This window comes from Actinomycetota bacterium (genome assembly GCA_030019255.1).
GTDB lineage: Bacteria > Actinomycetota > Geothermincolia > Geothermincolales > RBG-13-55-18 > Solincola_A.
Window position 1 is genome coordinate 1 of sequence record JASEFK010000010.1, and the last position, 57,671, is coordinate 57,671.

The window sequence follows — 57,671 nt, forward strand, 5'->3', positions numbered from 1 at the left end:
TAAGGAATCCGTTACTTGATCCCTTATCTTGGAGAGCGGTGGCCTTCTTTGTCCAAGAACTATTGCCTAGAAGTTTTTACATAAGTTTATGGGCACAACCTCTGATGGGTGAGAAACATATATTCTTGGTCAAAGTGCCGTCCGGGTTGACAAGGGTTTCGGTAAAGGGGTCCTGCGGGCGGGTTAGCTCCTCGACGTCGGCCTCTTTTACTTCCGGAAACATATCCTCTGCTATGGTTCGGGAATCTATGGGTTCACCCTGAGGAGAAGAGTTCTCGCCATTCGCGGGTTGGGAACCGGCTTGCTCCTCACCCCATTCGAGAGAGAGAAGTACATAAGAACATCAGGATGAGGAACAATGAAATCGAAAGCCTGCAAGCCCTTTTCGTCATGCCCATCGCACACCCCCCGAAACGAAACAAGGCCCTTAATCCGTCTCGTTCTTGCAGCCCCTTTTTGTCTCTCCAACGCCCCTATACCCGCAGGCTTTTAACCGCGGTAAATTGTGTTTTAGGCAGCACAAGCTAGGCAAAGATGTCAAGGGTTATCTTGGTTCGCTACTTAGTTAATGCGTTAACCTCTTCAAGGGTTGCCTCCATCCAAGCGTTCATGGACTCCACGGAAAGAGCCCTTCGCGTTGCGGAGTAAACTTGAGTGTTTCGTACCTCCATCCGCAAAGTGGCCGTCAACCTTACCTCCATATTCCGCCAGCGAAACCCCCGGGAAGCAAACTAGGGCCGGCGGCATGTTGTTCACTCTCTCCCGGGAAGGATAAACTCTTCGTTGTGGATGGGAGGTTGGTGGAGGTGGGATATGGACAGGTCTCGAAGCGCGACCGAAAAAGGGAATTATTCCTTCGGAGATCTGGCGGGAAAGGTGACTGAGGCCGTTCGACAGCTGCTGAACTCGCTGAGCCGGGAGGGGGAACCGGAAGGGCTCCTCGGCGATGTGAGGGCCCTCTTCAGCGAGGGGGGGACGTTGCAGGGAGCCGCCGACTTGCGGCAGGCCCTACGGGTCCTCCTGGTAAAACCCGGGGTACAGGCCCTGCTCTTCTATAGGTTCTACCGCTGGCTGTATCTGCACGGCCTGAGACTTATACCGGAAATACTGGCCCGCATCAACTATCTTCTAACCGGAGCGGAGATCGACCCGGGGGCGGAAATCGGTCCCGGGTGCCGTATCTGGCACACGGCAGGAGTGACCATCGGCCGGGGGGTGAAGATAGGCCGGGACGTGTGGATACTGCACAACGTGACCCTGGGAGGCCGGGGAGCCTCCCCCTTCGACCCGGGAGAGGAGGGTTACCCCCGCATCGGTGACGGGGCCATCCTCTACACCGGGGTGACGGTGCTGGGGAACGTGGAGATCGGGCCGGGCGCGGTCATCGGGGCCCATTCCCTGGTACTGGACGACGTGCCCGCCGGGTCCCTGGCCTACGGCATCCCGGCCCGGGTGGTGAAGCGCCCTGGCAGGCATTGATACCTATACTTTTCTCCGCCCGCCCTTGCCCGTCGTTTCAACTCCGCGGTCACCTGGTGAGCCCGGCGCTGCGGTTCCGGCAGCCTGGTGCCCCGCAGGCAGGAGAGGACCATAGCGATCGCGCTGGAAAGATCTACCAGATGGCCCACCGAGACGTACAGGGGCTTCACCCCGGCCCGCGTGCGCAGGACCGCTCCCACCGTCCTCCCCCCGTGGACCAGGGGGGTCCAGTCGCCGACCTCGTTCCCGGGCTCCCTGGCATCCCCTAGGAGCCTGGACTTGGCACAGCCTATGGTGGGAAGCCCGGTGATCACTCCCAGGTGGGAGGCCAGCCCGCATCCCCTGGGGTGAGCTATACCCTGGCCGTCGACGAAGACCAGGTCCGGTCGAGATCCAAGTTTTTCCAGGGCCGGAAGGAGGGCGGGCAGCTCGCGGAAGGAGAGCAATCCGGGCACGTAGGGAAAATCCACCTCCACGCAGGAGGTCCCCACCTCCAGGAGCTCCAGGTCCGGGTAGGTCATGAGCACCGCCGCCCCCAGGGCCAGCCTCTTCTCGCGCAGGTAGGAGATGTCCGTCCCGGCGACCAGGCGTACCTTCCCAGGGTCCAGGTGAACGTCGCAGCGAACTTCCCCCCGCAACCGTTCCTGCCACTCGCGGGCTTCCGCAACGCTTACCCTCAGGGGATGGCGCGGAGGAACGGACCCTGGCTTTTTATCCATCGAAGCTATCACCCGGCCTTTCCGGCGATCGTGGGACGGGGGTGGATATCCTTTCGGCGTTAACCGTAACTTAACTCGAACCTCGAGGGGGTTTCCCGCGGGTTCCCTCCATTCCGGCATTTCATGCCCGCAGCCACCCGTGAACCGGACATTCTCCTATCCTCCAGGGTGTACCAACGCCCTTCCGGAAAAGGACCACCGGCCACGCCCTGGCTGGCCTCAACCCTCCCCGTGGCGGGGGTTTTTCCGGACCACCTTCATGGCGTTGGTTACCGCCACGGTCACGTCCGCCTTGAATTGGCTCTCCAGCTCGTTGACCTTGGTGTAGACGTAACCCCTGTCGGTGACCACGTACTTGGCCGGAAGGTGGTTGAGGGCCAGCGCCTTGATGTCCATCCGGCAGCGCTCGCACTTGCAGACGTCGTCGCGGTGGGCGAGTATCTCCTCCAGGGTGGAATCCACGACCTCTTCCATGTAGTTCTTGAAAAGCACCTCCGCACCTCCTCCACGGAATCGCCTTCTTTGGATAGTATAACGTCTTACCGGGCTGAACCTCGAGCTTTCCTGGACGTTGGCGGGCAGGCATTCATGCCGACCTACAGATGGGAGGCCGACGGGCAGAACCTCGAGCCCTCTCCACCGTTTACGGGGCTGGGAGACGAACCCATTCCCGAGGCCATTCCCCGTAGGAAGCGGGGGAGATATGCGAGCCGCGTGGCGGTAAAAGATATCCGGTTCCTACTCCCTTCAACTCCCCAAAACCGAGGATGTCGCCCGGAGTTATCCGTTCAACTCCGGGGCGCCCACCTCTCCCCGTTCTTGAGCCATGTCCGAGGCGGTGGAAAAGACGCCCGCAAGGAGGGCGGTCGCCGACCGCCTGGCGCGAGTCCCACCGGTATCAACCCGGACGGCCGGGTTTGAGCGCCTCGACATCCAGGCGGTAACTGGGGACGTACACCAGACCCTCCGCATCCGGAGGGCATTCCTCGAGATAGCGGTCCACCATCTGGTAGATGAACTCCTCCCTCTCCTCCTCCGGGATGCGGAGGGTGAAGGGGAGCCATGTAGTGCGTATATGCCCGGCCAGTCCTTCCCGGCCACGGAAGGCGACGGACCTCTTCACCACCTCCACCCGCAGGGGCCGCAGGCCGGCTTCCTGGAGCCACACCCGGTATTCCCCGGGGTCATGGAAACCGAACCCTCCCGACCAGCGGGAGTAATAACCCCGCCATTTTTCGCTCACGATAAGCTCCATGAGGATCATTTCCAGCCGTCCCAGCTCCCCCTTTCCTCTCATCCTGAGGTAGACCCTTCCGCCCGGCCGCAGGCTGCGCTGGATGCCGGATAGAACCGGCCGGTGGTCGGCTATCCAGTGCAGGCAGGCGTTGGAAAACACGAGGTCGAATTCCTCATGGTAGGGAAGCCGGGAGGCGTCCACCACCTCCCAGGATAGGTTGGGATACCTCTCCCTCGGGTACCTGCGGCGCGCGAAATCTATCATCTCCTCGGAGGCATCGATCCCCAGGACCCTCCCCTCTGGGAGCAGGGAAGAGATAAGGACGGTGATCTTCCCATCCCCACACCCTATATCCAGAAGATGTTCGTCTCCCCTTATCTCCATGCGTTCGATGAGCTCCAGCGCGCTCCTCAACTGGGGAAGGGAATGGCGACGATAGTCCTCGGGGTCCCACTTCAACCCGGAGGGCGCCTTCTCCGCCTGGGACACGCAACCACCGTTTCTCGAACCCTGCACTTCCATCCTCCGTTCATCCCATCGCCTTCATGCGAGAAAGGCTGTCCTCCATCAATTCCCAAATTTTTTACACTAATGACACGGGCGACCGGACATGTCAACCATCCCCATAGGATGGTCTCCCAGCCTTTTCCACCCTGAAAGCGTTTACTGAAACCACGGCATCCCTCCCCGGGGCTCTCCGGTCGTCGATTTCCATGGTCCGGGCAAGGCCGGCTCGAAATCCTGGATGTTCACGGCATCCGCTTACTTCATTAACCCCCCGGTCCCCGGGAAACATCCCCAGCCTCGTCCTCGGGCCGCGGCACTGCCCCACCGAATGCGCAAGTACCCGCCTAATGCGCAAGTGTTTTTCATGAGCACCTTTCCCTTTCCGCGTTTACGGGATTTTGCCCCCGTTTATCATCCCGGGCTTTGCCCCCCCTTATCCCCGGGGCCTTGCCTCTCCCCGTCACCGGGCTTTGCTTTCACCGGCACCATTCCTGAGTGCAAGGACCCGTGATCGCGGCAACCGCGGACCCAGGTGGTAACCGGGCGGAAACACACCTGTATTGTCGCCATGGGGAATGCTATAATACATCCTTGCGCGCGACAGCCGTTCCTGCTCCCGGAGGGACCGGGAGCCGCTTAGACCGGAGGAGGTGATCATGCGCGAGTACGAACTCATGTACATTGGCCGCCCCAACCTGGAAACCACCCAGTACGAGGCTCTCCAGGAACGGGTAACAGGCCTCATCGCCCAGGACGGGGGGGAGCTGTCCGGACTCGAGGTCTGGGGCAAGAGGAAGCTGGCCTACCCCATCAAGCACGAGACGGACGGCTTCTACGTCGTCCTCACCTTCAAGGGTGGGGAGGCACTGGTGCAGGAGCTGAACCGGGTCCTGTACATCACCGACGAGATCCTCAGGCACAAGATCTTCCGCCTGGACTCGCGCAAGTGAGTCCCCGGCGCGAACTTGTCACTGCCTCGTCCTACAATCACCTTGTCCGTCGGGAAAGTACGGCAAGGAGGAGATCATGGCCGGACTGAACAGCGTGGTGTTGATAGGGAACCTGACCCGCGACCCCGAACTGAGGTACACCCCCAGCGGGATCCCGGTGTGCACCCTGCGCCTGGCCGTGAGCCGCAACTTCCCCAACCAGCAGGGCGAGGTGGAGGCCGACTTCTTCAACGTCATCGTCTGGCGCAACCAGGCGGAGAAGTGCGCCGAGTACCTCACCAAGGGGCGCCAGGTGGCGGTCACCGGCAGGCTGCAGAGCCGCAGCTGGGAAGGCGCGGACGGCCAGAAGAGGTCGACCATCGAGATTGTGGCCGACCGGGTGGTCTTCCTGGGGCGCAGGGACCGCACCGAGGACGTGGTCGACGACCTCACCGAGGTGAGTCTCTCCGACGACAGCGACCTGGACGCCGACCTGGAGCCCAGGGTGGAGGACGAGGTGGTCTTCTGATCTGGCGAGGATCTCCCGTGGCGCTGAAAACACGTAGCAGATGGAGTAGAATTACACAGATAAACTTACACCGGGAGGAGTGGAATGAGTTCCAACCAGAGCAAGAAATCGTCCTCCAAGGACAAGAAGGCCAAAGAAGGGTACGGTCGAAAGCAGCGTAAGAAGGTCTGCTACTTTTGCTCGGAGAAGATGGATTACATCGATTACAAGGACGTGAGTCTCCTCAAGAAGTTCCTCTCCGAGAAAGGCAAGATACGCCCCCGGCGGGTGACGGGCAATTGCGCCCAGCATCAGAAACGCCTGGCCCTGGCCATCAAGAACGCCAGGGAAATGGCCCTCATACCCTACACTTCCCGCCAGGGGGAGATAAAATAGTAGCCGCTGAAGGGTGGCGGGGACCTGCCGCCCCTCGAGGGGTACGGTCGCAGGGACCGCCGGGAACGGAGGCCGTGAAGCAGAGGAAGTCGAGGGGTTGCCTTGAAAGTCATACTTATCGCCGACGTCGAAGGTCTGGGTAGCCGTGGCCAGACCGTGGAGGTCAAGGACGGCTACGCCAACAACTACCTCATTCCCAAGGGCCTCGCCGTCCGCCGCACCAAGGGCAGGGCCAAGGAGGCCGAGCAGCTGGCCAGGGAGAAGATGGCCAAGGCCGACCGGGAGCTGCGCCGGGCGGAGGAGGCCGCCCAGCTGATCTCGGGGCGGACCTTCGAGGTCACGGCCAAGGCCGGGGAGGAGGGGAAGCTTTTCGGGACCATCACCCCCAAGGACATCGCGGAGCTCATCAAGAAGGAGCTCGACCTGGAGATCGACCGCAAGAAGATTCACCTGGACGAACATATAAAGAGCCTGGGTTTCCACGAAGCCCGCGTCAAGCTTCATCCCCAGGTGGAAGCCATAATACACCTCAAGGTCGTGCCGGAGTGAACCGCTTTCCGGACCTCCCTCCGGGAGGTAGCCACTGGGGAGAGGGGTTGTTATGAGCACGGTTGTGCAGGCCTTCGACCGACACGATCACCTTCCCCCGCACAGCCTGGAGGCCGAGCAATCGGTGCTCGGGTCCATGCTCCTTTCGGCGGACGCCGTCATGGAGGTCTCCGAGATACTGGACCCGGAGGACTTCTACAAGGAAGCCCACGCCATCATCTATCGCGCCGCGCTCCAGCTCTTCGCCTCCGGGGAACCGGTGGACCCCGTTACCCTCTCCGAGGCCCTGCGCGCTCAGGGGAACCTGGAGCGGGTGGGCGACCGGCCCTACATCATGAACCTCATGTCCACCGTGCCCACCCCGGCCAACGCCAGGTACTACGCGGAGGTGGTCTCCAAGCTGGCCGTCTACCGTCGCCTCATCGAGGCGGCGGGCAGGGTCGCCGCCGTGGGATACCGCGCCCCTGAAGACTTGGTGGAGGCCCTGGACGAAGCCGAGGATATCATCTTCAACGTGGCCCAGCGCCGCCGGCGGGAGAACATCAAGCCCATGAAGGAGCTCATGGAAGCCACCTTCGAGGACCTGGAGCAGATCGCCGAAGGCCGCAAGCAGACCGGTATCCCCACAGGCTTCACCGACCTGGATGAGCTCACCCAGGGACTGCAGCCCTCCGACCTTATCGTCATTGCCGCCCGCCCTTCCATGGGCAAGACCTCCCTGGCCCTGAACATCGCCGACCACGTGGCGGTGGAGGAGGGTATCCCGGTGGCCATCTTCAGCCTGGAGATGAGTGCCCAGGAGGTGGCCAGGCGCATGCTCTGCTCCCGCGCCCGCGTCAACAGCCAGAAGCTGAAGTCCAGCTTCCAGGATGACGAGATCTGGGAGCGCCTCTCGGAGGCCGCCGGGGACCTGGCCTCAGCCTCCATCTTCATAGACGACAGCGCGGACATCGGAATCATGGAGCTGCGCTCCAAGCTGCGCCGCTTGAAGGCCCAGCACGACATCGGCCTGGTGATCATCGACTACATCCAGCTCATGAGCTCGGACCGCCGGCTGGAGAACCGGGTGCAGGAGATCGCCGCCATATCCAGGGGCCTGAAGGTCATCGGAAGGGACTTCAACATCCCGGTCATCGCCGTCTCGCAGCTCTCCCGCGAACCCGAGAAGCATAACCGGGAGCCCATCCTCTCCGACCTGCGGGAATCGGGGGCCATCGAGCAGGACGCCGACCTGATCATCTTCATCCACCGCAAGGAGGTCTACGACCCGGACAACGACGAGTACAAGGGGAGGGCGGACGTGAAGGTGGCCAAGCACCGCAACGGCCCCATCGGGCCGGTCAGGCTTACCTTCCAGGCCCAGTACGCGCGCTTCCTCAATTACAGCCCCCGTCGTGGGGAGTGAGCTCCCCTTCCCGCAAGGTCCGTACGGATTCTGCCGCGAGCCCTTGTCACTTTCCCCCCAGCATCTGCTGAGCGAGGTCGATGTCCAGGGGAAGGAGACCGCCCTCCTCGAGGTATAGGGATAGGGCTCCCTCCGGGCAGTTCTCCACGCAAAGTTCGCAACCGTAGCAGCTCTCCGCGTGATAGACGCGCTCCCCCTCCCGGAACTCCACCGCGCCGAAGTTGCAGACCTCCGCGCACTTGCCGCAAAGACGGCACCTTTCGGCCTCGTGCCTCACCTTGTATCCGGAGGGGGCGTACTGGGAGATGTCCTCCGCTCCCTTTATCCTCCGGGTAAGCGCCGTGGCCCGCATGCTCACGCAGCAGCGCGGGCAGCAGTTGCAGATGACACCGATGCTCCCGCCGGTGGCCACCTTGAAGAAGGCCTGGTTGATATGCCCCTTGCGGCGGTGCTCATCGATGATGGCCAGGGCTTCCTCCCGGGTTATGCGGCGGACGTGATACTTTGAGCAGTGCTCCAACCAGAAATCCACCAGGGGGCGGCCCACGGCGATGCAGGAGGCCACCGGTTGGCAGGGGTCATCCAGCTCCAGCTTGCAGGGGCAATCCATCACCGCCAGGTGGGTGGGCTCCCGCAGGATTATCTTGTTGGCGTACTTGAAGGGGATGATGCGCTTGGTGGTGTCCGAGCCCAGCATCACCGTCTCCTCCAGGTTGAGTATCTTGTTCAGGTCTCCCCGGGAGAGCACCTTGGCGTGATAGCGGTCGAATATGAACCTGGGTATATACTTGGTGGCCTCCAAGCGGGAGAAAAGGGCCACCACCGCCTTGGTGAGGTAGAGCGCCCCCTTCACGTAGAGGTCATAGAAGACGAAGTAGAGGTAGTTGTGTATGGCGCGGTCCACCCGCCACCCGTGCAACCGGAATATCTTCCTGGTCGATTCCTTCATTATCCTCCCTCCCCTCTTCCTTTACGGCGGTTTAAAATAGCTCCTTATTCCCCGCAGGGCCGCGGGGGAACGCACAGTCTCATGAATGGCTCCGGAACCGACTTTCCGGTCACGCCGACTTGCCGTCCATGTCGCGAATTATAACCCCCATGTTCACAAGAGTTAATATACAATGTTGGGGTCAGGCGGGATATGGATGAATTTTCCTTCAGACGGGAAGGTTTATGGCGGAAACATCCAGGAGGGAATCCAAGAAGCTGAAGCACCGCCAGGCCATCCTGAGGGCGGCGGAGGAACTATTCTCCAGCAAGGGCTACCGGGAAACCACCGTGCAGGAGATCGCCGAGAGGGCGGGCCTTGCCAAAGGGACCCTTTATCTCTACTTCCGCAGCAAGGAAGAGCTTTACCTCACGGTGTGCGTGCAAGGTGTCTCCGGTTTCGGAGAAAACCTGGAAAAGGTCCGCGCAGCGGCCCGGGGGGTGGAGGAGAAGATCAGGGCCGTGTACCTGGCCTATATAAGGCACTCCCTGGAGCAGCCGGCAGTGTTCCGGGTGCTGCGGGACACCTTCCTGGAGCAGGTACGTCGGAACCTATCCCCCGCCACGGTACAGCAGGTGTCCAACATCATCAGGGACTGGCTCCGGAACGAGAGCGAGCTGGTCCGCGAGGGCATAGAGGAGGGGATCTTCCGCCCCGACCTCGATCCCTACCGCTTCAGCGTCCTGGCCTGGAGGGCGGCCACCGGCCTGGTGGAGCTGGCCCTCCTGCAGGAACCCCTGGTCATCGAGAAGTCGGAACTGGAGGACCTCTTCCGAGAATCCATAGACCTCCTCCTGCGGGGGGCGAGGCGGCAATAGGGAGCCTTCCCGTCAAGCGGCGATGGAAATCCACCTCCATGCGCGGTCCACGGGGAGCGCAGTCGCATCTCAAGGACTTTCATGTGCTCTGGCGGTTTAGACTCAGGGGCGGTGGATAAATAAATATACGTCGTACACGTCGGTCGCCGGGTGTCTTTCACCCGGATATTGACAAAAAATGACCGCGGTCATAATATACAAACACCAGGAAAAAGTCCGGCTGCATTCATGGGGAGGGGGATAATACAAATACCTCAAACGACCGCCATGGAGAAAATCCTTTCCCGGACGGGTTCCCTTTGGGCGGGTGGGCGGAAGGAAACCATTTCCATGCATTAGGTGCGGCAAGATCCGGACAGGCGGGAAGCTATGCATCGGGGGTTGGCAAGATACGTGCACCGGGGATACGGATACGTGCCTCGGGGACACGGCATGATCCATGCATCCGGGGTGCGGCAGACGAGGGTGAAGGCAGGGCGATCGGAAGGCAGGGTTGAAGCACAAGGGCCGCCGGGCGGCTCTTTCAAGGCAAGGGAGGGAACAGAAGGAGGCATGGATGAGGACCATCGACGATTTCACGCGGCCGCTGGAATACGTATCCCCCATGGATGGACTCCTGGGCTCCATCTTCCGCGACTGGGTGGAACGAGAGGTGATGCCCTACCGGAGGCAGTTCGACGAGGACTACCGCGACCATCGGCTCATCCACCCGCCCTTCAAGAAACTGCTTGGTGAGTATGGCCTGCAGCGCATGATCTTCCCCGAGGACCTGGGGGGCTGGGGCATGGGACGCTCCAATTACATGTGCACGGCCGCCTTTCGCATGTTCGAGGAGATCGCCCGCGCCGACACGGGGATGGCCCTGGCTTTCGGGGCCCTCTTCTGGCCCTTCCTGTTCATCGCCCTGGAACCCCACGAGAACCGGCGCCTCCTCGAGGAGTTCGCCCCCATGTTCTGTGAGACCACCGAGCCGGTCTTCGCCGCCTTGTGCATGACCGAGCCCCAGGGAGGGTCGGACATCGAGAACATCGAGATCGTTCGGGGAAGCACCATCCGCACCACTGCCGTGCTGGACGGCGACGAGTGGGTTATCAACGGGCACAAGCTGTGGCCCTCCAACACGGGAGGCCTGGCCAGGCTCATGGCCGTGGTGTGCACCACCAACCCGGGATCCGACGACCCCCGGGACATCGCCGTCATCTACGTCACCTCGGACACGCCGGGAGTGACCCAGGGACCGCCCTACGAGAAGGCGGGGATGGCCGCGGACATGAACTCCGACGTGTGGTTCGAGAACGTCCGCGTCCCTTCCTGGTACCGGGCCTGCGGCCCCGGGGACGACGCCAAGTACTTCGGGGAAATCATGTCCACGGGGAACATGGGCATCATCGCCTGGATATCCGGGGCCATGATGAACATCTACGAGCGGCTGGTGGAGTTCGTCAACCGCAAGAGGTACCGCGGCCTCCCCCTCAAGGAGAACGACGCCGTGGCCGGCATCCTGGCCGACTTCGCCGCAAACATCGAGGCCATCCGCATCGTGGGTTACCAGTGCGCGCGCATGTGCGACCGCCACGACCTCTATGGTCCCCTGTGGGACCCCGGCCTGGTGGCCAAAATGCGCGCCCAGCGTTACCTGGCCATGGACCGCTTCATCGAGGTCACCGGCCGGGTGATGAACCTCATGGAGTGTTTCGGGACCGACCGGGACTGGGACGTGGAGAAGCACTGGCGGGACCTCAAGATCCTCCAGCTGGTGGAGGGCTCCAAGCAGCTCTGCCAGATAGAGACGGCCCGCTGGTTCTACGAATGCCAGACGCTTTAGGTGCGCCGGGAGAGCGGTGGGAATGGGATGCGGGGGAAATTGTGCATATGTTGATTTATTCCCATAGAGCACGCGTCGCCATGAATTTCATTTTCACTTCGAGGCAGCTCACCGAAGAACCCTGTCCAGGATGATCAAGGAGGTGCCCATGAACGACCTGGAATTATTTCCCTATCCGAAGAACCGCCTGCAGAAGGCTGACCTGGACCTGGCCGCCAGCCTGCAGGACCTGGTGCAGAGGGAGATCGTGGACAAGCGCCTGGAGCTCAAGGAGGACTACGCCTCACTCCTTCAGCCCAACCTGGAAAGGCTCCTGGTGGAGGTGGGACTTCAGCGCATGTTCTGGCCGGAGAAGCTGGGCGGCGAGGAGCACAACGGTCCCGAGGCCGCCTACACCGTGGTGGCTGCCCTGGAGCAGGTGGGCCGGGCGGACACCGGGCTGGCCTACCTGGCGGCGCACAACCTGGCCCTGCAGGCGGCGCTGGCCATGCGGGAGAACCTCCAGGAGGGTGCCTGTGCCCGCTTCGCTCCCCTCTTCTGCGACGGCCGGGGACCGGTCATCGTCTCTTTCATTCTACCCGTCTTCGGGGAGGAGGAGGGGGCTCCCACCTGGCGGGGCAAGAGCTTTCAGGTAAAGGCTAGGGCCGCCTCCGGCTCGTGGATACTGGAGGGGAAGGGGGTGCGCCCCACCTGCTCCGGCGCCGACGCCGACCTCTTCGGGGCCTGGTGCGCCGTGGAGGGCGAGGAGCAACCAGCCTTCATCCTGGTCCCCGGGGACGCGCCCGGCCTCTCCCGCGGAACGGAGTTCAAGAAGACGGGGCTGGCGGCCAGCCGCAACGCCGACCTGGACCTCTCCGGGGTGAAGGTCCCGGCGGAGAACTGCCTCTTCCGCAGCGAGCTGGAGTACCGGCGCCTGCTCTCCTGGTTCTACCTGGGAGTGTCGGCCGGCGCCGTGGGTGGGCTCCTGGCCGCCTACCAGATCCTCAAGGAATGGGGGGATAACCGGGTCATCAAGGGGACCGGCAACGTATTCAAGGAAAATCCCCTTACCGGCGCTCTCATGGGGGAGATCGCCCAGGACATCTCCATGTCCCGCCTCCTGGCCTACGAACTGGCCGGGTTGCTGGCCGACCCCGCCTCCTTCGGGGACGCCGGCTCGGAGGGGGTGTACACCGCCGCCCTGATGATCGTGCACCAGGTGTTGGCCACCGCGGAGCGCGCCCTGCACCGCACCATGGAGCTCATGGCCTCCGCGGGATATGCCAAGGAATGGCAGCTGGAGCGCTACTGGCGGGACCTCAAGACCGTGCAATGCTACGTGGGCTCCCACGAGCTGGCCAAGCACGACTTCGCCCGCTGGTTCTACGGCGCCCGCACCCTGTGAGGAGGTGACGGCCTTGCGCTCGATTTCACGGAATCCTGCGGGGAGGTGATCTCCATGCGGAGCATCGACGTCTTCAGCCGCCCCCTGGAGTACCTCACCCCCCTGGGGGAGCAGGTGGGGGAGATCATCCGGGAATGGGTGGAGAAGGAGGTCATGCCCTACCGGAGGCAGTTCGACGAGGACTACCTGGAACACCGCCTCATCCACCCGCCCTTCAAGAAGCTCCTGGGAGAATATGGCATCCAGCGCATCCTCTTCCCAGAGGACCTAGGGGGCTGGGGCCTGGGGCACTCCGAGTACCTCTGCGTAGCCGCCTTCCGCATGTTCGAGGAGATAGCCCGTGCCGACTCGGGGATGGCCGTGGCCTTCGGGGTGGTCTTCTGGCCCCTGGTGCTCATCTGCTGCGAGCCCCACGTCAACCGGCGCCTGTGCGAGGAGTTCGCCCCCATGTTCACCGGGACCAAGGAGCCCGTCTTCTCCTGCCTGGCCATGACCGAGCCCCAGGGAGGCTCGGACATCGAGAACGTGGAGGTCCTCAAGGGAAGCACCATCCGCACCACCGCGGTACGCGACGGGGACGAGTGGGTGATCAATGGCCACAAGCTCTGGCCCACCAACACCGGCGGGGTGGCCGACCTCATGGCCGTGGTATGCACAACCAACCCGGGGTCCCGCAACCCCGACGACATCGCCATCATCTTCGTGCCCACCGATCGCCCCGGTGTGACCCAGGGGCCGCCCTACGAGAAGGCGGGGATGGCCGCGGACAAGAACGGGGATATCTGGTTCGAGAACGTCCGCGTTCCCCTGTGGTACCGCGCCTGCGGGCCGGGGGACGACGCCAGGTACTACGGGGAGGTGGTCTCCCTGGGCAACATGGGGAGCATCGCCTTCGCCGTGGGGGTGATGCTCAACATCTACGAGAAGCTGCAGGAGTACGTGAACCGCAAGACCTACCGCGGCCTCCCCCTCAAGGAAAACGACGCCGTGGCCGGGGTGCTGGCCGACTTCGCCGCCACCATCGAGGCGGTGCGCATCATCGGCTACCAGTGCGCCCGCATGTGCGACCGCCAGGACCTCTACGGGCCGCGCTGGAGCCCGGAGATCGTGGCCCGGGCGCGCGCCCACCGCTACTTCGCCGCCGACCGCGCCCTGGAGGCCATCGGCAGGGTGATGAACCTCATGGAATGCTTCGGCCCGGACCGGGACTGGGACGTGGAGAAGCACTGGCGGGACATCAAGATGGTCCAGCTGTGGCTGGGCGGGAAACAGCTCAGCCAGATGGAGGTGGCCCGCTGGTTCTTCGAGTGCGAGACGCTTTGAGGTGATGAAAATGGCCGTGGAGACGGGAACCCCGACGGAAGTGGAGACGCGGGGGCTGGTGGACGCCCTGGATCGCATCCTGCGCCAGCTCATCAGCACCCCCAAGTTCAAGGAGACGGTGATCACCCTGCTCAACGCGATGGACCCCCCGGCGGCCCGCCGCCTGGTCCGCACCATATTCTGGCAGGATCCCGGCCTGCTCATGTCCGTGCTGGGAACTCTGCCCGCCTTCCTGAACACCGCCTTCCAGGCCCTGGCCGAGGTGGCCGCCCAGATGAACTCCATGCCCTCTCCCCTCCTCCAGGACCTTCTGCATCGCATCGTGGAGGACCTGGACGGAGCGGCGCTGGGGGAGGCGATGGGAGGGCTGGTGAAGATGGGGCTTTCCCTGGGGCTCTCCGAGGAGGAGAGCGGCCTGCGCCGCAGCCTCTCCTCCTTGCGCGGGGATTTTTCGGCCTCTTTCGCCACCGCCCTGGGGGAGGTCTCCCTGGAGGATAGGGTGAGTGCCTGGATGGCCAAGGCGGCGGAGAGGGCCCGGGACAAGGACTCCGCCACACACGCCTTCATTCAGGCTTTCAGGGGGGCCCTCAAGGAGAACCCGGACTTCGTGAAGCACGTTATAAAGCCGCTTTTGGAAATGCCTGCCAAACCGGCGGCGAAGAAGGCGGCTTCCAAGTCCGGGGGGACGAAGAGTGCCGCAAAAAAGACCGACACCGGGACCAAGACCGCCGGCGGGAAGACCGGCGGCGCCCGGGAATCCTAGGGGGTGGGAGCATGGAACGTTCTCCACTTTCTGCCCTGCCGGCACGTGAACCCAAGGTAATATCCGGAGAAGCAAGAAAGGAAGACGGCCTGGAAAGCATCTCCCTTCCCGTTCGCCGGAGCACCGTATTCCCGGGTAAGAACCGGGCAAGGAACAGGGGGTGAAGGCATGGAACGCCAGGAAGCAAACGCCGGACTGGGGGAGAGGATCCTCAAGGAGATCATCGCCACCCCCGCCCTCAAGGAGGTCTTCCTCCTGCAGATAAAGGACATCCGGCCGGAGAGCGCATCCGGCCTGGTCAAGACCCTCCTCTGGGGGGACCCCGGCATCTCCATGAGTCTCTTCGGGGCCCTGCCTGACGCCGCCAACTGGCTCCTGGAGTTCCTGCTCGAGCTGGGACGCCAGCTCAATGGCCTCCCCGAGCCCCTGCTCCGGGACATCCTGGGACGCATCGGCTCCGGAATCGACCGGGAGCGCCTGGGAGAACTTCCCCAGGTGTACGGGAAGCTCATCCGCCGGCTGGTGGTAGGGGAGGGGAGGCCGCCCGAGGAGGTGCGCGACGCGGTAGTCTCCGCCCTCAACCGGGTTCTCCAGGCGCTGGACCGCAACACCGCCCGTCTGGAGGCCAACCGGGAGGAGATAGCCCGCACCCTGCGCCGGGCCTGGAAGGAAATGGATACCACATCCCTGGTCCGCACAGCGCGCCGCCTGGTCTCCCTGCTTGCCGCCGCGGCCCGTCCGGAAAGGGGAAAGGAAGCGGAAGAAGGCACCGGAAAGGCCTTGAAACTGGCTTGCGGGGCGCTAGCCGTGCTGTTCGCCCTGCGCTTCCTTAAAAGGGGCCTGAAGAGGATGAGGAAGAAATGAATGGAGTTCTGGTCGGCGCGTCGCGCCGTGTATTGATCGGACCTCGAGGGAGGGATGAACGGTGTCGGTGGAGAGCGGCTCCAGAGAAAGGTTAAAGAGGTGGCGCAGGTTCATGTACGCCTACAACACGGCAATGTGCTTCAGCCTGGGTCCTCCCATGGTCGTCTACCAGAGACTGCCCCGGGCCATCCTCAAGTGGCCCTACGAGGACCCGGTGATGATGGGCATCTACGGGACCATCGTCACCTCGGTGGGAGCCTGCTCCGCAGCCGCCCTGCGCAGCGAGGAGGCGCAGGAGAGGTTCCTGCCCCTCTTCCTGGTCCAGATCCTCTACAAGACCATGACCTGCGTCCTGCTGGCCAAGGAGATAAGAAAGAAGGAGGTGAACACCTGGGGCCTGCACCTCATCCTCTGGTTCTTCGTGGCCTACGTGGCCATGCTCTGCGGGGCCCAGCCCTGGAAGAAGGGAGGCGAGTGAGAATTCAGCCACGGCGGAGCGTCCATGGCCAAGGCGCGCCCGGAAACTGAAGGGGGGCCCGCGGAGCACGCAAAGGAGGCGCGAATTCCCGCCGGAAAGAGGCAGGAAACCGTAACTTCCGCGTCGGCGCAAGACCTCGCGGCACACCCGCACCATAAGCAAGACCTCGCGGCACACCCGCACCATGAAAGACTCAATGAATCGCAGTCCCCGCCCCTTCGCCCCTCCTCGAGTGGGGTCACCCTGCCGGCCCGGGCGGGGGCGCGCAGCGTTCCGGGGGACATGGGACCGGGCGGTCCATGGGTTCCCAGGCCCGCAGGGAAGGACGGGGCGCCACGTGGCCGGCGGGAAACGGAAGACCCCAGCGGAGGGAAACGATGAGGGCATCCGGGTCGATGCCGGGGAGACTTCGAGCGGCGAGGTGGTTTACATGAGTGACGTCAACGGGGGACGGAAGGTGAAGGTGGAGGACCTGCGGGAGGTTCTCGCGGGCATCCTGGAAACTATTGGCAGTAAGGACCCGCGGGAACTGAGTCGCGAACTCCTGGACGGGGAAGGCCGCCTTTCCGAGACCCTCCTGGAGTCCCTGCCCTTGCTGACCCAGACCTTCCTGGAGGCGGCCAGGATAGTGCTGGAGAGGATGGAGAGCCTCCCTCCCGAGAAGACGGCGCGCATCCTGGCCCGGGCCTTCCCGGGGGCGGAGGGCGACCTGGCGGGCGAGCTCCTGAATTCGCTTTCCCGCCTCCTCATCCGCCTCCACGAGGAGCGACCCGAGCTTTTGGTGGAGGAGCAGGTGGACTTCTTCTCCCGGACCACGCGGGCGGTGGACTTCGGGAAGCTGCGCAAGGCCCTCGCCTACCGGGCATCGGACCGCCTGGAGGGGCTGCGGCGGGAGATCGAGGTCCTGGGGGACAACCCGGTAGCCCTGGTCAACCTCTTCAGCGTGGTGGCCCCGGCCGCCAACCAGGCCCTGCAGGTGCTCAAGACCCTCTTCCGTGTGCTGGACCTTCCCGCGGAGGCCATGAGCTACGCCCTCTTCAACATCCTGGAGGACGTGGACTGGAGGGAGGCCGCCGAGGTGATAAACGGCGGCGCCGCCTTCGTGGTCAACCTGCACCGCGGCAGCTACATCCTGGGGGACGGGAGCCTCTACTCCACGGCCCCCTTCTCCCGTATCGCCTCCGACCTTGCCTCGGGGATAGACAAGCCCCTCCTGGCCGAGGCCCTGGCCGCCCTGGGTGAGGAGGGGGAGGCCCTGGTATCCTCCCTGGCCGAGCGGGCGCTGGGAGACGTCGAGCTGGCCTCCTCCCTGCTGGAGGCCGCCGCCTCCCTAGCCAATTCCTTCCTCCGCGTCCTCTCCAACCTCCTGGAAAACATCGCCTCCTTGCCGCCGGAGTCGCGTTCCCGGCTGCGGGAGGCCCTGGTGAGCAACCTGGACGCGGAGGAGCTCACCCGCCTCTCCCGTGCCCTAGCCGAACTCCTGCGCGGACCGCTCCTCTCGGAAAGGGCGGGGCGGACCGCGTCCGAGGGGGCACCCTCTCTCCCCTGGAAGGAGATCTCCGGGCCCCTGCGCGCTGGGCTGCGGGAGAGGTTGGAGGCGCAGGTCCTGGCCCGGAGGCTCAACGAGGCCCTGCGCGCCCTCAACCGCCGCCTCCGGGAACAACCCACCGCCGGCGAGGGGTACGCGGGAGTCGTCCTGGATGCGCTCGACCGCTCCGAGCTGGAGGAGCTCCTGCGGACGGCGGGCTCGCGCCTGCGCAAGACCCTGGCCGCCAGGCCGGAGCTGGCGCGCACCCTAGTCCGGGGAATAACCACCATAATCTACCAGGGTTTCCGGGGCTACCTGTCCGGCCTGCGCCCGGCGCGTAAGTCCCGCAGGAGGTGGGCGGAATGAGATCATATTTCATCTTTCCAGTGCGACATATCAGGCGCGACCGGCACCCAAGGGAGGCACAACGACTCCAACTTCGTCACCCGGTGAAGGGTGGCCGGCGAAACGCGCAGGCAAAACCCTTCGTACCGGTGGTAAGCTCTCACGGGGCACTCTTCGCCGTAGACCTCGCATCGAGGCCCGCATGGATGCACTCCGGTCATCCGACCGATACGGGTGAACCGAACAGCCTTAAGGGGAGGTGATAAGGATGGCCGTTTCCGGAACCGCCCTGGAGACGAGGGAGATCTACGACCCCTACGTCCGGGAGTGGAAGGAGAGAGGTGGCCGGGTAGTGGGCTACTCCTGCCTAGCTACCCCGGTTGAGCTCATCGAAGCCGCCGGGCTGTTGCCCTTTCGCATCAAGGCCCTGGGCAACCCCCGGACCGACCTGGCCGACGGGGAGATGTCCCTCTTCAACTGCTCCTTCTGCCGCTCTTGCCTGCAGCTGGCCCTGGACGGCACCTACAACTTTTTAGACGGCCTAATTGAGACCAACGGGTGCGACCACCTGCGGGCCATGTTCGAGAACTGGCAGCACAACAAGAACCTCCCCTTCTTCCACTACCTCAAGGTGCCCCACTTCTTCCGCGACGATTCCCTGGACTACTTCCGGGGGGAGCTGGAGCTGCTCCGCGAGCACCTGGCCTCTCACTTTTCCGCCCAGGTAGATGACGAAGCGCTGAGGAAAGCCATAGAGGACTGGAACCTGGTGCGGGAGAGGTGGCGGGAGCTATGCGCGCTGCGGGAGCTACCGGAGCCCAAGGTCACCGGGAGCGAGGCCCTCTCCCTGGAGCTGGCCGGCTCCCGCATGACGGGGAGGGATTTCGCTTCCCTCCTCTCCTCCTTCATCGAGGAGAGGAAGCGCGACCCCGGGAGAAAAGCCAAGGCCCGCCTCATGCTCTGCGGCCCGGCCACCGACGAGGTGGCCTGGATCCAGGAGATCGAGGAGATGGGGGCAGTGGTGGTGGCCGACGCCCTATGCTTCGGCTCTCGGGCCTTCCTGCACCGGCCGGGAACCGCCGGCAACCCCTTGGACGAGTTGGCGGAGGGCTATCTCACCAGCATCTTCTGCCCCCGCATGTACAAGGAATACGACAAACGCCGGAGCCACGTCCTGGAGACGGCGGAGAGGGCCGGGGTGGACGGAGCCATCTACCTCTACAACAAGTTCTGCGACCTGCACGGCACGGACTCTGTACTGGTGCGGCGTGACCTGGAAAAATCCGGCATCCCGGTGCTGGTCCTGGAGAAGGAGTACAGCGCCGCCGCCGACCTGGGGCGGATAAAGACGCGCGTGCAGGCCTTCCTGGAGAGGATAGGAAGAAGTGTGTGATGTCTGGCGTGGCGGCTCAAGACCGGATATACGGCGGAGGAGAGCATGGGAAAAGGGGCTGCCTTCTCCTCTCCCATGCCGGCGAGGAGGGAGTCCCTTGGATTTGAGGAATCCGGGCGGGGAACCGAGCGGAGGCGAGGGGCGAGGGAAGGGGACCGCCATCTCGCTCCCGCTGGGCATGGGGGAGGGAGCCCGAGGAAGAAAGGCTTGGGGAGGAAAGCCGGGCGGAGGCGAGCGGTGATCGGGAGGCACCGCCCTCCCGCTAAGCATAAGCGATGGGAACCGGTGGGCGCAGAGATCTACGGAAGGACGCCAAGCGGAGGTGAGCGGTGATGGAGAAGGGCTTCGTCATGCGACCGGGGGAGAACGGCTTCGAGCGTGCCGTGGGCATCCTGGAGATGATCTACAAAGTGGGCGAGGACGTGAGCGACGAGGCCGTGGAGGGACTAGCCAATTTCGTCTTCCCGGAGCTCAGAAACACCGCCCTGGGGCTCCTGGAGCTCCCCGCCAACCGGGGGCTGGAGATCTTCTTCTTCAAGAAGGTGCTGGAGATCCTGTGGGAGGCGCAGCGGGCGCAGGCGGAGGGGAAAAAACTCATCTTCATCCCCTTCACCTTCCCCCCGGAGCTCTTCTGGGCCTTCGACTCCCTCTTCCCCCTGTGCACGGAGATCGTCTCCGGGCTCATCGTCAACATCTGCTACGGCCAGGGGGAGCGCTTCTGGGACTACGCCATGAGCCTGGGGCTCCCCGACTCCATGTGCTCCGGGAACACCATCGGCATCGCCTCCCTCCTGGCCGGGCCGGGGCTCAAGCCCGACGCCATCGTCTACAACACGCCCGGCAGCTGCAACCCCAACGCCAAGATACATGCCTTCGCCGCCGATTACTTGGGCATCCCCCAGTTCATCCTTGAAAAGCCGGTGGACGAGTCACCCCGAGGTCGCGAGCAGTATTTCCGGTACCTTTTACGCTTCGTGCGTGAGCTCGAGGAGTGGACGGGGGAGGAACTCCGGGAGGACCGGCTGCGCGAGGTCATGCAGCGGGCCTACCGCGCCGTAGAGCTCTACAACGAATACTGGGAGCTGAAGAAGGCCCGCCCCTGCCCGGTGCCCAACATCTTCAGCATGACCCTGCTGGTCCTGCGCAGCCAGATGTGGGGCCGGGAGGAGGCCGTGGAGGTGCTGCAGCGCATGGTGGATATCTCCAAGGAGAGGCTGCGGAAAGGGGAGTACACGGCTCCCGAGGAGGTGGCCCGCATCTACATAAGCTATATCTATTGGCTCTTCGACTTCTACAATTACTTCACCTGGATGGAGAAGCGGGGCATCTCCATCCTGGGGGACATCCTGGCTATCCACTACTTCCCGCCCATCGACTACTCCTCCAAGGAGAGCATGTTGCGGGCCTACGCGGACATCGCCTTCGACTATCCCATGACCCGCCAGATGGGCGGGGAATCCATCTCCCTGCGCTGGGTGGACGACATCTGCTACGCCGTGCAGGACCTGGGGGCGGACGCCTGCGTCTTCGGGGGGGTGCACGCTTGCAAGCACACCCTGGGTACCATCTCCTTCTTCCGGCGCGAGCTCCTGAAGCGGCTGGGCATCCCCACCCTGGTCCTCGTGGGCGACGTATTCGACAAGCGGCAGACGCCCATGGAGATCTTCCAGCGGGAGGTGGAGACCTTCGTGGACCAGGTGGTGGCGCGCAAGAAGGCGGGCCGGCGGAGGAAGAGCGCCCAAACCTGAGTATGGAGTGCACTTCCCGGAATCCGATTTTGGAAGCAGGCACCTCCCGTTTCCATGACCTCCGAGAGGGGAGTTCGCGATGGCGAAAAAATTGATTCCCAGGAACTGGAAAACGTTCCTCAAGGTGGCGGCGGTCTGGCAGCCGGTCACCGACTTCTGGGCTCGTACCACCGCTTGGCCGGTGGTGGGGAGGCTGACGGGGTGGATAGTAAACCGCAACCACTATGACGTCACCTTCGTCCCCGTCAACCAGGAGCTGGAGGAGGGCTCCACGGTGGTTCCCCGCCAGGCGGTGGAGGAGATCATCCGCCGCTCCTGCCACCGGGTGATACTTCCCTTGTGCCTCTGCCGCGTGGGCTGCCGGTGCCAGGACTATCCCATGGAGATAGGCTGCATCTTTATGGGGGAGGGAGCCAGGCAGATAGACGAGAGCATCGGAAGGGCGGTCTCCGTGGAGGAGGCCCTGGCCCACGTGGAGAGGGCGGTGTCGGCGGGACTGGTCCTCCAGATCGGACGCGTGGACCCCGACCCCTTCATGCTGGGGGTGAGGATGAAGGACTGGGGGCGTTTTCTTACCCTCTGCTTCTGCTGCCCCTGTTGCTGCATCGCCATGCGCAACATCCACAGCTGGGACCCGGATATGAGAAGCAGGATGCACCGCCTGGAGGGACTGCGCATCGAGGTCACCGAGGAGTGCAACGGCTGCGGTAAGTGCATGAAGGCCTGCTTCACCGGGGCCATCCGCCTGGAGGACAAGCGCGCCATCATCGGGGAGGAGTGTAAGGGCTGCGGCATATGCGTCTCGGTGTGCCCCAGGAAGGCGGTGAGGATAGAGGTGACCGACGGCGACCTGATGCTTAACGAGTTCCTCCGCCGCGTGGTAAGCTACGCAGACGTAAGCTGAACGGGGTCATATCTTCAATCTTCGGTTCATCAATGATAATTTTTCCCAACTAAGCGTTACGACCGAAGATGTGACCCTAACTCGGGAGCGCTTAGAAACCAGCGAAGCCCTTCTCCACGTGCCCCCCGTTCATCCCAGGCCGGAACTGGAAATAAATCGGGCGCTCCGCCATCACCGGGAGGTTCGCCCGTAGCGAGATGCTCAGATCGCCCTTGTAGGGACAATTCTCGTTGACCCATATGGTGTAGCGGGAGGCGGGGTCGATCTCGTGCCTCACTACTACCGGATCCCCCTTGCCGGGGATGTAGGTAATATCGACCTGGACACGTTCCCCATGGGGGTTCTGGATTACCAACCATTCCTCGAATTGACTCCCGGTGTGGCCCTCGGCGAAATACCATTCACGGGAGGGGAAGGGCGCCCCCGAGGTCACATCTCCTCCTTCCCACTTATCCTTGTAGGAAAAATACATGGGCCTTTCCGCGAAGAAGAGGTCCGTGGAGGAAAGGAATACCGATACATCCTTTTCCGTGCCCACCTCGTAGGGCACGAAGACGGTGAACCTCCTTCCTCCTTCCACGCGATACGCTTTGGTCACGTTGTCTCCCTGTCCCTTGCCCAACTGGTACACGGCGTTGATGGTGATGGGATGAGAATTGGGATTCTGCAGGGTCAGCCATTCCTCGAAACCTCTCCGGGTGGTTCCCTCCGCCAGATAGTAAGAGGAGTAGAGCATGGTTTCCCCCATCAAGCAGTGGCCTCCCCTCCAATCCCGATAAGAGAGGCCGGAATAACGGAAATACATGGGACGCTCCGCCACCACCGGCTGATCGGATTCCAATTTCAGGGAACACTGGTAATTGGGACCGAGCAGATCGTTTATTAAGTAGGAACCGCGCGTGTGAGGCGGCAGGGGATCGGTGGTCCTCACGATTTCTCCTTTCTCCTGGGTCTGGAAACGGAAGGTCAGGTTGCAGGGACTATCACCGGGGTTGAGCACGCATATCCACTCTTCGAAACCCGGTCCCGTGTAGCCTTCCGCGAAATACCATGTCCGACTCGGGGCGCTGGCGCCCAAAACGTCATGGCCTCCGCCCCATCTACCGCCATAAAGGAAGTACATGGGCCTTTCGCATACCACCGCGGGGCTGGATGAAGAAACCACGGCGGAAACTTCCTTCCCGCCCCCCACCTCCTCGTTAACGTTCACAGTCGACCTGCTCTTCGCGGGTAATAGATAGGTCTTGACCAACGATGGTCCTTGGGAAAAGTGATAATCTATCTCCACCTCCAGGTCAGCGTCCCCGGTGTTTCCCAAGCAGATGTACTCCTGGAATCCCTCGCCGGTGTACCCCTCTGCAAAGTACCACTTGTAGATTTTTTCCTCTCCCTCTCCGGCGACGTACATGATGGAGTCGCTGACCATCTCCGACTCGTGCCCCGGAACGGTGAAGTCGCGAAACTTCACGAAGACCCGTCGCGGCCCGTCTGGGCCTTCCAGGAGCTTCCATTCCCTTTTTGTCCTGAAAGGCTCCCACACCCCATCCCGGAAATCAGGATAGTTGGAGATCATCATGTCTCTCACCCCCGATTCCGGGTCATCGGCGCCGAGGGTCAGGGAAACCTCCAGGGACGAGGTGCGCTCGGCCCCCTCCTCTATCCGGACCCACCCACTGGGCGGAGTTGTATCCGCCGCCGGTTCAAGGGTGATCCGTGCGGTGGTGGAGGGAAGCGCCTGAAAACGGACGTAGTAGTTCACCCATGAGGCATTTTCGGGGGGTTGGGACATGTACCAGCTGTCGGCACCGCTCACGCGATAGTAAGAGTTCTCGCCCGGGACGGGCATGTGAAATTCGACGTACGCACTGGTAAAGGCCTTCTGCAGGTGATTGGAGACCATGCACTGCACGGTAGTCTCCTTTTTCCCCCAATCCTCGCCGTTGGAAAAGACACAACTGATGGCGGGATCATAGAGGTTGTCCAAGTTGGTGGTTCCTCCTACGTTGACCCCATCGTAATAGGGGTAGGACCACTTCGGCAACAGGTAATTATAGGAGACAATGGCGTTGTTCTGGATCTCCACCAGCCGGTAACCTGGATAGTCCTCGCTTTCCCCGCTGATAGGTTGAAGGCAGGTGGTATTGGCATAAATGGTCGCCCCACCGCCCTCGCTCCAATCCATGGTGACGACGCGATCGTGGTGCTCGTGACCCGAGAGATACATATGCACCCGGTAATCCGCGGCCAGCTGGAGCAAGGCCCTCCTCCCCTCTCCCCTACCGCCCGTCTCGTAAATGAACAAGTTCTCGTCCTTCCAGGCCTCGATGGTAGCCGGGTCGTGATGGCTGCACATAAAGCGGAGGCGTGCATTCTGATGGGCGGCCAAGTCATCCCTTATCCATCCCAATTGATTCCCATAATTTGCCGGAGGAGGAGCGGAGCTGTCGTCAAATTTGTCCCCTCCGGAAAGCGCTTGACCCTGCCACTTTCCGGGTTCCAACACGGGTACGATGGAGTACCACCATTGTTTGTACAAGGTACGATCCGCCTGGGCCCAGTCCATGGTGTTGATCATGGTGAAATGGGAGTCGCCGTAGTCGAAGGAGTAAAAGAGGGGCCCGTAATTGCGCACCCACCAATTATAACCGTCGTCAACCGTGTCATAATAGCCGTCGTGGTTTCCGATGATCATGAAGGTTGGAACTTCCAGGCGGAGAAATTCCTCGTATGCCCAGTTGTATTCGTACTCGTATTCCGTATCCCCGCTTCGCTCCGGCGGGGGAGGAGGAGGCCAATCCTCGGGCATGTACCTCTGTCCATACACGGTGTCTCCCGTGATGACAACGAAATCGGGATGGATGAGGTTTATTTGGTCTATGGCCTTCTTGAGATACACAGCGTTTCTTATCTCGCGATCGTGGGAGGAGGAGGTGGGATATTCGATATCGAAGACGTGCACGTCCGTAATCTGGATGAAGGAATAACTATCCTTAAGCTCCTCCACCACGCTCACCGCATGGGGCTGGAAATCAGTGATGGTCTGCTGATCAGCCCGCACGGAAACATGGAGGTCATAAAGGTCCGAGGGGACGGAGCAGGGAACCTCGACCGTCACCTTGTAAACCTCGTACACCCTTCGCCCGGAACCTTGTGGCCAGCGATCGCTGGTTCCGTAGGTTACCCCCAGGACGGGGAGATCCGCGGTGAATGGAGTGAAATCGTTACAGGCTCTCAGGGTAGCTTTCCAGTCTCCGATGCTCGCCGGCAAAGATTTCGTGGGGTCGTCCATGCGAAAATCGAACTCCAAGGTAAAGGTGCCACCTCGGGGCACGATCTGCGGAAATCCCAGGGTGGGGTAAACAAGGCGCGTGATATGAGAGGTGACTTCCGCCTTCGCCTCCTCCATGTGAAATGGAAGGAGCGGGGAGGGGAACCCGGCGAAAAACAAGATGAAGACGAGGAGCAACGTGGTCATGAGAAAAGTTTTCTTCGCCGTGAGGAAAAGGTGGATGCGGGGAGTTTTTGCCTCCATGGTTGTGACCTCCCTACCGTCCTCTGCAGCACTTTGTCCAGCGATTTTCGCCTCCACAATAAATTTTATGGACGGGCTACAACTCTTGTAAAGGAGGCCAAGCTAAAGTATATCAGCGCATGCCCGGAACCAGCATACTGGGCTTCCGAGGGTTCGATACATGTAAAGGGAGACAAGCTGAGGTATAAGTTTGCCTCACCTCCAACTCGCCTTGTTAGTAGGTGTGACTCATGTAAAGGGATTTACGATACAGCCCCTATACTGCTAAGATTTAAGCTCTTAACGTCTCCTATGACGGCCTTTGAAAATTGTACATATTGTACATATCCGGGAAGGGAAAACCATTTCAGATACGCAACCAGGAGATGCAATCCACAGTCCGGACCATCCAAGAGGCCTTTCGGCCATCGCATTAAGGTAAACGGGCGTTGATCCGCAAAGGTTGGGCTTTGCTGGTCGGCGGTTCCGGATGGGACTTTTTGTTTCCGCCGACCGGCGCAAAACCCAAAGCCCTTTTTCACTCAACTCCGGCCAACCCTGCGAATTACCATTCGTTCCCTATAACCTCCGGCAAACCCCTTTTCTTTGCACGGCAGCAGGCTCCACACCCTATGCATCAGCATTATCTTGCAGGGCACGGGCCACGCTCCTTTGCAGATGAAGGAATTAAATTCCCTCACCATGGCTGGGATGGTAAGATGTCGGCGAGCCACATGAACCCGTTCTACCCCCGCACACCCCATGCCCGTGGATTGGCAGCGATTACCATTATGAAAGGGCGACTGCCATTCCAATTTTTTCGGCTCTTCGTTAAATGCTTTGGGTAACTCCAACTTAACAAAGGATAACCCTTCTGATAGCGTCAAGGAATTTTTCCTGACTCCATTAATGCAATCATTCTGGACTTCGCGATATCGACGATGGTTTCCAGCTTCAATGCTTGTTTTCCTGGCTCTATCGATGCAACCTTTTAAGATCCCATCCCTGTTGTAAAATTCCTATGCGGCTTCAATGCTTGTTTTCCTGGCTCTATCGATGCAACAAACAATATTTTCATGTCTTAAAGACTAATTTTCCGCAGCTTCAATGCTTGTTTTCCTGGCTCTATCGATGCAACCGGGGATGCAAGCTAGTCCTGCATCCGCGCGGATGGCTAGCTTCAATGCTTGTTTTCCTGGCTCTATCGATGCAACCTATCGAATATCCGATCATGGACGTGGCCCATTAGATGCTTCAATGCTTGTTTTCCTGGCTCTATCGATGCAACTCGGCGCCGGGCTCGTTATCGGCAACCAGGAGATAGCTTCAATGCTTGTTTTCCTGGCTCTATCGATGCAACTGTGTTCGTCCAGCTTCAAGAATCAGGGGCTATAGAAGCTTCAATGCTTGTTTTCCTGGCTCTATCGATGCAACACGGTTGATTGGCTTGTATTGCCAAAATATGGAGGGCTTCAATGCTTGTTTTCCTGGCTCTATCGATGCAACACCTTGCGCGGTCGCTCGGTAATTAGTTATGCGCGAGGCTTCAATGCTTGTTTTCCTGGCTCTATCGATGCAACAAGCGCGATCAGGCCAAGCTAGTCTTCGATGCGGCGCTTCAATGCTTGTTTTCCTGGCTCTATCGATGCAACATGATCCCTGGTCAGCGCACCAAATGGCACAAGAATTAGCTTCAATGCTTGTTTTCCTGGCTCTATCGATGCAACATCTGTATTTGTGTGTCTTCAAAATGTTTTAGGTGATGCTTCAATGCTTGTTTTCCTGGCTCTATCGATGCAACCATTTGCACTTGCGTAGTTCCAAGCCCCCTAATAGGCTTCAATGCTTGTTTTCCTGGCTCTATCGATGCAACCTGGAAAATCATGACATCGTGTGTTGCCGAGACCATGCTTCAATGCTTGTTTTCCTGGCTCTATCGATGCAACCTTGGGAGAAAGCCAATCCAAATTATGGCATATCCATGCTTCAATGCTTGTTTTCCTGGCTCTATCGATGCAACCAACAATGGAAAAAAAGGAATTTTATGAAGAGGCCAAGCTTCAATGCTTGTTTTCCTGGCTCTATCGATGCAACCTGATCAAGGAGATGCGCGAGGTTCTGGACGCTGCGGAGCTTCAATGCTTGTTTTCCTGGCTCTATCGATGCAACCAGCTTCCGCCGCAGCCAGCCGGGGATCTCGACATAGCTTCAATGCTTGTTTTCCTGGCTCTATCGATGCAACTTATGTGCCATTGCCGCCATAATATACTCGGATAGCGGCTTCAATGCTTGTTTTCCTGGCTCTATCGATGCAACTTTCCCTAGCGACAAGTATGAGTTGTCGGAAAACTGCTTCAATGCTTGTTTTCCTGGCTCTATCGATGCAACCCCAAAATTTGGCTTTTGTAGACCCTTTCCCAGTACCAGCTTCAATGCTTGTTTTCCTGGCTCTATCGATGCAACATTTCGGATCACCTCCAAGCATCTCAAGGAATTAAGGCTTCAATGCTTGTTTTCCTGGCTCTATCGATGCAACACGCAACGTGGATCCTCGTGGCACCGAGGAATATCGGCTTCAATGCTTGTTTTCCTGGCTCTATCGATGCAACACGAGATAAGGAAAGGGGAGCATAAATGGCAATTTGGATGCTTCAATGCTTGTTTTCCTGGCTCTATCGATGCAACTGGTGCTACCTTCACACAAAAGACTGTTCGCGCCCATGCTTCAATGCTTGTTTTCCTGGCTCTATCGATGCAACCGGCCTCAAGTTCATTAACTTACATATTCCCACTAAAGCTTCAATGCTTGTTTTCCTGGCTCTATCGATGCAACACGGGTGTGAGTGCATGATAGCGCCCGGTTAAAGAAGCTTCAATGCTTGTTTTCCTGGCTCTATCGATGCAACGTCCCAGCTCGAGTTCCGGGACCTGGCGTACTCGATGCTTCAATGCTTGTTTTCCTGGCTCTATCGATGCAACTCACGGGGCACGAGGTGAAGGAACCTATCCCCCTCATGCTTCAATGCTTGTTTTCCTGGCTCTATCGATGCAACTTTCTTCCTGGGTTCCCCGCAGACGCAGTAGCTGGGCTTCAATGCTTGTTTTCCTGGCTCTATCGATGCAACGCCCCGACTGGTCAGCGGACATGCCAAAGGCACCGAGCTTCAATGCTTGTTTTCCTGGCTCTATCGATGCAACCGGAATATGAATGCACGGTCTATGAGGGCTCTAATATGCTTCAATGCTTGTTTTCCTGGCTCTATCGATGCAACAGCTAAAGAATAGATGAAAAATAAAAGGTTTTTATGGGTTGAATATTGTGAAAAATATGGTGTTTCGCATTTTGGAGAAAATTTAGGAAGATCCACCATAACCTGCACATATCTTACGATAACAGCAATCCGTGCAACAGCGCCATGACATGGGCTTTCCCAACACTATTTCTTTTTCAAGGACCAAGTTCATCTCATTAATAATGGATTCCACGTAATTTTTATTTTCAATGCTAACTATGACCCTCTGTGTCAAACCGTCTTTAAGATAATGAATGTATCCCATATTCACATCACAACCTATCTCGTCACTTAACATGATCGTATAGCAGGTTAATTGAATCAAGTGGTTTTTTCTTGGCTTACCCCTGGGGGTCCATGCGTCTTTCAACTCGAGTGGAGCCGGTCGCATCCCCGGAAAAATCAAATAATCACACTTTCCCGCCAACATGAGCCTGTTTGACCTGACCAATCTTTGCCTAATGGATATTGCTCCTTTTATCCCTCCTATGCCCCTTTCTGGATGTTTCCTGACTTTTTTCTCAAAGACTTCTTGTTTTCTGATTCCTTCCTCAGTTTTTATGGTCTTAGCCTGTGGTATTCGGAGTACATACCAATTGAACGTAATCCAAGGACAATAGATATGGTTCAGAACATCCGACACATACCAGTAACCCTCCCTATTCATGCCAACCTGTACCTCTCCTTACTTTTATCGGGGAACCTTCTTTTATGGCCCAGCAACATTTTCCTTATAAAACATGTCTCGCACATGGGAAGTATGTAAATTGCATCATATTCATTTACGTCATAGGTTTCTTTATCTTGAAGAAGGTTGGTCATCTCAATCTCCAACATTTCTATACGATTCTGACTAAGGTCGCCCGCGAAACAGCTCTTTTGGACTCTTCTTAAGCCTAAATCCTTTAACTTACGGGCTACCCGGCTACGAAAACGATTATCACTTATGTCGTAGATGGTTAAGACCTTCATTCAATTCCACCTGTAAACAAATCCGCCTATCTTTTGAGTTTCTCCAAGCAAGAAGTTGGCAACTTCCCTAATACTTAAAAGGATAATATCCTGCATTTTCACCTTTCTTCCCTTGTAACTGATCTTGGTGTCTAATCTTTCGTATAGTTTCTCAAGCAACTTCTTTCGTCCTTTGTCGCCTAGATATACGCCTCCCCCATCCTCCAGCCTTAAGAAATCATCATCGTTGAAAGACCTCCTGGTAAAGAGGGTGGTTACGACTCGGTCTACAATTGGCTGGCGAAAGGGCTCCATCATATCCAGCACTAGAGAAGGTTTGCCAAACCTGTCGGTGTGTAAGAAACCGAGAAAAGGATCCAGGCCCGCCAATATGCATGCCCTCTCCACTTTCCCGTAAAGAACCCCATATCCATATGAAAGCGCGGCATTCACTGGGTCTCTAGGCGGCCTCTTCTCACGACCGAAAAAGCCGTATTCCGGAGGGATAATCATGGTTAAAGCCTGGATATATAAACGGGAACAACCACCTTCCAGGGCAAAGATGTCATTTCTAACGGCATCGATGGAATCAGCTTTCCAATAAGCCGATTTGGCTTTCTTCAATATCTCGTCGCTGATTGCTTGCACTTCCCCGATAGATCGTTCCTTGTTCAAGGCCTTAAGAAAATACGCCTGGTTCAAACACTTTGCCCTGACCATGGCTCCGGCAACCAATACTCCTCTGCGATCGTAGAGTGCTTCCATCTGCCTCCTACGAGTCAAGGCCGTACCGCCGAATTTGCAGGGCCATATCCTGGAGATGGGATCCCCGAACCTCGAAACACATACAATATCCACGTTCTTTTCTGCTGCGAGCGCGATGGCATCCGTGGAAATGTGCGTTCCCACGCTCATGATCACCTGAACCACATCGTCGGCACATATTTCCTCAACCTCTGATCCACGCTTGACCAGAAAGCAATTTCCTCGTTTACGCACTGTCGTGCCAAAGGTGTCAATTATGAGGTCCAATTTCCGGTCTCCTTTGCCACCGTGCCAAAGCCGAGGGAAACATGCCTCCCAAGGCCAATGAGAGGCGGCAACTCCAGGTTTGCCTCAAAGACACCGTCGAAGCCACGGGCGACGAGATGGTGACCTGGAATTTCGACTTTGAGGATATCCAGCATCGTTCTTATCCTCACCTGGAAATCAATCATTATTCCCAGTGACTTCGCCATGGATAAAATGTTGCCTATCAATATGCCTCTAAGGAGCTCCTTCTTTTTAGACCAGCTTTTTTCTTCCCAGTACTTATTTAGATTTTCTTTGTTCAGGGCCAGCCAAGGGGTGAGAAAATAGTACTGTTGTGGCTCTGACTCACCCAATGAGGAACTGCCCTCCTTAATGGTTATTCTCTGGATTACAGCCGGGCCTAGCCTGACCCCCCCTTCACTCGTATGAATATAGATTTCTCGAACTTCCTCAACCCCATCTTCTATGCCGAAAATCAGGGGAAGCCCCTCAATGATCTTGTACTGAATCAGGGGATATTGAAAAACCGGTTTGCCCTGCACGGGATCGTGCTGATGAAGAAGGGGATTGTCGGGAAAAGCGGCATTTACCCAACGCCTGAGAGCGCCCGAGTCAGGGCAGAGCCCTCGAAGGTCCTCGAGTACTATATAGGCCCAGCGCACGCTATTCATCGCCACTCAACAAAAAATCTGGCGCGGCAACGTAATATGTGCCCTCGTCGAACCTCACGACCAAGCAGTCCTCCAAATATGCCTTGACCACCAACGGGTACGGTAAAATAGGAACCAGCACACCTTTTTTCACCTTGGTTACAAGGGGATCCACGGGATGGTCGACAACGTGCTTTTCATGCCTCGAAACCACTTCCCCCCTGGTCAGGCCCAAACGAGTGGGTATTCGGAATCTTCCAAGCCTGATGCGAGATGGAAATTCACGCCGTTTACTACTGATAATGAAACCTTTGAAAACAGTCCCTGGAGGGAGCATGGATACTCTGCTTACTCTAAGGACTTCCCCTCCCTTTCCGGTAATGTACCCATAACCCTCACCATCTCCTTTTACCAGGAAAGTTGAAAGCTTGGCGCGAGACATGTTATCTAAACCTGCCGCCGTGGCGTAGAAGCCGGCCTTAGGAATAAGAGACGATTTATAGGCGGGCACATTCCGGCCGCCATCCGACCTCATCAAGTACGGTTGCTCCTCAGGGATAATGTTCATGACGTAGGCCAAGGCATAATTCATGGCCGTGGCATGCAGCCACCGTGGAGTAACCGTCCCGGCGACAGCCTCTTGGGCGTAAAACAGGAAATCCTGCAGCTCCACGAAGTAGCGGTAAACCTCCATTTCAATCACCCGAAGCTTTGACGCTTTTCACCAGCTTATCCATCTCAGATTGGAGTTTCTTAAATGATTTCCCTACGTCCGGAAGGTTCAGTTTCAAGGGTGACACCTTGGAAAGTTCGTCCTCCCGCAAGAGCTCGTACGCTGCGTACTTCTCGCGGTCGAATATTCCTCCGCCCAAAATATCCATTTTGCATCTACCCCACTCGATGCTGCGTGCTCCGATGCGAGTCAGCCTTTCTATTCCGTCCACCAGGAGTGCCGCCATCTCCGGCGTGGGGTCTTTCAGGGTGATCACTCCGATGAACTCGGTATCCGCGGGAACGGTTATCAGGGTCATAAGAGCCTGTCCAGTGGTATGCTTCACTTCCCCAACAGCGTTGGCTGTGTAATTCCAGGGTTCCACGCCCCTATTCCTGGATATGAAGGTCTCGCCGAGAACCCTGGACATTAGATTGTAGTCCACCTTGGCGGTACTGGTCTCCCCCGTCCCACCGAAAAGAAGGCACGTGGGACAGGCCATGCAAAGCGATTCCTTCAGGAAACAATCCACCCCGTAGCCGAGGTCGCGTCCCCTCTCGGCAACCAGCCTTCTCAGCTTGGCCTTTACTTTTCTCCATGGAATGATGAAGCGTTCTCCAAGCGGTTCCTCGTAGGTGAAGGTCAATACCTCCTCCGGCTCGTTGGACCGGATGATTGCGGGATCCAACAGCTTGATCGAGGTCACCAATTGCAGGTAACGGGCGCGCGGCAGCTTGGAAACGTCGGTGTAGAAGTCAACAGACATCTCGGCACCTCCTCCTTCCATCCACTCCTTCATGCATTCACAACACCCTGTCCGTCAGCCTTCAACCAGCACGGAGTCTAAATCCTTGTACCTCGTGAAGGCGAAAATGGCGTTCATGAGCGCGTTTTTCGCCTTCAGAAAATCGGAGAAGCTGGATTGACGAAGCTGGTAATACCTTTCAAAGATTTCCTTTGACCGGCGCACAAAATCATCTAGCTCCCTTCGATCCTCCTTGGCAATCTTGTTTGACAGCTGGGCCATGAACGCGGATATGGCCACATCAAAATCATGACCCCTCATCATGGCGTTAAGCGCGGCCATGACCGGCTTTGTCGCTTTGTGCTTGGTAAGGTTTTGCCAGAATTCCCCTTTCTCCTCGGGTTCCACGCAGAATCTGTTAATGTTTCTGGCGAAGAAAGCCGCGTCCCGCAGAAGTTCTCCCATGGTAATCTCTCCTCCTTTCAGAAGTGGACGGTCTGACCGCATTAGCGCTTGAAAGTAGAATTTCAGCTGTTCCTCAGTTAACAGAGGGCGATTGTTTTCATCCGTCTCAACGGCACGAGATATCGCCAGGCTAGGTTGGTTGGCAATGATGTCTGCGGCTATGCAATATTGATTCTTCTTTTCCCGAGGGAAGGTTTTGGACAGCAGCATAATCGAAACGGCGTCGAAAAAACTCTCCTTAGTGGAAATTCTTTGCTCGCCAAAGAGACCGTACCTGAACTCCAAATCGTTAGTAAGGCAAACGTTGAAACCTATGAGCCGGAGAATGTCATAAAGGGCAGCGTAAACAGCGCGTTGATTCTTCACCGAGAATCCCTTGCCGGCGACTTGCCCGAGGTAACCGAAGAGGCCGAATGGCGTGTGCAGGAATTTAGTGGGCGTTTCAAGGTCCTTTTCGAGATCAGCTGCATTCTTGGTAAGCGGAAGCTTGAAATGCTCCGGAAGGGGGAGGTTAAAATTCTCGCTCAAGGGCATCATTTTACTCAAGGAGCGCGGGTTGTTAAGGCTTGAGTTTATCCTTTTGATGGCTTCCTCCAGGCGAGCACCCATTTCGAGATCCACCCTGGACGTTATCCACATAGTTATCGAATGGTTGTTTGGGCGCACCTCATTACGAATCAAGGCGATATCATATGCGCAGAGATGGCAAACGGCGCGGGGTTTCTTGGGATGAGCTTTGATGTAGGAAAAACACTGAATGGCTCCAGCTGGCGCTTCCGTACCTGGTTTCTGGGTGAAAGCCGAGCCGCACATCTCGCAAACGCCCTTATCCGGATCGGGATTCTTCTTATACCTCTTATAGGCCTGGAATCTTTCGGCTGCAATTTGCGCGAAATCAGCTTCCACCGGGAAGGAAACCAGGGTCGCAATCTCCTGCAGTCTTTTCTCCTTCTGAGAATCACCCCCGTTCACGTTTTCGGCAAGGGCAAGTAAAACACCAAAGAGTTCCTTCTGCTTCATCTTGCTAAGCGTCTTGTCGACATATGGAGATATCAACTGCTTCTGCTCCTTATCAAGTGCATCCAATACTTTTCCGGGTAAAAGCTGGGATAGGGTCAGATGGCCGAAAAGGGTGTTCAGCGATTCCAGGCGATTCAGCTTTCCGTTATCCTGTTTAGGAAGCTCGATGCCCGTTTTCTTTTCCCACTCCCGGCCAGCCTTAGGTATGCCGCTCACCCCAGTCGTAAGGCCATGAACCACGTTCAGGGCCCACGGGTTCTCCCGGCCACCTGGTCCATACCCCAAAAGGCTCAATATTTCTGCGTAAAGCTTGAAAAAGGCCGGCGCCCTCAAGTCGGCTTTCGATAAATCCTCGAGAATCTGGTTGCTGTGCACGGTCAGATATGAATGGGGCATCTCGGCGCAGGCGCCGATGAGTAAGTTCTTCGTTCCGTAGTTGGGTTTAATGTTCACCAAGCTATCCCTGCTTATCCTTTCGTAAGCACGCCTGGCGATGATTTCCTTGGTCGGATATTCGACGCCCCCAGCTTTGGCGACAATGGCCGCGTTCGGGAAAAGGACCAGCCGCCTGTAACCCAATTCCTCAAATGCCGCCAGCGCTTCAGAGGCGATGATCGAAGTCGAGGGTCCGGGTTCTCTCCCTACCTCGAAGTAGGTGAAATACAAAAGGGGGTGAGGGGAGCCGGGAATGAGAAACATGGTATTAAGGCGTTCCAGAGTGTCGGGGTCAATCTCTTCCATGGAGGCCAGCCAATCACTCACCCGAAGGAGCAGTACGCCGGAAGCGGAATAGGCGGTTGAGTTCCTTATCACATCCTCGTCGGTGACGCTGTGATGAGTAACGGCCATATCGTAGGCTGCCTTTATCTCCTTCTTACTCGCCGGCCTCCGCAGGCCTCGCGCCTTCTCGATATAAGCCTCAATCTCATCATAAGCAGGTTTGTGTACCACGCGAGAGGTGGAAACCGCCCCTCGGAGGACCTTTTGTGCTTGAGGTCGCATCTTTCCCAGGTCATGGGTAAGACAGGCCAGCTGGAGTGGATTCACAAGGTCTTCCGGGAAAGCGGGCAGGAGCTCCAGGATGCGCATGCAAACCTTATAAACCGTATAATGGTGCACCCAGAGTTGTTCTCCGCTAGATTTGGCCAGGTAACCGACCTGAGGCTTGAGAAAGGCCCTGAGATTATCAATCATGGCCTACCTCCATCTGAAAATAGAAGGTCTCTCCGTTTTCCAATCGGATCACGCATTCATCCTCGGTGGATTCAAGGGAACTGATGGGGACATAATTTTTCCGAAACCCCCTGGCCCTCAGTATTCCCATCACTGGGAACAAGGATAGATGTAGCAATGTGTCATCTATCTCAGTTCTTCGGATACCCATTTCTTCTAGAATTTTTTGAAGCTCAAGTTTATCCGAAACGTAGTCGTCCCATTCCATTATCTCATACATGGAAAAGATGCCCGGGCCGTAGAAATAGGGCTTTCCCTTCATGTCGATGAGTAAAAAGGAGGGCGCGTCCCCCCTGAAAAGCTCGCCGCTTATCCAGTCCGACCTGGGATCAGGCAGGTACTCCTTAAGGATATTTTCAAACGCAGAACGGGAAATCTCCACCTCCCGGGGCCTGTAAGGCTCAAAGCTGCGATCGCTTAGAAGCAGAACTTGCCCCGGGCGCCTCCTTCCCACTCGACCCAGCCTCTGAATGGCGGTGGTCCAGCTGCTGCCCTCAAATACCAGGGAGGCGAAGTCCATGTCTATTCCCACCTCAACGGATGAAGTCCCCAGTACCACCGTATTGTGTGCAAGTTCGAGGTTATCCTTTCTCAACCCGTCATAGCGAGAGAAGCTAATGCTTGGGAATTCCTCCTTAAGCTCCGGTTCCACCTGCATCAGGCGGAAGATGGAATCGAATATCACCGCAGCGGGTTTAGGAAGGTCCTTTATGCATGCTTTCAAGACATCGAGCATCACCTCATAGCTACGATAATTGGCTTCATGGATTTCGACCTCCAAGGGGTAATTGAACGTGCGTTTCCCGCAGCATCCCTCTTCTTGCTCCTGGAAACTGATCTCTACCTGCTCGCCCGGAAATTCAAACATCAAATCCTCGCGCATGAAGGGCGTGGCGGACATCAACACCACCTTAGAAACGAAACCTTTACCCAGTTTCTCGAGCAACTTGTAAAAGTTCTTCAAGTCGCAGTAGCAGTGGAATTCATCAAAAAATACGACGGATTTAGTTAGGTCTTCTTTCAAACGTTTACTGTGTTTATACTTGTCGGAATATACCAGCCACAGAACATCAGGCGTGGTTAAAACGATGCTCTTACCCGAAAGCATCGGAGTCAGACGGAATAACCGGTCTAGCAGTCCACCCCGAGGACCGGAGAAGCTTTCCTTGTTTATCCTCGCCAAGTCAAGAATCGACTGTGACGTATATTCGATAAGGGAAAAATCGTATCTTTTTCTCTTGTCAATCGTTTTCCTCGGCCAATGGTATACATCCGCACCTTCAGAGATCTTCCCAGCCTGGGCGTTAACCAGAATGGTGGTTGGGAAGGTAGCGATTATCGGTCCTTCATAATATTCAAGGGCCTTTCGGATAACGGTCGTTTTTCCGACGCCAACGGGTGCTTCCACTTTGATCATCCCTACACCGGGATCGAGTAGGGCCTCTATAAGCTGCTCCTGAAAGCGATGAAGGATTCCATACCTCGTCTGATATAGAGCGGCGTCTCTGCCCATTACCTTCAGCACACTCCACCTCCCAGCCGGAATACGACTACTATTCCTGCCAGGAAATTGGCTCATGAGAAAGATATTTAATCCTCCTTTATTATAGCTAAAATTATAGCTAAATCTTTTAATCTTTTTCCGTATAGCCCTTAATAACAAGTTTTCTAACCCTAATCATGGTGACAAGAACAAGATTAACATTTTCCGATACAGGTGTGGGCTTTGCGGGACGGCGGTTCCGGATGGGGACTTTTTTATTTCCGCCGACCTTCGCAAAGCCCGTAGCCCTTGTCGCCGGATGACTCCGGCCAACCCCACGAACCGTGGTTTCATGGTATAAACCCCCGTGAAGATCGTTGTCCTTGCATGGGGACAGTTCTGTGTTCCCCGAGGGGGGTTTTTCCAGGCATGAGAGCGCTTTCTTGGCCCGCTCTCGGTGTGGGGATGCTCTTTCCCGGAGGGGAAATTCGGCACCCTGTCCGCGACCCGAACAAGGCACGCTCCTTCCCCATTGCCTTCACGCTCCTTGCTTGTGCCCCGCTCATGCTCACCACCTTGGGCACCCTGGCCCGCTCAAGGCTGCACCACCTCGATGTATTTCGCCTCCACCCAGGGAAGGGTGATAGTCCAGCCCGCCACCGAGGTGTAGGTATAGGAGCCCTTGATCTCTCCCCACACCCGAATAATGGATTCCTCATAAGCGGGAACGGTGCCTGCATAGGTCACATATATGGTGTCGTCCCAGAGGCCCCACTGGTCTCTGGTGACATTCATGCGAATATCGGTCGTGCCCAGGCCTTCCATTATCTGGACCACCTGGCCGGTAGCGAAGTACTTCTGCCCCTTGTAGGCGTCCGGGTTCTTTTCGAGCATGCGGAACTCGATGGGCCGGCACTGCGCCTTGTAGGTGGCCTCGTCCAGCTGGTAGGTCAGGGAGCAGCTGGTCGAGCCCTTCCTGCCCTCCTTCTCGGCGGTAACGGTCAGGAAGTTGGTGCCCTCGTTCAGGGTCAAGGCAGCGGTGAACCTGCCATCCTCTCTCGCCTGGAGGTGGAGCGGAGCGTTGGCGCAGCCGAGCACCACGACGCTGGCCCCCGGTTCTGTGACCCCCTCCAGCGTGGCGTTGGGGGAGTTGAACGTAAGGCCGGAAGGGGTGGTGAGAGTGATGGTCAGTTTCTCCGCGACCTCCTTTACCGCCGCCGGAGCCTGCGTACCTTCCTCACCCTCTTTTCCTTTATTTCCCGAGCCAAAAATGGAGGCAAGAAGGATTATAACTACCACTAACCCGGCAGTAGCGATCGCTATCATGCGCACTCTGGGACTTGTCTTGAACCAGCGCTCCTTGATCTTGGTAAGCGGTGCCGCGGCCCCGCCCGGGAGTTGGGGAAGATTCGCTGGGCCTTCCGGTGAGGTGGGCACCTTTTCCGTATCCGATGACGCGGTGGGTTCTTCCACCGCGCCGTCCCGTGCTGAAAGCGTGGAAGCGCTTTCAGCAAAGGGAGGTCGAGACATGCCTCCCACGAAAACGGACGACCACCGGGCGGTAGGTGACCCCTCCGTTCCTCCCGGATTACCATACATGGCCCGGGCCATGCTCCTCTGGTAGACGAAGGAATTGTACTCCCTCACCATGGCCGGGATGCGGAAGAGGTCGGCGAGCCACATGATGCCGAAGTATCCCAGGGTCAGGGTGTAGACGGGTGAAAGTTTCGCAAGGTACCAGCGATGCCCCACCAGCGTGGGCCAAAGGAGGTAGGCCACCCATACCTTCCTCTCGCCAGGGACGGAAGCTTTGCGAGCCATATACCATCACCCCCACCTTGTTTTTCCGGGACCGATCCCCGGGCAGGCCGTCACGAGCCTGAACCGCTGTCGAGGCCTCACCCCATCTCCGGAGGCAGGTTGCGGGCGTAGCACCCACGTCCACTGCCCAACCGGAGCGTGAGACGGAAGACTCGATCACGCAATTGCGCGGTTGTTCCCCCGCTCACCCTATGCCCGGGAATTAGCGGCTGTTTTCAATTATGGAGGGTAAGACTGCCAGCAGTGTGGCAGTTTGAAAAAGGAGTTTTTAGGTTTTTACGGGGGAGACTGCCAACTGTATGGCAGTCCCCTGGGCAACTTTAAGAAACGAGAGACCGTTGGCTTACAGGAAAGAAGCTCATTCAGCGGTAGGGGGTAGAGACCCTCGTAGATTACCTGTATGGGAGACAGTTGGCTCACGGGATGGAGGTCGTTCGGCCATGGCCGCATGCGGAGAGGGATCAGGAATACCTCTCCACGATTCCCCGGGCCCTTTCCAGGAGCATCTCCTTGAGCTCCGGGGGCTTGAGTACCTCCGCCTCGCCCCCGAAGGCCATGAGCCAGGAGCATATCTCGGTGAGGCCGCTCACCCGGAAGGAGAGCACGGCGCTCCCGTCCTCGCAGTCCCGGCAGCGCTGGCTGAAGTGCCAGATGCTCTCCTTGACGTACGGGGCCACCTGGGGGCTGAACCTCACCTCCACCTCGCAGGGCTCGCCGCGCAGCACCTGCCAGGCGTCACCCATGTACTCGCGGATGCTGAAGTCCTCGGGGGGCTGGAACCTCTCCTCCAGGAGCTCCGCCTCCAGGATGCGGTCCACCTTGAAGATCTTTATCTCCCCTCGCAGGTGGCAGTAACCCACCATGTACCAGGCGTTGCTCCGGAAAAGGAACCCGTAGGGGTCCACCTTGCGGTGGGTGACCTCGTCCCGGGAGAGGGAATGGTAGGAGATGGCCACCGAGCGGTCCTCCTCCACCCCCTTCTCCAGCGTGTCCAGGACGGGAAGGCGCCCGGCGTAGTTCACGGTGGGCTCCCAGGCGGGGGTGAAATGGACCGACTCGCGGATCACGGCCTCCCTTATGCCGGATGGGATGGCGGCGTAGATCTTCTCCATGGCGCTCTCCACCCCCCGCTGGAAAGGGGTCCCCTTCTGGCGGGAGAGGAGCTCGGCGCCCATGGCCAGGGAGAGCATCTCCGTGAGGTCGAACCGCACCGGGGGCAGGAAGAAATCCGGGGAGATACGGTAACCCTTCTGGTAATAGATGGGAATCCCCGCCAGCTTGAGGAGGCACACGTCCCGGTAGACCGTGCGCAGGGAGGTCTCGCAGCGCTCCGCCAGCTCCGCGGCCCCGATACCCGGTTTTCCCTCGATCAGGGTGAAGATCTTGAGCAGGCGCCACAGCTTGCTCGCCTTTTCCATGCTACCCACCTCGAGAAATCGAGGAGAGGGCCGTGCCGGCCAGGTAGAACCACTCCGCATCCGGCAGCTCCCTAAAAGAGAGGATTATCTCCCTCTGAAGCGGTGTTATGGCGCCTTTGCTCTCGAGCATGGAAATACTCCTTCCAAAGGTTCGCGATCTCCTCCGGTAGGTCGAGCTGAGGGAGTAACCCCTCAAGCTCGTCCCAGTCCAGGGCCGCCACGTCCTCGGCACGTCCGCGGGTGAGAACCTGCCTGATATACCAGTTCCTCTGGAAAGGGTCATCCAGGTTCAATTCCTTCGTGGACCACACGATGTATCTCTTCGGGCGCACCTCTGTTCCCTTGCTTCCCGGACCGGGTTCAAGTCGCTTCTTTTTTTCCTTCCTTAACCAGTATATACGGGGGAGGGCGGGGGGCCAATTTCCGCGCATGAAGGAGCCGCGCCGGATGACAGTCGAAAGCCCCGGAGGGCGGGCATGAAACCAGCCCCGGGACGACCGCCTCTCCCGCGGCGGCCGTACTCGAGGCTGGACGGCGCGGTCCTCCCGGCCGCTTTGCCTACCTGGAGGCCAGCTCCTCCAGCGGTATGCCCATGTTCTCCCGTAGGAGCCTGGCCAGAAGGGGCAGGGACAGGTTCTCCGGCCCGTAGAGGATGCACTGTATCTCCGGCATGTAGAAGTAGAGAAGGGGCTGGGTGGTCAGCAGGGTCCTCCTCAACTCCTGGGCCACGGGGTGGGCATCGCCGAGCTCCAGGCTGGCCTTGCCCCAGCCGGGCACCAAGGAGTAGCGGATGGCGTTGACCTTGAACTCCGCCCCCTGTGGCTGCTTGAACTGGTAGAGGTGGCAGAAGTACTTCATGACCCCGCTTCTCGAGGCCTCCACCTTCTGGCCCCGCAGGGTGAGGATGTGCTCCCCCCTCTCGGAGAGGCGGCAGGTGAGCTCGCTGTCCGTCTCCGAGAAATCGATCCCCGCCAGGAACTTGGGGTAGTTGTAGATGTCAATGCCGCCCCTCAAGGCCAGCTCGGTGGTCACCGGCAGGTGATGGATGTAAGTATGGAAAGCATTGCGTATCAGCTGGCGCAACAGGTTGTATCCCGGCAGAGGAAGGATCTGGGGGTCGTTGAGCAGCACCCCGATGGCGAACTCGTTGTAGGGCTCTATGTCGGTGTCGTAGTACTCGAAAGCGGTGAGATGAAGGGCACCGATCCCCGGAACTACCTGCGCCGGGGTATAACGTGGATCGGGGACCAGCCTCTTGAGGGCCGGGAGCGTGGCTGGAAAGACCGCGGTCATCGACCGGGCGCTGCGGTAGAAAACCGGAAGCTTGACCGTTTTTCCCAGCAGGGTGGCTTCCACCTGCTCCACACCCTCGAAGAAATCGTGATGCATGGGATCACCTCCTGTACCGACGTCTCATTTGATAGGTCGCAGCTTGGATTCTCCTCGCCTCCGTGGGACAGTTTCCCTCGTCCCGGCTTCACTTCCCGTTTCCTTCCAACCGGGGCAGCCGGCGGTGATGGAGTCCGGGATTCCCATCGGCCCACTCTCCCATCACCCTTACCCACCTTATTTTCTTCCACCCTTGCGTCTTTCGTAAACTTCCCATGGTGGAGATTCACCCAAGCCGCCATACTTTTGAAAATCCCGGTCAGGGCATCACTTTCGCTGGTCCACCTTTGCTCCACTTGGGCTGCTACGAACCTGATTATCACCAAGTAACCATGGGCGGTGAGCGGCATGATCCTCATGGGGGAGCGTGATCGTGGTCTTTGTGGGAATGTGCATCACGGTCTTCATCCGGGCGAGCCTACCGAAAGGGGATGCGATTGGGAGTTTCCCGGCGATGTGTTAGATTAATTTAAGGTAAAAGCGAAACCGAAAGAGGGTGCAAGGGGTTCCTGGAGGAACCTCATCGTCATACGGGCGCACGCCGAGCCGGACGAGGGAAGGGCCCAGCCTCTACAACCAGTATGGTTTATTCGACCGGCACGGACACGTACCGGGTCGAGTTAAAGGAAAGTAAAGGAAAGGACAGCCATGCGCGGATACCTGGGAGTGGACGTGGGTTCGGTGAGCACCAACCTGGTGCTCCTGGACGAGAACGGCGAGGTGGCCGCTTCCGTCTACCGGCGCACCATGGGACAGCCCATCCGTGCCGTACAGGAGGGACTGAAGGAGCTGGGGGCACAGCTCCCTCCCGACGTGGAGGTCCTGGGAGCGGGGACCACGGGGAGCGCCCGCCACCTGAGCGGCATCATCGTGGGAGCGGACATCGTGAAGAACGAGATAACCGCCCATGCCGTGGCCGCCCTGCACGTGGTCCCCGGGGTGCGCACGGTCCTGGAGATAGGCGGGCAGGACTCCAAGATAATCATCCTGCGGGACGGCATCGTGGTGGACTTCGCCATGAACACCGTGTGTGCCGCGGGGACGGGCTCCTTCCTGGATCACCAGGCGGCAAGGCTGAACATCCCCATCGAGGAGTTCGGCACTTACGCGCTGCGGGCGGAGACGGGAGTGCAGATCGCCGGGCGTTGCTCGGTCTTCGCCGAGTCGGACATGATCCACAAACAGCAGGTGGGACACCCCATCGAGAACATCATCTACGGCCTGTGCGAGGCCCTGGTGCGCAACTATCTCAACAACCTGGCTAAGGGTAAGAGCATCGAGCCCCCGGTAGTCTTCCAGGGAGGGGTGGCGGCCAACGTGGGGATGAAGCGAGCCTTCGAGGAGGCCCTGGGGATGGAGGTGGTGGTGCCCAAACACTACAACGTCATGGGGGCCATCGGGGCAGCCCTTCTGGCACGGGAGCTCAACCCGGCGGTCACCAACTTCAAGGGTTTCCGGGTGACGGAGATCGACTACCGCACCTCCAGCTTCAACTGCAAGGGATGCTCCAACAACTGCGAGATAGTGAAGATAATGGTGGAGGGGGAGACTCTGGCCCGCTGGGGCGGGCGCTGCGGCAAGTGGGAGGTGGACCTCCCGGGCGCCAGGGTGGAGCGGGCCGCCTCGCTGTAGGAGCCCCGCTTCATTGGTAGGGCCGGTATCCCTAAAGGAAGATACCTCAAGCCCCGGTAATCAACGGAGGGGACCGGCGTTCCCCAGCTCGCGGTTCAATGGCTTTCCCGCAGGATGATGCGGTGGTCCAAGAGCTCCACCTCGGCGATGCGGGCGGAGAGGAGCTTCTGCTCGCCGAATACGTCCACCAGGAGGAGCTTCCCCTCCTCGGGGCGCACCTCCACGACGTCCTCCATGACCTTTTCCAGTTCCCCGCCCCGGTCTATGTAAACGGCCGCCTCACACATCCTTCTTAACCTCCTTGCCTTTCTCGACCTCCTCGCACATCTGTTTCACCATCTCCACCGCCTGCTCGATGAGCTTGGGCAGGGGAGTATCCCCGGTCCCCAGTATGTCGATACGGGGGTGGGTAAGGGGCAGGAGTATTTTCCTCCCCCGGGCGGAGGCGATGGCCTCGGCCATCCCCGGCGTGAGCTCCCCCATCATGGAGTTGGGGATGAGGATGGAAAGGCTTCCCATGATCACGTCGGCCTCCCCGATGCACACCCGGACTGCGTTCTCCCCCGTGGCTCCGCGGTTGGCCCGCGCCTTCATCATGTTTCCGGTGGCGATGGCGTTGGCTCCCAGGGCGATGATCTCCGTGTCTTCGGGGAGGTTGCGCCGGAGCTCCAGGACGATCTGGTGCCCAATGGATCCCCCCATTCCGTCCACTACGGCGATCTTCATCTCAGCTCCTTGGTCGTGGTCCTTCCGGTCCAAGCCCTGTTAGGTGTTTTTTTACAGGCTATTGGGGCCAGGCCCTTTCACTGCTTCCCCTACTCCTCTTACCGCTCACTGCAGCCAGGTGCGGAATTCCTCCACGAAGGCCTGCTTGGGCCGCGCTCCCACCAGGCGCTTCACCGGCTCCCCCTTCTCGAAGAGGATCATGGTGGGGATGGACTGGATCTGGTAGTTGCGCGCCGTGGACATGGCCTCGTCCACGTTGAGCTTGCAGACCTTGATCTTGCCCTCCCACTCCTCGGCAGCCTCCTCGAGGATGGGGGCCATCATGCGGCAGGGACCACACCAGGGGGCCCAGAAGTCCACCAGGGTGGGCTTGTCGCTCTTCAGCACCTCCTGCTCGAAGTTCCCATCGTTGAGCTCTATTACCTTTCCGGCCACCACACACCTCCTCGCCGTTGTGACCCTTGATTATCTTGTTCGTGACCCTCGATCCATTCACACGTAGGCCGTGCCCTTGAGGTTCTCCACGTGGAACTGGGCGTTGAGCGCCGCCCTCACCCCGTCCCCCACCGCGGCGGCCACCTGCCAGACGGCGCCGGCGCGGACGTCCCCTGCGGCGAAGACCCCGTTCATGCTGGTCCGCAGGTCGGCGTCAGTTATGATGAAGCCTCTCTCGTCAAGCTCCACCACGCCCCGGAGCTCCTCCGTGTTGGGAAGATTTCCCACATAGAGGAAGACACCGTCCACAGGTAGTTCCTCTTCCTCTCCGCCCTCGACGGGGGCCAGGATGAGACTCCTTACCTTCTCGTCGCCCCGGATCTCCTTTACCACTCTCTTCCACCTGAAGTCCATCTTGGGGTTGGAGAGCGCACGCTCCTGGAGGATCTTTCCAGCCCGCAGGCGGTCGCGGCGGTGCACGATGACCACCCTGCTGGCGAAACGGGTAAGGAAGAGGGCCTCCTCCACGGCGGAGTTGCCTCCGCCCACCACCGCCACCACGCCGTCCTTAAAGAAGGCCCCGTCGCAGGTGGCGCAATAGGAGACGCCGCGGCCGTGGAACTCCTCCTCCCCGGGGACCCCCAGCTTGGCTGGTCGCATGCCGGTGGCCAGGATGACGGCGTAGGCGCGGAGTTCGCCCTCCTCCGTCTCGAGGACCTTCTCCTCCCCCTCCTCCCGGAGGCCCAGGAGGGGGTTAAAGGAAGCTATACGCAGCCCGAAGCCCTCTGCCTGGCGCCGCATGCGGTCCACCAGCTCGTACCCGGATATGCCCTCCGGGAAGCCGGGATAATTCTCAATGCGCTCAGTGAGGGCCGGGGCGCCGCCCGGGGACTGTTTCTCGATGAGCAGGGCGTTCATACGCGCCCGGGCCAAGTATATCCCCGCGGTAAGTCCCGCCGGGCCTCCGCCCACCACCACTACGTCCAGCACCTCGTTTGGTTTCTCTCCCATGCTTTAATCCCGCTTTTCCTCTCTTTTCCCGGCGGCTACCACGCCCCCGTGTCGCGTGCTGTGCCGTTCTCCTCACCCGATTAACTTGATTATTTCTTCGTTTCTTCGATTATAAACCACTGGGGACGGAACGACCTGTTCCACGTCATAGCCTGGAGGCATGGGGGTAGACGGGCGCCGGGATCGTGAGCCGGTTCCTATTAGCGGGGCATGGGTGGACAGCGGGACCGATATTGCCAGGTTTGGAATCAGCTTATGTTGCCGTCTTCGCTCAAGGGGCGAGACGGGCAGAAGCGGGAGGGTCTAAAGAACCAGGTTTTGAACTAATTTTCCTTCAGGCTCCGCTGAACTTTTGGCTTTCATGCCGCCGGTCATCTGCCTGAACCTCGGACAGGGAGAGGGACTAACCCCAGATCTTTCCCTTCCCACTCCGCTGAACTTTTGGCTTTCATGCCGCCGGTCATCTGCCGGAAACCAGGGCAGGGAGTAGGTCTGACCCCAGATCCGTCCGGGGAGAGGGAAAGGGGCTGACCCCGGGTGTGCTTGGGGGCTTCGGCGTCTCGACGGGGGGCTGGGGAGGCGGCACCGGCGGAACGTCCTCCCGGGGCTTGCCCCCCTCCTCCCATTCCAATCCCATCTCCCACGGAGGTGGAACGGCCTCTCCCAGCTCCTGAAACGTCTCGTCCAGTTCGTGCCTGAGCGATTTCGCACCCTCAGCCGGCATCTGGAGTGCCAAGTCTCTGAGCTGGAGAAGCAGCCTTTCGAGAAGGGCCAGGGCACTGGACCGCACCTCGCCGGCTTTCTCTTCCGGAAGTCCAGCGCTCTCGCGGAGAGCGGAGCGGATGTCCGCGATCGCGTCGTGGGCCAGCCCCACATACCATCCGTTCATTTCCCTCTCCCCCGCGTACTTCAGCTCCTTCAGGCGCTTTTCGGCATGGGATAAACTGACGCCAGCCTCGCTTTCACCTCCGGGAGTGAAGGCGCTGTGGACGTTTTCCAGGAAACGCTTTACCGAATAAAGGGGGTTTCCAGGCATGGCGTAAGTTGACGCAACCCCCATGCTCACCAGCACGGCGAGCACGATCATCGCCGCCGCGACGGCCCGAGGCCAGGTAACCCTCCGGCAGCGCAGCGGTACCACCGCGCTCTCCGCTCGTGCTTCTCCTTCCGCCTCGACCGTGGAATTCATCGCCATGGCGCGCAGGGCTTCCACCTGCGAGAGCAGGTCCTCCCTTATTTGGGCGGCTCTTTCGCTTGGCGGAATAGCGAGGCCCGCTCTCCGCACCTCCTCCTCGAGTTTCCTCGTCGAGGGCTTCATTTTTACGCTCACCTCGTCTCGCGCTTAAGGGCTTTTCTGAGGGAAACCACAGCCCTGTGCTGGAGGGCCCTCACCGCGCCCGGGCTCCGGTCCATGATGGCAGCTGATTCCTTTACTGGATAGCCCTCGATGAACCTCAAGATGATGATTTCCCTCTGTTCAGGAGGAAGCCCCCTCACGGCCCTGTAGAGATCCTCGTACGTCATCAACCTCAATGTCTCATCCTCGGGATTACCCTCCGGGATAGGAGAGGGTTCTCCCTCCAGGCTTACGGTCGGCAGCCTCTCCGCGTTTCGCAGGTGCTCGGCCAAGACGTTGCGGGCTATCCCGTAGAGCCATCGGCCGATGGTCCCGCCCCTGTCCTCGAAGTTTCCTATGCTCTTCAGCGCCTGGGCAAAGACCTCTGAAGAGAGGTCATCCGCCACCTCCAGGTCACCGACGTGGAAATACATGTACCGCCTTATCCTCTCGAAGAACAGGTCGAACAGGGCCTCGAAGCCACCAGGCTCGTACTTCTTGGCCTTCCGGGCTATCTCTTCCAGCTCCTTTACGGAAGGCAGCCCTTTCATCGAAGGCGGTGCCTTCGCGCGCATGTTTTCTCCGTCCCACGTCCCGATCGCGACGTTGCTTTCTTTCTCAACATGTTTATCGGCACAAACCGCTTTTTGTTACTCGGCCGGAATACCGCCTCCAGTACCCCACTTCCATCGCACCGCATGGAGCTGCATGGATAAGGGCCGGGCCTTTCCCGTAACAAAATCGCTTCTTCCTCCATGAACAGGGTGAGAGGCTTGAGAAAAACGGACCCGTTCGCGGCGGAAAAGCCCCCATCGGCAGAGGACATGCGATTTATGGCGCGAAGGATGCGAGGAGGTGGTGAAAATGCGGAAGGGAACACGCGGTCGAGGAATCCCGGTGGTTATCATGGCCGTCCTGGCTTCCCTGCTCACGGCGGTGAGCGCCATGGCGTCCGGCGCTCTTCCCGAGGAACCCGCGGCGGCTGAGGAGCGCCCCGAGAAGGGCGTTACCATCCCGAAGGATCTGGAGGAGGTCCTTCAGAGGATTGACGCTTTGTTCGTGAGGTGCCTGGAGGTCCTGAACGGCGTCCTGGATAAGGTGGCCGAGGAGGCCCGCCACGCCATAGAGAGAGCCATCGGCCTGGTAACCAAGGCGCGCGAGTTTATGGCCAGCCTGAAGGTTCCGGCGAAGTGGGCGATTGAACCGGGAAGACCCGGGTTCGCTTACCCCGGAAGGGGAGCACCGCAGTCCCCGGAGGAAGGAGTACCTGGAGGAAGGTGTCCGGAGGAAGGGAGTCTTCTGATGCCGATACCGGACAAGGTACCCGAAAACATAACGGTACCGGACTGGGTGCCCGAGGGCATGGTGCATGATCAGAGGGATTTGCCCGGACTGCCTGCGCGTCCCGGCCGTGAATAAGACGTAGCCACCAGGCCGGTCTATGCGGCGGTGGGCCGATGTGAGTGGGGCATTGGGCCGTGCTGCGGTTGAAAATCCGTGTTGATGTGGGGCTCCCCACGCCCCCGCAGGCGGGAGAGCGTACCCAGGGGTTAATACCCCGGGGTATAATATTCCAAGATCGGCCCTGTCATGGCCTCCGTTCAGTGGGGCACCCACCGGAACCTCGGACGAGGAGAGGTGTTGACCCCAGATCTGTTTCCCGGAATACCCCCAGGGATATCACGATTCAAGACCTGACCCCTTTCATAAAAGGAGGGAGGAGACGGTGTCCTCGAGGTCCTTGAGGGTGCGGCATACCCTCACTTCCTTGCAGTGGGGGGCATATTCCCCCATCACGCTGTCTCCGGTGTCCCAGAAGGGTTTGGTCTCCGGGTTGAGCCAGATGATGCCCTTGCTGCGGTCGCGCATCCTCTCCAGGGCCCAGGTGCAGGGGTCGTTGTAGTTGTTGCGGGCGTCCCCGATGATGAGGATGTAGGTGCGGAAGCCCACGTCCTGGAGGTATCGCTCGCAGAACTGGCGGAAGACGTAGCCGAAGTCGCTGCGCGCATGGTAGGCGATCCCCGCTTCGGTAAGGGCCCTCCTCACCCCCCTCTCGATATCCTCCTCCTGGAAGAAGTTAGTAACTTCCCCCAGTTCGTCGACGAAGACGAAGGAGCGCACCTTGGCCAGGCAATCCTGCAGGGTGTACACGAACTGGAGCATGAACTGGGAGACGCGGGCCACCGAGGAGGAGACGTCGCAGAGCACCATGAGCTCCACCTTCTCCAGGCGCTTGGTGCGCAGGACCAGGTGGAAGGGGACCCCGCCGTAGCGCATGTTCTTGCGCAGGGTAGCCTTGACGTCCAGCTTGTCCCGGCGCATCCGCTTCTCGCGCAAGGAGAGCTTGTTGCGCAGCTTGCGGGCCAGGACGTCCACCGCCCGCCGCATCTGCTGTAGCTCCTGCTCGTCCAGGCTGGCGAGGGGCCGGAGCATGAGACGGTCCACACGCTCCGAGGAAGGTATACGATCCAGATTGCGCGCCTGTTCTCGCTCCACGTAGCGGCGCACCTGGCGGCGCAGGGCCTCGCGGTTGGCCTGGTATATCCTCTCCAGCTCCTCGAGTTCCTCCTCTGTCCAACCCGCCTCCCGCAGACGGGACTGGAGCTCCCGGAAGTCCTCTTCCATCTTCTCCCAGTCGAAGGAATCGAAGATACGCCGCGTGTACATGCCCACCTGCATGCGCGTGACGAGCTGGGAGGTCCCCACCGCCCCCGCGGCGGCGCGGATGAAGGACTCGAACTCTCCACCCCTTCCCGCCAGGAGGAGCATGAGCAGCGGGTTGTGGCCATTCTGTGCCGCCATGGCCTGCAGCTCCCGCTCCAGGCGGGCCAGGAGCTCCTCGTCGGGAGCGGCCACCTCCCCGGACCCCTCCAGCCCGTAGAAGTAGAGGGGGAAGAGCTCATCGAAGACCGCTCCGTCCTTCCTGGTCTTCACCAGGGCGGCCTTGAGGGAAGCCCGGAAGACCTCCGGGTCTTCCATCCCCGCCGCCTCCACCGCGGACAGGGCGTCGATGCTCTCCGCGGTGGAGACCGGGACCCCGCGATTGCGCAGGCTTCTCACGAATTCGAGGATGCGTTCCTCCACGACGCGGACCTCCCAGGGCGGATCATCCGGTAGCGATGTGGTGCAGGTTCTCCTCCGCCTTCCGGATGTCTTTCTCGTACTTGAGGACGATGTTCAGGGTGTCCCGCACCAGCCCCGGCTCCAGCTTCTCGGCGTTGAGCACCACCAGGGCCCGGGCCCAGTCCAGGGTCTCGCTGATGCCGGGGACCTTCTTCAGGTCCAACCTGCGCAGGCGGTGCACCGCGGCCACCACCTGTTCGGCCAGGCTCTCGGAGATTCCCGGGACCTTGAGGCGGACGATCTCCATCTCCTGTTCCGGGGTGGGGAAGTCGATGAACAGGTGCAGGCAGCGCCTCTTGAGGGCGTCGCTCAGCTCCCGGGAGTTGTTGCTGGTAAGAATTACCATGGGGATGTGCCTGGCCTTGATGGTGGAGAGCTCGGGGATGCTCACCTGGAAGTCGGAGAGTATCTCCAGGAGGAAGGCCTCGAACTCTGGGTCCGACTTGTCCACCTCGTCGATGAGGAGAAGGGCCGGTTTCTCGGAGAGGATGGCCCGCAGCAGAGGCCGGGGGACGATGAACTTCTGGGAGAAGAAAACTTCGTCCTGTCGGGCCACCCGCTCCACGGCCTCGGCCAGGTCGCGCGCCCCGGCCAGCTCCTCGGCCAGGACGTCCTTGAGGATCTGGGTGTAGAGAAGTTGCTTGGCGTACTCCCACTCGTAGAGGGACTTGGACTCGTCCAGGCCCTCGTAGCACTGCAGACGGATGAACTCCCGCCCCAGGGCGGCGGCGGTCACCTTGCCCAGGTCGGTTTTGCCCACTCCCGCCGGGCCCTCCACCAGGACGGGTTTTTCCAGCCTCTCGGCCAGAAAGATGACCGTGGCGATCTCCTTGCTGCAGATGTACTTCTGTTCCGCCAGCTTCCGCTGTACTTCCTCGATGCTTCCGAACATGCCGCTTCCACTTCCTTTCTGTATTCGCTTCCTTTCTGTATTCGGCTCTCTCGTCCACCGCCTCCCGACGGCGTCTTCCTCCCTTTATCTATCGGCTCCTCCCGGGCCGACGGGACCCGGGGAGGACACGGTCCCGAGGAGGTCAGTCCCGTCCCCTGGACGTCCTGTAACGTGATGTCCGGCGAAGTCCCGCGGCTACCCGACCGCTCCTCATTCCGCCAGCCCGTAGATCCGGGCCAGCTCCCCGAAGAGCCTCTCCCCGATCTCCAGACCGCGGGCGATGAAGTCCGGCCCGTAAACGCGCCCCGTGGGGGTGCGGAAGGTGTCCGCCACGCGCAGGATGCCCTCCATGCCGGTCCGGAAATGGCGCAGGAGGGCCGGCAGCGGGATGCCCGCGGGACCGGCCATGGACCACAGGGTATCGGTGAAGTTGTCCGGCCCCCAGCGGAACTTGTCCGCGTCGTAGAGGGCGTCGGAGAGCACCTGGAGGGCGGGGTTTTCCAGGGGTTGCTCGGGACGGAAGGCCTCGTGGTTGCGGATGGCCTGGACCACCGCCTCCCGCTCCACCCTCTCCAGGTCGAAGTCGAGCAGGATGCGTCCCGCCTCCTCGGCGCCCCTCCGGGCATGGTCCCTCTCCTCCCTTCTAATGTCGTGCAGAAGACCCGCCAGGTGGGCCAGGAGTAGGTACCTCTCCCGTCTCTCCTCGCCGAGCGAGGGGGCGGTCTCGATGAGCACCAGTGCCCCGGCGTCCACCGCCACCTTGACCACGTGGGAGAACCCGTGGCCCAGCCGCTCCCCCCTCTCCTTCACCATGGAGAGGGCCTTCCGGGCCATGGGGTGGCTTTCCAGGGCCAGGCGAGAGGCCTCCACCTCTATGCTCTTATCGGCATAGAAGCGGGGCGGTTCAACCTCGCGGGCGATGCGCAGGGAGATCTCCCTGGCCTCCCGGTATTCATCCAGTAACAACGCAGGGGCCTTTCTCGACTCTTATCCCTTACCTCGAGGGGGACCGTCGCCTCTTCCGGGACCTCTTCCCGACCGCGGCGACTCCGTGCCTCGTGCCCAGCTCGTCGTTCTCCCCCTCGACCGCGACGGGGAGGCGGTCAGGACCGACAACATGATTGTATCCCAAAAGGATCGGGGGCCGCGGTCACAAGATCATTCGGCCGGCTGAATGCGCCTGGCGGACCGGTTCCGGCGAGGGGGCGAGTCCTTTCGCCGGTTTCGCCTCCGTCGCCGGTTGCGCCTGCTGGAGATTTATAGAAGAAAAGCGGGAGAAAAACCGCACACGACCGATGTCGATCGGCGAACGGGCCATCCTCTTCTGTTTTTCGATCGGGGACCAGGCGTATGTGGGCCGCACCGGGGAGGGTGGGCCGCACCGGGGAGGAAATTTTTTCGCGCGCCGAGTCCACGACGAGGAGTTTGCGCCGGGAATCCGTGCTCTCGCGCGACGAGCGAGCGACACCGGGCGAGGCGCGGTCTCGTCCGGGTAGAAGGTGCCTCGACGACTCACGATCGGGACGGAGGTCGTCATCCAGCCGGAAAGCCCCTTGAAGCGCCGAAGGGAAAGCTTCCCGGCACGGCGCGCAAGATGGAGGCCGGGATGGGGAACTCAAGCGCCCTCGGGTCTTGATTCCTGCTTTGCGGTCAATCTTATTCTCCGGCATCCGGGCCGTTTCCCGATGGTGAAAGGGTGCTCCCCCCTTCCGCCCGGTCCACCGCGGCCTCTACTCCCCCGGTCCGCAGGGAGGGGGCTTTTCCTTCCGCCGCGGGCTTTTCCGGCTCCTCACCCACCTGCATGCGGAACGCCCTCCTGGCCAGGGTCGCCAGGGGGAGGGTAAGGAAGCCGAGGTTTCCCGCCAGCACCCAGAAGGCCAGAGCGAACCCGGCTATCGTTCCCCACCCGATGGCCGAGGCCCAGATGGTAAACACCAGGCCCGGCACGCAGGTGGCCAGGGCGAGTAAGCCGGAGCGGCGCCTCAACCTCTGCAGCCGGGAGGAGGCTTCCACGGGATGAAGGAGGGTCCCCGGGCCCTCTTCTTTTTTTCTTAAATAGCGGGAGAGTATGACCAGTAACGAGCTGTCGGGTACCTGTCCCGCCAGCTGCATGACGGCCCCCACCATGGTCACGTTCACGATGGTGACCATCCCTAAAACCATCACCCACGCAACCATGCTGTTATATTAAGGGGTCAGGTCTTGAATCGTGATACCCCTGGGGGTATAAAGTCCAGGCGGAGGTTACCTTTAATTCCATTCCCCGCCAAGGCATCGTGCTGTCGAAAGAAAGCCCTTGCGCGCGAGTTTCGGGATCCGGGAGGCGGGTGTCCCTTAACCCGTACAAGACCGACGTCCCTCACGAGGCTCCCACATCAACGCCGCGGATGGGGGCGGGGGAGGCGCGCGGGCGGGGGAGCGGGGCCCTATTCCGCCGCGATGAAAACGGGTCTAAAACGCGAGGGTGTTGAATACTCGGGCTGGATACGGGAACGGGAGTCATCCCCGGTGGCCCTCCATGGCCGACATACAAGATCGCCATCCCGGGTCGAGACCACATGATAGCGGTGACGTCAAAGGTCCGTTCCCGTGAGCCGCGTGGCGAACATCACCTTTACCGCCCTTTGAGACCGAGCATCGCTTCTACCGCCCTTGGAGACCATATAATAGAGGTGATGTTAAAGGACTATTTTTCCATCCTGAGCGGGGAGAGGCCGGCACGCCACTGGGCGAGCAGCCGCGTACCCGCGGGGTCGGACAGCCTGGAGGAACTCTCCGACGAGGAGCTGTGGCGGCTGCACGACCGGGCCATGGAGGACTTCCGCCGGGCCTGGGAGGAGAGGTCCTGGCAGCCTGAGCCGGCCTCGCCCTCCCTCCTGGACCTGAAGGCCCTCCTGGCCCGCCGCATGCTGCGGGACTGCCACATGTGCGAGAGGAGGTGCGGCGCGGACCGCGCCGCGGGAGAGAGCGGCTACTGCGGGGTGGGCGCGGTCTCGAGGATCGCTTCCATTTTCTTACATTTCGGCGAGGAGCCTGAGCTGGTCCCCTCCCACACCATCTTCTTCTCTGGGTGCACCTTCCGCTGCATCTACTGCCAGAATTGGGACATCGCCATGGATGCCCGCGCCGGGAGCCCCGCCGACCCCTCCTACCTGGCCGCCGCTCTGGTCCAGGGCATGCGGCAGGGCGCACGCAACGCCAACTTCGTGGGCGGAAACCCCGACCCCAACCTACACACCATCCTGGAGACCATCATCCTCCTGGGAGAGGATGGAAGGAACCTGCCCATGGTATGGAACTCCAACATGTACACCTCCCTGGAAGCCATGCGCCTCCTGGAGGGGGTCATGGACATCTACCTGGCCGACTTCCGCTACGGGAACGACGAGTGCGCAAGGCGTTACTCCGACGTGGACCGGTATTTCGAGGTGGTGAGCCGCAACTTCTCCATCGCCTACCGCCAGGGGGAGATAATGCTTCGCCAGCTCCTCATGCCCGGGCACCTGCACTGCTGCACGGAAAGGATAATGGAATGGGTGGCGGAGAACATGCCAGACATCTATTTCAACCTCATGTTCCAGTACCGGCCCGAGTACCGGTCCGCCCTGTACCCGGAGATGAACCGCCGCCCTTCCGGGGAGGAGAAACGCGAGGCCATGGCCATCGCCGCCCGCCTGGGTATCGCCCTCTCTTAGTGCAACCGCCATCATGTTCCGCCTCCTCAGCTGCGCAGCAGTGCCCGAACAATTCACATCCAGATCATACGTACCAAGCGACGGATATGAAGGCCGTTTGTCGGAATGACACCTTACGAGGGAAAGCGCATTGGTTGACCTTCTGAGTCCGGCCCGGCATGGACAAAGGATCATGAGCTGGGCTGAGTGGTGATGACGGGGAAAGGATCGGTAAAACCTTCCTCCTCCAATCTCCGCTTCACAGTGGAAATGGCCCGCGACTTCACCTCCAGCGGATTAAAGATCACGGGGTCCAGCCAGAAGTACACCCGTAGATTGACCAAGCTCTCCCCGAGCTCCTCCAGAACCACCAGGGGAGGGGGTTCCTCCAGGACTCCCTCCACCTCCCGCACGGCCTCTTCCGCCACCCGGGCTGCCAGGGCAGGATCGGCAGTGTATTTCACGCCCACCTGAAAATCGTAGCGGCGCCTGCGGTTCGCGGTGCTGTTGATGACCATGCCGGAGAAGAGGGAACGGTTGGGGACGTAGGCCTTGCGCCCATCGAACATGCAGATAATGGTATCCCGCACCCTCACGTCCTCCACCACTCCCTCCACGTCCCCGAAGCGCACCGCGTCGCCGATGACGAAGGGGCGCTGCAAAATTATGGTAATGCCGGCCAGGAAGTTCTCGATGACGTCCTTGAGGGCGAAGCCTATCCCCACGCTTACCAGCCCCAGGGAAGCCACCAGGGCCCCGGGGTTTATCCCCATCACCCCCAGGGAGACCAAGACCCCCAGCACCATGATTCCCGTGAACACCAGGCGTGAGATCACCCGCGAGGCATGCTCGGCGGCGTTGACCCTCTTCACCGAACGAGCCACCAGGAACCGCGCCACCCGGGCCAGCAGGTAAAAGAAGAGAAGTACGATAACGCCCACCGCAAGCGAAGGGAGGCGGGATATGAAACCGTCCCACAAGTCACGGAAGGCGTCCAGGACCATGTTTGCGGTCATCACTTCAGGGCTTCACCTCGACGTTCTTCTCTTCCCCGGTTTCACTCGCTGATCCTTCATCGCTCGCCGCCTCCGTCGGTCGGGGAGGAAGGTCCCTCAGCCACTCCTGCATATCCTGGGGAAGGTTCTTTTCCACCCAGGCCCAGTCGGGGAAACCGTCTCGCACATAGGCATAGACGTTCTCTCCTCCGCTTTCCACCAGTTCCTGGAGGGAATTCCTGAGGCCGTCCTGGGCCCTCAGGAAATCGGTCTGATTCTCCCGCATGTTGGCCTCGCTGTTCTTCACCACTATCAGGACCTCATCGGCCCCCTTCACCGCCTTGGCGGCGGTGAACGACCTTCGGTAACCGGGAAGCAGGATGGCCACGATGACTATGGCCACCACCACGACCGTGACCACGTTGACCACCAGGGCGGCGATGAGGCTCACCTTGCGCCTTTTCTTCTCCGTCCGGGCTCTCTCCTTCCGGGGCCCGGGGACTGCCGCTTCCTCCGGCAAAGCGCCTTCCGGCGGCCCGGGAGGGCTTCCCTGCTCGTCCCTGCGACTCATGGGCATCACCTCCGTTTCATAATCCTTCTTTAGGATAACCGAAAACCCTGCAACGTTCCCGCGAGGTCTTTTACGCGGAGATTTACTTTAAAGCTTGCTCATTCTTTACATCAACTTCACCGATTGTCCCCATCGTCTTTACGCGGCCTTAACAAATTATGCTTAAACTTAAACCATGGCTCGTGTGAGCCAAAGCTCGAGCGCACCGCGCGAAAGCGCGAGAGGAACAATCCACGGCACGACCGGCGTCGCAGGGATAGAGTAGGTTAATAACGATGCAGGAACGAGGTACCCGAAGGGCTGGGGGCAAGGCGGTGGCGAGTTCGTCCGAGAACAGGCCTCGGGGTCTCAGATGTCCAGGTGCCCGGGAGGGCAGTGAACCGGGCAGCGATGAAGGGACGGGTAAAACGGGAAATATAATGGAGAATGGAGGATAATGGGAGGAAAGAGCCGAGTACGACCCGCATGCGGAAAACGGAAATGCCGCCCCGCTCCGGAAGGAGAAAAATGATGAAATGGTAAGATTATCCAGAACAAGGAGTGATGGAGATGAATGACGAACTGAATGAAAACCGCCATTTCACCATTTCTTCGCCGCAGCCGCCATATACGCCGCCTCCGCCACCTCCGCCGCCTCCGCCGCCGCCCACACCGGGAGGGACCACGCCTGCCTACCCAACCCCGCGCCGCGAGAAAAGCGGGGGAGGGGCGCGAACCGTGCTGCTCTCGGCCGCTGTCTCCCTGGTCGTCGCCCTGGCCGTGATATTCCTCCTGCCCCTCGCCTTCGGCGGCAACCCGGTGGATATACTGCGGGGTAAGGGCGGGGTCACCCAGGTGCAGGAGGTGCGGACGGTCGAGGAACGGGTTGTCAAGGCGGGACAAGAAGCGGTGGTAGAAGTTGCCAATCGTATTCTTCCCTCCGTGGTGAACATCGAGGTCCAGTATGGTATGACCCAGGCTGGAGTGGGGTCGGGCTTCATCTGGCGATCCGACGGCTACATAGTGACCAACAACCACGTGGTGGAGAACGCTACCAAGGTGATAGTTTCCCTGCGTGACGGATCCACCTACGAGGCCAAGATCGTGGGCACCGATCCCGACACCGACCTGGCAGTGATCAAGATAAACGCCTCTGACCTACCGGCAGCTCCGCTAGGGACCTCATCCGACCTGGTGGTGGGGGAGCTGGCGGTGGCCGTGGGCAGCCCGGAGGGCTTCGAGGGCAGCGTCACCTCGGGAATCATCAGCGCTCTCAACCGGAACATCACCATCGGGAACACCACCCTCCTGGACGTCATCCAGACCGACGCGGCCATCAATCCGGGCAACTCGGGTGGCCCTCTGTGCAACAGCGTAGGGCAGGTGATCGGCATAAACACCGCCATCTATTCCCAGACGGCCAGCGGGGGATACGACGGGCTGGGCTTCGCCATCGCCATAGACAACGCCAAGCCCATCATCGA

At 59.8% G+C, this 57,671-nt stretch carries 50 protein-coding genes and 1 CRISPR repeat array (1 of these 51 running past the window's edge); of the genes, 21 read left to right on the forward strand and 29 right to left on the reverse strand.

Going from position 1 to position 57,671, the window contains the following annotated elements; translation table 11 throughout:
• Positions 1 to 876 precede the first annotated feature (876 nt).
• Positions 877 to 1,479, forward strand: coding sequence for a serine O-acetyltransferase (locus QME84_09310; GenBank protein MDI6874459.1), 603 nt, complete (start codon positions 877 to 879; stop codon positions 1,477 to 1,479).
• Here QME84_09310 and nfi read toward each other — a convergent pair.
• The 3 genes from nfi to QME84_09325 all read right to left on the reverse strand — a co-directional run bounded on the left by nfi (position 1,434) and on the right by QME84_09325 (position 3,957).
• On the reverse strand, positions 1,434 to 2,198 hold the full coding sequence (gene nfi / locus QME84_09315; GenBank protein MDI6874460.1) for a deoxyribonuclease V: 765 nt from the start codon (positions 2,196 to 2,198) through the stop codon (positions 1,434 to 1,436). The two genes, QME84_09310 and nfi, sit on opposite strands and share 46 nt — an antisense overlap.
• A gap of 219 nt (positions 2,199 to 2,417) precedes the next feature.
• A complete protein-coding gene (locus QME84_09320) occupies positions 2,418 to 2,690 on the reverse strand; it encodes a late competence development ComFB family protein (GenBank protein MDI6874461.1) in 273 nt (90 codons plus the stop codon).
• A gap of 406 nt (positions 2,691 to 3,096) precedes the next feature.
• Complete coding sequence (locus QME84_09325; protein MDI6874462.1) at positions 3,097 to 3,957, reverse strand: methyltransferase domain-containing protein; 861 nt, start codon at positions 3,955 to 3,957, stop codon at positions 3,097 to 3,099.
• A 641-nt stretch (positions 3,958 to 4,598) separates the two neighbouring features.
• On the opposite strand from QME84_09325, the gene rpsF reads away from it, so the two are divergent.
• The 5 genes from rpsF (at position 4,599) to dnaB (ending at position 7,729) form a co-directional block, all read left to right on the forward strand.
• Positions 4,599 to 4,892, forward strand: a complete 294-nt coding sequence (gene rpsF / locus QME84_09330; protein ID MDI6874463.1) for a 30S ribosomal protein S6 — start codon at positions 4,599 to 4,601, stop codon at positions 4,890 to 4,892.
• Positions 4,893 to 4,968: 76 nt separating this feature from the next.
• Positions 4,969 to 5,400, forward strand: a complete 432-nt coding sequence (gene ssb / locus QME84_09335; protein ID MDI6874464.1) for a single-stranded DNA-binding protein — start codon at positions 4,969 to 4,971, stop codon at positions 5,398 to 5,400.
• 84 nt (positions 5,401 to 5,484) lie between these two features.
• Positions 5,485 to 5,775 carry a 30S ribosomal protein S18 gene (rpsR, locus tag QME84_09340; protein MDI6874465.1) on the forward strand — a complete coding sequence of 97 codons (291 nt, stop codon included), beginning with the start codon at positions 5,485 to 5,487 and terminating at the stop codon, positions 5,773 to 5,775.
• A 102-nt stretch (positions 5,776 to 5,877) separates the two neighbouring features.
• The gene (rplI, locus tag QME84_09345) at positions 5,878 to 6,324 is read left to right on the forward strand and encodes a 50S ribosomal protein L9 (GenBank protein ID MDI6874466.1); all 447 of its coding nucleotides are present in this window, start codon (positions 5,878 to 5,880) and stop codon (positions 6,322 to 6,324) included.
• Between the two features lie 52 nt (positions 6,325 to 6,376).
• Positions 6,377 to 7,729, forward strand: a complete 1,353-nt coding sequence (gene dnaB / locus QME84_09350; GenBank protein MDI6874467.1) for a replicative DNA helicase — start codon at positions 6,377 to 6,379, stop codon at positions 7,727 to 7,729.
• Between the two features lie 46 nt (positions 7,730 to 7,775).
• Here dnaB and QME84_09355 read toward each other — a convergent pair whose 3' ends face one another.
• On the reverse strand, positions 7,776 to 8,678 hold the full coding sequence (locus QME84_09355) for a 4Fe-4S binding protein (protein ID MDI6874468.1): 903 nt from the start codon (positions 8,676 to 8,678) through the stop codon (positions 7,776 to 7,778).
• 224 nt (positions 8,679 to 8,902) lie between these two features.
• Here QME84_09355 and QME84_09360 point away from each other — a divergent pair, with 224 nt between their 5' ends.
• From QME84_09360 to QME84_09410, 11 genes are all read left to right on the forward strand, one after another.
• Positions 8,903 to 9,535, forward strand: a complete 633-nt coding sequence (locus QME84_09360; GenBank protein ID MDI6874469.1) for a TetR/AcrR family transcriptional regulator — start codon at positions 8,903 to 8,905, stop codon at positions 9,533 to 9,535.
• Positions 9,536 to 10,091: 556 nt separating this feature from the next.
• Complete coding sequence (locus tag QME84_09365) at positions 10,092 to 11,360, forward strand: acyl-CoA dehydrogenase family protein (protein ID MDI6874470.1); 1,269 nt, start codon at positions 10,092 to 10,094, stop codon at positions 11,358 to 11,360.
• Between the two features lie 148 nt (positions 11,361 to 11,508).
• Positions 11,509 to 12,744, forward strand: coding sequence for an acyl-CoA dehydrogenase family protein (locus QME84_09370; protein ID MDI6874471.1), 1,236 nt, complete (start codon positions 11,509 to 11,511; stop codon positions 12,742 to 12,744).
• Between the two features lie 54 nt (positions 12,745 to 12,798).
• Entirely contained in the window at positions 12,799 to 14,067 is a 1,269-nt protein-coding gene (locus QME84_09375; GenBank protein ID MDI6874472.1) for an acyl-CoA dehydrogenase family protein, read from the forward strand.
• Between the two features lie 10 nt (positions 14,068 to 14,077).
• Positions 14,078 to 14,830 carry a hypothetical protein gene (locus QME84_09380; protein ID MDI6874473.1) on the forward strand — a complete coding sequence of 251 codons (753 nt, stop codon included), beginning with the start codon at positions 14,078 to 14,080 and terminating at the stop codon, positions 14,828 to 14,830.
• Positions 14,831 to 14,998: 168 nt separating this feature from the next.
• Complete coding sequence (locus QME84_09385; protein MDI6874474.1) at positions 14,999 to 15,694, forward strand: hypothetical protein; 696 nt, start codon at positions 14,999 to 15,001, stop codon at positions 15,692 to 15,694.
• A gap of 61 nt (positions 15,695 to 15,755) precedes the next feature.
• Complete coding sequence (locus tag QME84_09390) at positions 15,756 to 16,172, forward strand: hypothetical protein (protein MDI6874475.1); 417 nt, start codon at positions 15,756 to 15,758, stop codon at positions 16,170 to 16,172.
• A gap of 430 nt (positions 16,173 to 16,602) precedes the next feature.
• Positions 16,603 to 18,066 carry a hypothetical protein gene (locus tag QME84_09395; protein ID MDI6874476.1) on the forward strand — a complete coding sequence of 488 codons (1,464 nt, stop codon included), beginning with the start codon at positions 16,603 to 16,605 and terminating at the stop codon, positions 18,064 to 18,066.
• A 247-nt stretch (positions 18,067 to 18,313) separates the two neighbouring features.
• Positions 18,314 to 19,438 carry a 2-hydroxyacyl-CoA dehydratase family protein gene (locus QME84_09400; GenBank protein ID MDI6874477.1) on the forward strand — a complete coding sequence of 375 codons (1,125 nt, stop codon included), beginning with the start codon at positions 18,314 to 18,316 and terminating at the stop codon, positions 19,436 to 19,438.
• A gap of 332 nt (positions 19,439 to 19,770) precedes the next feature.
• Positions 19,771 to 21,186, forward strand: a complete 1,416-nt coding sequence (locus tag QME84_09405) for a 2-hydroxyacyl-CoA dehydratase family protein (protein ID MDI6874478.1) — start codon at positions 19,771 to 19,773, stop codon at positions 21,184 to 21,186.
• A gap of 79 nt (positions 21,187 to 21,265) precedes the next feature.
• Positions 21,266 to 22,090 (forward strand): 4Fe-4S binding protein, encoded by an 825-nt coding sequence (locus QME84_09410; GenBank protein MDI6874479.1) that lies wholly within the window; start codon positions 21,266 to 21,268, stop codon positions 22,088 to 22,090.
• Between the two features lie 91 nt (positions 22,091 to 22,181).
• On the opposite strand, the gene QME84_09415 is transcribed toward QME84_09410, so the two are convergent.
• From QME84_09415 to QME84_09475, 13 genes are all read right to left on the reverse strand, one after another.
• The gene (locus tag QME84_09415) at positions 22,182 to 25,622 is read right to left on the reverse strand and encodes a metallophosphoesterase (GenBank protein ID MDI6874480.1); all 3,441 of its coding nucleotides are present in this window, start codon (positions 25,620 to 25,622) and stop codon (positions 22,182 to 22,184) included.
• 858 nt (positions 25,623 to 26,480) lie between these two features.
• Positions 26,481 to 28,873: a CRISPR direct-repeat array (repeat unit 37 nt; unit sequence GCTTCAATGCTTGTTTTCCTGGCTCTATCGATGCAAC).
• Between the two features lie 82 nt (positions 28,874 to 28,955).
• The gene (gene cas4 / locus QME84_09420; protein MDI6874481.1) at positions 28,956 to 29,561 is read right to left on the reverse strand and encodes a CRISPR-associated protein Cas4; all 606 of its coding nucleotides are present in this window, start codon (positions 29,559 to 29,561) and stop codon (positions 28,956 to 28,958) included.
• Positions 29,558 to 29,866, reverse strand: coding sequence for a CRISPR-associated endonuclease Cas2 (gene cas2 / locus QME84_09425; GenBank protein MDI6874482.1), 309 nt, complete (start codon positions 29,864 to 29,866; stop codon positions 29,558 to 29,560). Before cas2 ends, cas4 begins: the two co-directional genes overlap by 4 nt.
• Entirely contained in the window at positions 29,867 to 30,877 is a 1,011-nt protein-coding gene (cas1, locus tag QME84_09430; GenBank protein MDI6874483.1) for a CRISPR-associated endonuclease Cas1, read from the reverse strand.
• Positions 30,865 to 31,539, reverse strand: coding sequence for a CRISPR-associated endonuclease Cas6 (locus tag QME84_09435; GenBank protein ID MDI6874484.1), 675 nt, complete (start codon positions 31,537 to 31,539; stop codon positions 30,865 to 30,867). Before QME84_09435 ends, cas1 begins: the two co-directional genes overlap by 13 nt.
• A 1-nt stretch (position 31,540) precedes the next feature.
• Complete coding sequence (locus tag QME84_09440) at positions 31,541 to 32,221, reverse strand: hypothetical protein (GenBank protein ID MDI6874485.1); 681 nt, start codon at positions 32,219 to 32,221, stop codon at positions 31,541 to 31,543.
• 1 nt (position 32,222) lies between these two features.
• Positions 32,223 to 33,038, reverse strand: a complete 816-nt coding sequence (gene cas7d / locus QME84_09445) for a type I-D CRISPR-associated protein Cas7/Csc2 (protein ID MDI6874486.1) — start codon at positions 33,036 to 33,038, stop codon at positions 32,223 to 32,225.
• Between the two features lie 21 nt (positions 33,039 to 33,059).
• Positions 33,060 to 35,663 carry a hypothetical protein gene (locus QME84_09450; GenBank protein MDI6874487.1) on the reverse strand — a complete coding sequence of 868 codons (2,604 nt, stop codon included), beginning with the start codon at positions 35,661 to 35,663 and terminating at the stop codon, positions 33,060 to 33,062.
• Positions 35,656 to 37,227 carry a type I-D CRISPR-associated helicase Cas3' gene (gene cas3, locus QME84_09455; GenBank protein ID MDI6874488.1) on the reverse strand — a complete coding sequence of 524 codons (1,572 nt, stop codon included), beginning with the start codon at positions 37,225 to 37,227 and terminating at the stop codon, positions 35,656 to 35,658. The genes QME84_09450 and cas3 overlap by 8 nt, the downstream gene beginning before the upstream one ends.
• Before the next feature lie 552 nt (positions 37,228 to 37,779).
• Positions 37,780 to 38,964, reverse strand: a complete 1,185-nt coding sequence (locus QME84_09460; GenBank protein MDI6874489.1) for a hypothetical protein — start codon at positions 38,962 to 38,964, stop codon at positions 37,780 to 37,782.
• Positions 38,965 to 39,467: 503 nt separating this feature from the next.
• Entirely contained in the window at positions 39,468 to 40,424 is a 957-nt protein-coding gene (locus tag QME84_09465) for a WYL domain-containing protein (protein ID MDI6874490.1), read from the reverse strand.
• A 1-nt stretch (position 40,425) separates the two neighbouring features.
• Complete coding sequence (locus tag QME84_09470; protein MDI6874491.1) at positions 40,426 to 40,554, reverse strand: hypothetical protein; 129 nt, start codon at positions 40,552 to 40,554, stop codon at positions 40,426 to 40,428.
• A 428-nt stretch (positions 40,555 to 40,982) separates the two neighbouring features.
• Positions 40,983 to 41,813, reverse strand: a complete 831-nt coding sequence (locus tag QME84_09475; protein MDI6874492.1) for an acetoacetate decarboxylase family protein — start codon at positions 41,811 to 41,813, stop codon at positions 40,983 to 40,985.
• 648 nt (positions 41,814 to 42,461) lie between these two features.
• Here QME84_09475 and QME84_09480 point away from each other — a divergent pair.
• A complete protein-coding gene (locus QME84_09480; GenBank protein MDI6874493.1) occupies positions 42,462 to 43,445 on the forward strand; it encodes an acyl-CoA dehydratase activase in 984 nt (327 codons plus the stop codon).
• A gap of 95 nt (positions 43,446 to 43,540) precedes the next feature.
• Here the strand turns inward: QME84_09480 and QME84_09485 are convergent, their stop codons facing one another.
• The 6 genes from QME84_09485 to QME84_09510 form a co-directional block, all read right to left on the reverse strand.
• Complete coding sequence (locus QME84_09485; protein MDI6874494.1) at positions 43,541 to 43,732, reverse strand: CooT family nickel-binding protein; 192 nt, start codon at positions 43,730 to 43,732, stop codon at positions 43,541 to 43,543.
• Entirely contained in the window at positions 43,725 to 44,171 is a 447-nt protein-coding gene (locus QME84_09490) for a DUF3842 family protein (protein MDI6874495.1), read from the reverse strand. Before QME84_09490 ends, QME84_09485 begins: the two co-directional genes overlap by 8 nt.
• Positions 44,172 to 44,276: 105 nt before the next feature.
• Positions 44,277 to 44,606 (reverse strand): thioredoxin, encoded by a 330-nt coding sequence (trxA, locus tag QME84_09495; GenBank protein ID MDI6874496.1) that lies wholly within the window; start codon positions 44,604 to 44,606, stop codon positions 44,277 to 44,279.
• Between the two features lie 57 nt (positions 44,607 to 44,663).
• Complete coding sequence (trxB, locus tag QME84_09500; protein ID MDI6874497.1) at positions 44,664 to 45,617, reverse strand: thioredoxin-disulfide reductase; 954 nt, start codon at positions 45,615 to 45,617, stop codon at positions 44,664 to 44,666.
• A gap of 460 nt (positions 45,618 to 46,077) precedes the next feature.
• Positions 46,078 to 46,935 carry a DUF5667 domain-containing protein gene (locus tag QME84_09505; GenBank protein ID MDI6874498.1) on the reverse strand — a complete coding sequence of 286 codons (858 nt, stop codon included), beginning with the start codon at positions 46,933 to 46,935 and terminating at the stop codon, positions 46,078 to 46,080.
• 8 nt (positions 46,936 to 46,943) lie between these two features.
• A complete protein-coding gene (locus QME84_09510) occupies positions 46,944 to 47,528 on the reverse strand; it encodes an RNA polymerase sigma factor (protein ID MDI6874499.1) in 585 nt (194 codons plus the stop codon).
• Positions 47,529 to 47,817: 289 nt separating this feature from the next.
• On the opposite strand from QME84_09510, the gene QME84_09515 reads away from it, so the two are divergent.
• Positions 47,818 to 48,372: a hypothetical protein gene (locus tag QME84_09515; protein MDI6874500.1), complete on the forward strand. Its 555-nt coding sequence runs from the start codon at positions 47,818 to 47,820 to the stop codon at positions 48,370 to 48,372.
• 285 nt (positions 48,373 to 48,657) lie between these two features.
• Here the strand turns inward: QME84_09515 and QME84_09520 are convergent, their stop codons facing one another.
• The 4 genes from QME84_09520 to QME84_09535 all read right to left on the reverse strand — a co-directional run bounded on the left by QME84_09520 (position 48,658) and on the right by QME84_09535 (position 53,119).
• Positions 48,658 to 50,037 carry a VWA domain-containing protein gene (locus tag QME84_09520; protein MDI6874501.1) on the reverse strand — a complete coding sequence of 460 codons (1,380 nt, stop codon included), beginning with the start codon at positions 50,035 to 50,037 and terminating at the stop codon, positions 48,658 to 48,660.
• Positions 50,038 to 50,059: 22 nt separating this feature from the next.
• Complete coding sequence (locus QME84_09525) at positions 50,060 to 50,968, reverse strand: MoxR family ATPase (protein MDI6874502.1); 909 nt, start codon at positions 50,966 to 50,968, stop codon at positions 50,060 to 50,062.
• A gap of 210 nt (positions 50,969 to 51,178) precedes the next feature.
• Positions 51,179 to 51,934 (reverse strand): HD domain-containing protein, encoded by a 756-nt coding sequence (locus QME84_09530; GenBank protein ID MDI6874503.1) that lies wholly within the window; start codon positions 51,932 to 51,934, stop codon positions 51,179 to 51,181.
• A gap of 690 nt (positions 51,935 to 52,624) precedes the next feature.
• Positions 52,625 to 53,119 (reverse strand): hypothetical protein, encoded by a 495-nt coding sequence (locus QME84_09535; GenBank protein ID MDI6874504.1) that lies wholly within the window; start codon positions 53,117 to 53,119, stop codon positions 52,625 to 52,627.
• A gap of 524 nt (positions 53,120 to 53,643) precedes the next feature.
• On the opposite strand from QME84_09535, the gene QME84_09540 reads away from it, so the two are divergent.
• Complete coding sequence (locus QME84_09540; GenBank protein MDI6874505.1) at positions 53,644 to 54,663, forward strand: radical SAM protein; 1,020 nt, start codon at positions 53,644 to 53,646, stop codon at positions 54,661 to 54,663.
• 170 nt (positions 54,664 to 54,833) lie between these two features.
• Here QME84_09540 and QME84_09545 read toward each other — a convergent pair whose 3' ends face one another.
• The gene (locus tag QME84_09545; GenBank protein MDI6874506.1) at positions 54,834 to 55,658 is read right to left on the reverse strand and encodes a mechanosensitive ion channel family protein; all 825 of its coding nucleotides are present in this window, start codon (positions 55,656 to 55,658) and stop codon (positions 54,834 to 54,836) included.
• A 4-nt stretch (positions 55,659 to 55,662) separates the two neighbouring features.
• Positions 55,663 to 56,208, reverse strand: a complete 546-nt coding sequence (locus QME84_09550) for a hypothetical protein (protein ID MDI6874507.1) — start codon at positions 56,206 to 56,208, stop codon at positions 55,663 to 55,665.
• 717 nt (positions 56,209 to 56,925) lie between these two features.
• Here QME84_09550 and QME84_09555 point away from each other — a divergent pair.
• Positions 56,926 to 57,671 carry the 5' portion of a trypsin-like peptidase domain-containing protein gene (locus tag QME84_09555; GenBank protein MDI6874508.1) on the forward strand. Its footprint extends 331 nt past the window's final position, so the window shows 746 of its 1,077 coding nt (coding positions 1–746); the start codon lies at positions 56,926 to 56,928; the stop codon falls past the right edge of the window.

Excerpts from the sequence above, each read along its gene's own strand:
- nfi (MDI6874460.1), bottom strand. The coding sequence starts at position 2,198 with ATGGATAAAAAGCCAGGGTCCGTTCCTCCGCGCCATCCCCTGAGGGTA.
- QME84_09325 (MDI6874462.1), bottom strand. The coding sequence starts at position 3,957 with ATGGAAGTGCAGGGTTCGAGAAACGGTGGTTGCGTGTCCCAGGCGGAG.
- rpsF (MDI6874463.1), top strand. The coding sequence starts at position 4,599 with ATGCGCGAGTACGAACTCATGTACATTGGCCGCCCCAACCTGGAAACC.
- ssb (MDI6874464.1), top strand. The coding sequence starts at position 4,969 with ATGGCCGGACTGAACAGCGTGGTGTTGATAGGGAACCTGACCCGCGAC.
- rpsR (MDI6874465.1), top strand. The coding sequence starts at position 5,485 with ATGAGTTCCAACCAGAGCAAGAAATCGTCCTCCAAGGACAAGAAGGCC.
- dnaB (MDI6874467.1), top strand. The coding sequence starts at position 6,377 with ATGAGCACGGTTGTGCAGGCCTTCGACCGACACGATCACCTTCCCCCG.
- QME84_09355 (MDI6874468.1), bottom strand. The coding sequence starts at position 8,678 with ATGAAGGAATCGACCAGGAAGATATTCCGGTTGCACGGGTGGCGGGTG.
- QME84_09360 (MDI6874469.1), top strand. The coding sequence starts at position 8,903 with ATGGCGGAAACATCCAGGAGGGAATCCAAGAAGCTGAAGCACCGCCAG.
- QME84_09365 (MDI6874470.1), top strand. The coding sequence starts at position 10,092 with ATGAGGACCATCGACGATTTCACGCGGCCGCTGGAATACGTATCCCCC.
- QME84_09370 (MDI6874471.1), top strand. The coding sequence starts at position 11,509 with ATGAACGACCTGGAATTATTTCCCTATCCGAAGAACCGCCTGCAGAAG.
- QME84_09375 (MDI6874472.1), top strand. The coding sequence starts at position 12,799 with ATGCGGAGCATCGACGTCTTCAGCCGCCCCCTGGAGTACCTCACCCCC.
- QME84_09380 (MDI6874473.1), top strand. The coding sequence starts at position 14,078 with ATGGCCGTGGAGACGGGAACCCCGACGGAAGTGGAGACGCGGGGGCTG.
- QME84_09385 (MDI6874474.1), top strand. The coding sequence starts at position 14,999 with ATGGAACGCCAGGAAGCAAACGCCGGACTGGGGGAGAGGATCCTCAAG.
- QME84_09395 (MDI6874476.1), top strand. The coding sequence starts at position 16,603 with ATGAGTGACGTCAACGGGGGACGGAAGGTGAAGGTGGAGGACCTGCGG.
- QME84_09400 (MDI6874477.1), top strand. The coding sequence starts at position 18,314 with ATGGCCGTTTCCGGAACCGCCCTGGAGACGAGGGAGATCTACGACCCC.
- QME84_09405 (MDI6874478.1), top strand. The coding sequence starts at position 19,771 with ATGGAGAAGGGCTTCGTCATGCGACCGGGGGAGAACGGCTTCGAGCGT.
- QME84_09410 (MDI6874479.1), top strand. The coding sequence starts at position 21,266 with ATGGCGAAAAAATTGATTCCCAGGAACTGGAAAACGTTCCTCAAGGTG.
- QME84_09415 (MDI6874480.1), bottom strand. The coding sequence starts at position 25,622 with ATGGAGGCAAAAACTCCCCGCATCCACCTTTTCCTCACGGCGAAGAAA.
- cas4 (MDI6874481.1), bottom strand. The coding sequence starts at position 29,561 with ATGAATAGGGAGGGTTACTGGTATGTGTCGGATGTTCTGAACCATATC.
- cas2 (MDI6874482.1), bottom strand. The coding sequence starts at position 29,866 with ATGAAGGTCTTAACCATCTACGACATAAGTGATAATCGTTTTCGTAGC.
- QME84_09440 (MDI6874485.1), bottom strand. The coding sequence starts at position 32,221 with ATGGAGGTTTACCGCTACTTCGTGGAGCTGCAGGATTTCCTGTTTTAC.
- cas7d (MDI6874486.1), bottom strand. The coding sequence starts at position 33,038 with ATGAAGGAGTGGATGGAAGGAGGAGGTGCCGAGATGTCTGTTGACTTC.
- QME84_09450 (MDI6874487.1), bottom strand. The coding sequence starts at position 35,663 with ATGATTGATAATCTCAGGGCCTTTCTCAAGCCTCAGGTCGGTTACCTG.
- QME84_09465 (MDI6874490.1), bottom strand. The coding sequence starts at position 40,424 with ATGGAAAAGGCGAGCAAGCTGTGGCGCCTGCTCAAGATCTTCACCCTG.
- QME84_09470 (MDI6874491.1), bottom strand. The coding sequence starts at position 40,554 with ATGCTCGAGAGCAAAGGCGCCATAACACCGCTTCAGAGGGAGATAATC.
- QME84_09475 (MDI6874492.1), bottom strand. The coding sequence starts at position 41,813 with ATGCATCACGATTTCTTCGAGGGTGTGGAGCAGGTGGAAGCCACCCTG.
- QME84_09480 (MDI6874493.1), top strand. The coding sequence starts at position 42,462 with ATGCGCGGATACCTGGGAGTGGACGTGGGTTCGGTGAGCACCAACCTG.
- QME84_09485 (MDI6874494.1), bottom strand. The coding sequence starts at position 43,732 with ATGTGTGAGGCGGCCGTTTACATAGACCGGGGCGGGGAACTGGAAAAG.
- QME84_09490 (MDI6874495.1), bottom strand. The coding sequence starts at position 44,171 with ATGAAGATCGCCGTAGTGGACGGAATGGGGGGATCCATTGGGCACCAG.
- trxB (MDI6874497.1), bottom strand. The coding sequence starts at position 45,617 with ATGGGAGAGAAACCAAACGAGGTGCTGGACGTAGTGGTGGTGGGCGGA.
- QME84_09505 (MDI6874498.1), bottom strand. The coding sequence starts at position 46,935 with ATGAAGCCCTCGACGAGGAAACTCGAGGAGGAGGTGCGGAGAGCGGGC.
- QME84_09510 (MDI6874499.1), bottom strand. The coding sequence starts at position 47,528 with ATGCGCGCGAAGGCACCGCCTTCGATGAAAGGGCTGCCTTCCGTAAAG.
- QME84_09515 (MDI6874500.1), top strand. The coding sequence starts at position 47,818 with ATGCGGAAGGGAACACGCGGTCGAGGAATCCCGGTGGTTATCATGGCC.
- QME84_09525 (MDI6874502.1), bottom strand. The coding sequence starts at position 50,968 with ATGTTCGGAAGCATCGAGGAAGTACAGCGGAAGCTGGCGGAACAGAAG.
- QME84_09535 (MDI6874504.1), bottom strand. The coding sequence starts at position 53,119 with ATGGTCACCATCGTGAACGTGACCATGGTGGGGGCCGTCATGCAGCTG.
- QME84_09540 (MDI6874505.1), top strand. The coding sequence starts at position 53,644 with ATGTTAAAGGACTATTTTTCCATCCTGAGCGGGGAGAGGCCGGCACGC.
- QME84_09545 (MDI6874506.1), bottom strand. The coding sequence starts at position 55,658 with ATGACCGCAAACATGGTCCTGGACGCCTTCCGTGACTTGTGGGACGGT.
- QME84_09550 (MDI6874507.1), bottom strand. The coding sequence starts at position 56,208 with ATGAGTCGCAGGGACGAGCAGGGAAGCCCTCCCGGGCCGCCGGAAGGC.